Origin of the sequence: Amphibacillus jilinensis Y1 (genome assembly GCF_000306965.1) — a bacterium.
GTDB lineage: Bacteria > Bacillota > Bacilli > Bacillales > Amphibacillaceae > Amphibacillus_C > Amphibacillus_C jilinensis.
Map to the genome: position 1 here is coordinate 254614 of NZ_JH976434.1, position 42114 is coordinate 296727.

Annotated in this window: 59 protein-coding genes, 1 other RNA gene and 1 riboswitch (1 of these 61 only partly in view); of the genes, 15 read left to right on the forward strand and 45 right to left on the reverse strand. The window is 37.3% G+C overall.

Going from position 1 to position 42114, the window contains the following annotated elements; all coding sequences use genetic code 11:
- Positions 1 to 537, reverse strand: partial view of a hypothetical protein gene (locus tag B494_RS0101730; protein ID WP_017470633.1) — the 5' portion only. It extends 48 nt beyond the left edge of the window; only the first 537 of its 585 coding nucleotides appear in the window; it begins with the start codon at positions 535 to 537; its stop codon lies beyond the left edge, outside the window.
- 100 nt (positions 538 to 637) lie between these two features.
- Positions 638 to 847, reverse strand: a complete 210-nt coding sequence (locus B494_RS0101735) for a hypothetical protein (protein WP_017470634.1) — start codon at positions 845 to 847, stop codon at positions 638 to 640.
- 444 nt (positions 848 to 1291) lie between these two features.
- Between B494_RS0101735 and B494_RS0101740 the strand changes: the two genes are divergently transcribed.
- Together B494_RS0101740 and B494_RS0101745 are read left to right on the forward strand one after the other, a co-directional pair.
- Positions 1292 to 1534 carry a hypothetical protein gene (locus B494_RS0101740; RefSeq protein WP_017470635.1) on the forward strand — a complete coding sequence of 81 codons (243 nt, stop codon included), beginning with the start codon at positions 1292 to 1294 and terminating at the stop codon, positions 1532 to 1534.
- Entirely contained in the window at positions 1491 to 1997 is a 507-nt protein-coding gene (locus B494_RS0101745) for a hypothetical protein (protein ID WP_017470636.1), read from the forward strand. Before B494_RS0101740 ends, B494_RS0101745 begins: the two co-directional genes overlap by 44 nt.
- A 41-nt stretch (positions 1998 to 2038) precedes the next feature.
- Here the strand turns inward: B494_RS0101745 and B494_RS0101750 are convergent, their stop codons facing one another.
- The 24 genes from B494_RS0101750 to B494_RS0101880 all read right to left on the reverse strand — a co-directional run bounded on the left by B494_RS0101750 (position 2039) and on the right by B494_RS0101880 (position 12977).
- Positions 2039 to 2479 (reverse strand): hypothetical protein, encoded by a 441-nt coding sequence (locus B494_RS0101750; protein WP_017470637.1) that lies wholly within the window; start codon positions 2477 to 2479, stop codon positions 2039 to 2041.
- Positions 2480 to 2722: 243 nt separating this feature from the next.
- Positions 2723 to 3532 (reverse strand): DNA adenine methylase, encoded by an 810-nt coding sequence (locus B494_RS0101755; protein WP_026065113.1) that lies wholly within the window; start codon positions 3530 to 3532, stop codon positions 2723 to 2725.
- A gap of 14 nt (positions 3533 to 3546) precedes the next feature.
- On the reverse strand, positions 3547 to 3939 hold the full coding sequence (locus B494_RS0101760; protein ID WP_017470639.1) for a hypothetical protein: 393 nt from the start codon (positions 3937 to 3939) through the stop codon (positions 3547 to 3549).
- Positions 3940 to 3952: 13 nt separating this feature from the next.
- A complete protein-coding gene (locus tag B494_RS21680; protein WP_017470640.1) occupies positions 3953 to 4087 on the reverse strand; it encodes a zinc ribbon domain-containing protein in 135 nt (44 codons plus the stop codon).
- Between the two features lie 4 nt (positions 4088 to 4091).
- Positions 4092 to 4397: a MazG-like family protein gene (locus B494_RS0101770; RefSeq protein ID WP_017470641.1), complete on the reverse strand. Its 306-nt coding sequence runs from the start codon at positions 4395 to 4397 to the stop codon at positions 4092 to 4094.
- Between the two features lie 9 nt (positions 4398 to 4406).
- The gene (locus B494_RS20915) at positions 4407 to 4583 is read right to left on the reverse strand and encodes a hypothetical protein (RefSeq protein ID WP_017470642.1); all 177 of its coding nucleotides are present in this window, start codon (positions 4581 to 4583) and stop codon (positions 4407 to 4409) included.
- Between the two features lie 4 nt (positions 4584 to 4587).
- On the reverse strand, positions 4588 to 4902 hold the full coding sequence (locus B494_RS0101780) for a hypothetical protein (RefSeq protein ID WP_017470643.1): 315 nt from the start codon (positions 4900 to 4902) through the stop codon (positions 4588 to 4590).
- Positions 4903 to 4907: 5 nt separating this feature from the next.
- Positions 4908 to 5336, reverse strand: coding sequence for a hypothetical protein (locus B494_RS0101785; protein ID WP_017470644.1), 429 nt, complete (start codon positions 5334 to 5336; stop codon positions 4908 to 4910).
- On the reverse strand, positions 5337 to 6803 hold the full coding sequence (locus tag B494_RS0101790) for a DNA cytosine methyltransferase (protein WP_017470645.1): 1467 nt from the start codon (positions 6801 to 6803) through the stop codon (positions 5337 to 5339).
- A complete protein-coding gene (locus B494_RS20065; RefSeq protein ID WP_017470646.1) occupies positions 6787 to 7170 on the reverse strand; it encodes a BC1872 family protein in 384 nt (127 codons plus the stop codon). Before B494_RS20065 ends, B494_RS0101790 begins: the two co-directional genes overlap by 17 nt.
- 2 nt (positions 7171 to 7172) lie before the next feature.
- The gene (locus tag B494_RS0101800) at positions 7173 to 7385 is read right to left on the reverse strand and encodes a hypothetical protein (RefSeq protein ID WP_017470647.1); all 213 of its coding nucleotides are present in this window, start codon (positions 7383 to 7385) and stop codon (positions 7173 to 7175) included.
- Entirely contained in the window at positions 7366 to 7560 is a 195-nt protein-coding gene (locus B494_RS0101805) for a hypothetical protein (protein ID WP_017470648.1), read from the reverse strand. The genes B494_RS0101800 and B494_RS0101805 overlap by 20 nt, the downstream gene beginning before the upstream one ends.
- A gap of 21 nt (positions 7561 to 7581) precedes the next feature.
- Positions 7582 to 7785 (reverse strand): hypothetical protein, encoded by a 204-nt coding sequence (locus B494_RS0101810; protein ID WP_017470649.1) that lies wholly within the window; start codon positions 7783 to 7785, stop codon positions 7582 to 7584.
- Between the two features lie 8 nt (positions 7786 to 7793).
- Entirely contained in the window at positions 7794 to 8228 is a 435-nt protein-coding gene (ssb, locus tag B494_RS0101815) for a single-stranded DNA-binding protein (RefSeq protein ID WP_017470650.1), read from the reverse strand.
- 122 nt (positions 8229 to 8350) lie between these two features.
- Positions 8351 to 8701 carry an HNH endonuclease gene (locus B494_RS0101825; protein ID WP_017470652.1) on the reverse strand — a complete coding sequence of 117 codons (351 nt, stop codon included), beginning with the start codon at positions 8699 to 8701 and terminating at the stop codon, positions 8351 to 8353.
- A gap of 5 nt (positions 8702 to 8706) precedes the next feature.
- On the reverse strand, positions 8707 to 9786 hold the full coding sequence (locus tag B494_RS20070; protein WP_017470653.1) for a DnaD domain protein: 1080 nt from the start codon (positions 9784 to 9786) through the stop codon (positions 8707 to 8709).
- A 69-nt stretch (positions 9787 to 9855) separates the two neighbouring features.
- Positions 9856 to 10515: a Rha family transcriptional regulator gene (locus B494_RS0101835; RefSeq protein WP_017470654.1), complete on the reverse strand. Its 660-nt coding sequence runs from the start codon at positions 10513 to 10515 to the stop codon at positions 9856 to 9858.
- Between the two features lie 62 nt (positions 10516 to 10577).
- Positions 10578 to 11285, reverse strand: a complete 708-nt coding sequence (locus B494_RS0101840) for a hypothetical protein (RefSeq protein ID WP_017470655.1) — start codon at positions 11283 to 11285, stop codon at positions 10578 to 10580.
- Positions 11285 to 11671, reverse strand: a complete 387-nt coding sequence (locus tag B494_RS0101845; protein WP_017470656.1) for a hypothetical protein — start codon at positions 11669 to 11671, stop codon at positions 11285 to 11287. The genes B494_RS0101840 and B494_RS0101845 overlap by 1 nt, the downstream gene beginning before the upstream one ends.
- A 69-nt stretch (positions 11672 to 11740) precedes the next feature.
- On the reverse strand, positions 11741 to 11881 hold the full coding sequence (locus B494_RS20920; RefSeq protein WP_017470657.1) for a hypothetical protein: 141 nt from the start codon (positions 11879 to 11881) through the stop codon (positions 11741 to 11743).
- A gap of 75 nt (positions 11882 to 11956) precedes the next feature.
- Positions 11957 to 12226 (reverse strand): hypothetical protein, encoded by a 270-nt coding sequence (locus tag B494_RS0101860; RefSeq protein ID WP_017470658.1) that lies wholly within the window; start codon positions 12224 to 12226, stop codon positions 11957 to 11959.
- A 119-nt stretch (positions 12227 to 12345) separates the two neighbouring features.
- Positions 12346 to 12579 carry a hypothetical protein gene (locus tag B494_RS0101870; RefSeq protein ID WP_017470660.1) on the reverse strand — a complete coding sequence of 78 codons (234 nt, stop codon included), beginning with the start codon at positions 12577 to 12579 and terminating at the stop codon, positions 12346 to 12348.
- On the reverse strand, positions 12557 to 12781 hold the full coding sequence (locus B494_RS0101875; protein WP_017470661.1) for a helix-turn-helix transcriptional regulator: 225 nt from the start codon (positions 12779 to 12781) through the stop codon (positions 12557 to 12559). Before B494_RS0101875 ends, B494_RS0101870 begins: the two co-directional genes overlap by 23 nt.
- Positions 12782 to 12785: 4 nt before the next feature.
- Positions 12786 to 12977, reverse strand: coding sequence for a helix-turn-helix domain-containing protein (locus B494_RS0101880; RefSeq protein ID WP_017470662.1), 192 nt, complete (start codon positions 12975 to 12977; stop codon positions 12786 to 12788).
- A 65-nt stretch (positions 12978 to 13042) separates the two neighbouring features.
- Here B494_RS0101880 and B494_RS0101885 point away from each other — a divergent pair, with 65 nt between their 5' ends.
- Positions 13043 to 13339: a hypothetical protein gene (locus tag B494_RS0101885; RefSeq protein WP_017470663.1), complete on the forward strand. Its 297-nt coding sequence runs from the start codon at positions 13043 to 13045 to the stop codon at positions 13337 to 13339.
- Here the strand turns inward: B494_RS0101885 and B494_RS0101890 are convergent.
- Positions 13332 to 13547 carry a Thoeris anti-defense Tad2 family protein gene (locus B494_RS0101890; protein ID WP_017470664.1) on the reverse strand — a complete coding sequence of 72 codons (216 nt, stop codon included), beginning with the start codon at positions 13545 to 13547 and terminating at the stop codon, positions 13332 to 13334. The genes B494_RS0101885 and B494_RS0101890 overlap by 8 nt on opposite strands.
- Before the next feature lie 304 nt (positions 13548 to 13851).
- Here B494_RS0101890 and B494_RS0101895 point away from each other — a divergent pair, with 304 nt between their 5' ends.
- Genes B494_RS0101895 through B494_RS0101910 form a run of 4 tightly spaced genes read left to right on the forward strand, consistent with a single transcriptional unit; the run spans position 13852 to position 16051 of the window.
- Complete coding sequence (locus B494_RS0101895; protein ID WP_017470665.1) at positions 13852 to 14160, forward strand: helix-turn-helix domain-containing protein; 309 nt, start codon at positions 13852 to 13854, stop codon at positions 14158 to 14160.
- Positions 14161 to 14169: 9 nt separating this feature from the next.
- Positions 14170 to 14625: an ImmA/IrrE family metallo-endopeptidase gene (locus B494_RS0101900; protein WP_017470666.1), complete on the forward strand. Its 456-nt coding sequence runs from the start codon at positions 14170 to 14172 to the stop codon at positions 14623 to 14625.
- A 15-nt stretch (positions 14626 to 14640) separates the two neighbouring features.
- Complete coding sequence (locus B494_RS0101905; RefSeq protein ID WP_017470667.1) at positions 14641 to 14904, forward strand: hypothetical protein; 264 nt, start codon at positions 14641 to 14643, stop codon at positions 14902 to 14904.
- Between the two features lie 58 nt (positions 14905 to 14962).
- Positions 14963 to 16051 (forward strand): site-specific integrase, encoded by a 1089-nt coding sequence (locus B494_RS0101910; RefSeq protein WP_017470668.1) that lies wholly within the window; start codon positions 14963 to 14965, stop codon positions 16049 to 16051.
- Between the two features lie 97 nt (positions 16052 to 16148).
- Here B494_RS0101910 and ssrA read toward each other — a convergent pair.
- Together ssrA and smpB are read right to left on the reverse strand one after the other, a co-directional pair.
- Positions 16149 to 16511: a transfer-messenger RNA gene (ssrA, locus tag B494_RS20365) on the reverse strand.
- Between the two features lie 113 nt (positions 16512 to 16624).
- On the reverse strand, positions 16625 to 17089 hold the full coding sequence (gene smpB / locus B494_RS0101915) for an SsrA-binding protein SmpB (protein ID WP_017470669.1): 465 nt from the start codon (positions 17087 to 17089) through the stop codon (positions 16625 to 16627).
- 189 nt (positions 17090 to 17278) lie between these two features.
- On the opposite strand from smpB, the gene B494_RS0101920 reads away from it, so the two are divergent.
- Positions 17279 to 18124 carry a GNAT family N-acetyltransferase gene (locus B494_RS0101920; protein WP_017470670.1) on the forward strand — a complete coding sequence of 282 codons (846 nt, stop codon included), beginning with the start codon at positions 17279 to 17281 and terminating at the stop codon, positions 18122 to 18124.
- Positions 18125 to 18349: 225 nt separating this feature from the next.
- Here the strand turns inward: B494_RS0101920 and rnr are convergent, their stop codons facing one another.
- The 3 genes from rnr to secG form a co-directional block, all read right to left on the reverse strand.
- Positions 18350 to 20626, reverse strand: coding sequence for a ribonuclease R (gene rnr, locus B494_RS0101925; protein ID WP_017470671.1), 2277 nt, complete (start codon positions 20624 to 20626; stop codon positions 18350 to 18352).
- Between the two features lie 45 nt (positions 20627 to 20671).
- Complete coding sequence (locus tag B494_RS0101930) at positions 20672 to 21415, reverse strand: alpha/beta hydrolase (RefSeq protein WP_017470672.1); 744 nt, start codon at positions 21413 to 21415, stop codon at positions 20672 to 20674.
- Between the two features lie 307 nt (positions 21416 to 21722).
- Positions 21723 to 21953: a preprotein translocase subunit SecG gene (gene secG / locus B494_RS0101935; RefSeq protein WP_017470673.1), complete on the reverse strand. Its 231-nt coding sequence runs from the start codon at positions 21951 to 21953 to the stop codon at positions 21723 to 21725.
- Between the two features lie 432 nt (positions 21954 to 22385).
- Here secG and B494_RS0101940 point away from each other — a divergent pair, with 432 nt between their 5' ends.
- From B494_RS0101940 to B494_RS0101960, 5 genes are all read left to right on the forward strand, one after another.
- Complete coding sequence (locus tag B494_RS0101940; RefSeq protein ID WP_017470674.1) at positions 22386 to 23138, forward strand: DeoR/GlpR family DNA-binding transcription regulator; 753 nt, start codon at positions 22386 to 22388, stop codon at positions 23136 to 23138.
- Positions 23135 to 24046 carry a 1-phosphofructokinase gene (gene pfkB, locus B494_RS0101945; protein WP_017470675.1) on the forward strand — a complete coding sequence of 304 codons (912 nt, stop codon included), beginning with the start codon at positions 23135 to 23137 and terminating at the stop codon, positions 24044 to 24046. The genes B494_RS0101940 and pfkB overlap by 4 nt, the downstream gene beginning before the upstream one ends.
- A gap of 388 nt (positions 24047 to 24434) precedes the next feature.
- Complete coding sequence (locus B494_RS0101950) at positions 24435 to 24704, forward strand: phosphocarrier protein HPr (protein WP_017470676.1); 270 nt, start codon at positions 24435 to 24437, stop codon at positions 24702 to 24704.
- Between the two features lie 6 nt (positions 24705 to 24710).
- A complete protein-coding gene (gene ptsP / locus B494_RS0101955) occupies positions 24711 to 26426 on the forward strand; it encodes a phosphoenolpyruvate--protein phosphotransferase (protein ID WP_017470677.1) in 1716 nt (571 codons plus the stop codon).
- Positions 26427 to 26609: 183 nt separating this feature from the next.
- Positions 26610 to 27110 carry a GNAT family N-acetyltransferase gene (locus tag B494_RS0101960; protein WP_017470678.1) on the forward strand — a complete coding sequence of 167 codons (501 nt, stop codon included), beginning with the start codon at positions 26610 to 26612 and terminating at the stop codon, positions 27108 to 27110.
- Positions 27111 to 27624: 514 nt separating this feature from the next.
- On the opposite strand, the gene eno is transcribed toward B494_RS0101960, so the two are convergent.
- From eno to mgtE, 9 genes are all read right to left on the reverse strand, one after another.
- Positions 27625 to 28911: a phosphopyruvate hydratase gene (gene eno, locus B494_RS0101965; RefSeq protein WP_017470679.1), complete on the reverse strand. Its 1287-nt coding sequence runs from the start codon at positions 28909 to 28911 to the stop codon at positions 27625 to 27627.
- 44 nt (positions 28912 to 28955) lie between these two features.
- Positions 28956 to 30491 carry a 2,3-bisphosphoglycerate-independent phosphoglycerate mutase gene (gene gpmI, locus B494_RS0101970; RefSeq protein WP_017470680.1) on the reverse strand — a complete coding sequence of 512 codons (1536 nt, stop codon included), beginning with the start codon at positions 30489 to 30491 and terminating at the stop codon, positions 28956 to 28958.
- Positions 30488 to 31246, reverse strand: coding sequence for a triose-phosphate isomerase (gene tpiA, locus B494_RS0101975; protein WP_017470681.1), 759 nt, complete (start codon positions 31244 to 31246; stop codon positions 30488 to 30490). The genes gpmI and tpiA overlap by 4 nt, the downstream gene beginning before the upstream one ends.
- Before the next feature lie 105 nt (positions 31247 to 31351).
- Positions 31352 to 32542: a phosphoglycerate kinase gene (locus B494_RS0101980; protein ID WP_017470682.1), complete on the reverse strand. Its 1191-nt coding sequence runs from the start codon at positions 32540 to 32542 to the stop codon at positions 31352 to 31354.
- 104 nt (positions 32543 to 32646) lie between these two features.
- Entirely contained in the window at positions 32647 to 33648 is a 1002-nt protein-coding gene (gene gap, locus B494_RS0101985) for a type I glyceraldehyde-3-phosphate dehydrogenase (RefSeq protein WP_017470683.1), read from the reverse strand.
- A 33-nt stretch (positions 33649 to 33681) separates the two neighbouring features.
- The gene (locus B494_RS0101990; RefSeq protein WP_017470684.1) at positions 33682 to 34710 is read right to left on the reverse strand and encodes a sugar-binding transcriptional regulator; all 1029 of its coding nucleotides are present in this window, start codon (positions 34708 to 34710) and stop codon (positions 33682 to 33684) included.
- A gap of 176 nt (positions 34711 to 34886) precedes the next feature.
- Complete coding sequence (locus tag B494_RS0101995) at positions 34887 to 35840, reverse strand: L-lactate dehydrogenase (RefSeq protein WP_026065115.1); 954 nt, start codon at positions 35838 to 35840, stop codon at positions 34887 to 34889.
- A 710-nt stretch (positions 35841 to 36550) separates the two neighbouring features.
- Positions 36551 to 36754 carry a hypothetical protein gene (locus B494_RS0102000; RefSeq protein ID WP_017470686.1) on the reverse strand — a complete coding sequence of 68 codons (204 nt, stop codon included), beginning with the start codon at positions 36752 to 36754 and terminating at the stop codon, positions 36551 to 36553.
- 386 nt (positions 36755 to 37140) lie between these two features.
- Complete coding sequence (gene mgtE / locus B494_RS0102005) at positions 37141 to 38502, reverse strand: magnesium transporter (RefSeq protein WP_017470687.1); 1362 nt, start codon at positions 38500 to 38502, stop codon at positions 37141 to 37143.
- A gap of 228 nt (positions 38503 to 38730) precedes the next feature.
- Positions 38731 to 38897: riboswitch (M-box (ykoK) riboswitch) on the reverse strand.
- A gap of 122 nt (positions 38898 to 39019) precedes the next feature.
- Here mgtE and B494_RS0102020 point away from each other — a divergent pair.
- Entirely contained in the window at positions 39020 to 39673 is a 654-nt protein-coding gene (locus B494_RS0102020; protein ID WP_017470690.1) for a phosphatase PAP2 family protein, read from the forward strand.
- 170 nt (positions 39674 to 39843) lie between these two features.
- Here the strand turns inward: B494_RS0102020 and B494_RS0102025 are convergent, their stop codons facing one another.
- The 3 genes from B494_RS0102025 to B494_RS20925 form a co-directional block, all read right to left on the reverse strand.
- Positions 39844 to 40188 carry a four-helix bundle copper-binding protein gene (locus B494_RS0102025; RefSeq protein ID WP_017470691.1) on the reverse strand — a complete coding sequence of 115 codons (345 nt, stop codon included), beginning with the start codon at positions 40186 to 40188 and terminating at the stop codon, positions 39844 to 39846.
- A gap of 438 nt (positions 40189 to 40626) precedes the next feature.
- Positions 40627 to 40779, reverse strand: coding sequence for a hypothetical protein (locus B494_RS20760; protein ID WP_017470692.1), 153 nt, complete (start codon positions 40777 to 40779; stop codon positions 40627 to 40629).
- A 264-nt stretch (positions 40780 to 41043) separates the two neighbouring features.
- Positions 41044 to 41211 (reverse strand): hypothetical protein, encoded by a 168-nt coding sequence (locus tag B494_RS20925; RefSeq protein WP_161603082.1) that lies wholly within the window; start codon positions 41209 to 41211, stop codon positions 41044 to 41046.
- Between the two features lie 233 nt (positions 41212 to 41444).
- On the opposite strand from B494_RS20925, the gene B494_RS0102040 reads away from it, so the two are divergent.
- Entirely contained in the window at positions 41445 to 41792 is a 348-nt protein-coding gene (locus tag B494_RS0102040) for a YlbF/YmcA family competence regulator (protein WP_017470694.1), read from the forward strand.
- Positions 41793 to 41848: 56 nt separating this feature from the next.
- On the opposite strand, the gene B494_RS21320 is transcribed toward B494_RS0102040, so the two are convergent.
- The coding region (locus B494_RS21320) for a hypothetical protein (protein ID WP_033193459.1) at positions 41849 to 42114 on the reverse strand (266 nt) is incomplete at its 5' end.

Here is a 42114-nt window from a genome sequence, read left to right on the forward strand (position 1 = left end):
GTCATCGGTTCGCTCTGTAGTAATCTTAATAATATTACCACTCCCTTGTAGATAGGGAACTTCCCAAAAACTAACCATTTCATTAACATCGTCTGTTTCTTCGGCAATATGTGCAGCCAGATCGCTTGCATACATATCTACCATTTCCTTGGATGTACCAGCTGAGTTTTGTCTATCAAAAGATAAATCAACTAAAACAATATACCCTTCATCAGACCCCAAATCTTCGTTAACACGAATGTCTAGAATAGATGTATCTTCATATTGTTCGCTGACCCTTGATCTAATTATTGATCTTATCTCAGCTTCATCTACAGTCAAATTAACATCGTCAATTTCCCCATTAATCTCATCTAAATCATCTGTCTCTTCTACGTTCGATTCCTCGACTAATTCTTCATTGTTTCTCTCGTTTTCCTCTCGTTCTATTCTTGTTTTTTCGTTATACTCCATTATTGTTTTATCTCGTTCATCAAGCTCATTATTGCACCCAGCCATCAATAATAAAATAAATGATAAAAGTAATATTTTTTTCACAAGACTAACCTCCTATGTAATAATACATAGAATTCTATCATTTTTTGGTTAGGATTACCATAAGCAAAAGCACCACTATGGGTGCTTTACGTTTATATCTTTATAGAACTTTACCAGTCACGTCTAAATCTTTTCCTTTGTACCAACAACTATAAATTTTTATTTTCCCTATACCTTCTAACTCTTTCGCTTTATTAATGTAATCTTTAGCATGATATTCCGAAACTAATTTCTTACCTATTTTAAATTCACCACTTTCTCCCGCTACATCCTCGAAAAAATCCAACATAAGATTCAATTCATTTCTCATTAAGGTACCTCCTCTTTGTCTACTCAGTTCGACATAAAGAGCTAACCGCACCACAAGAGACAATTTACTTAGTCTTCCTGAATTTTAAATCAGAAGGTAATACCTAATGCTTAATTTTTTCATTAGCACCTCGCTTGCACATAAAGCACCTATAACTAATCCGCTTCATAGGCGTGATCATATTATAGGTGCTTTATAACAAAATTAGTTTTTCCTTATGCTACCATAATAACACGAAAAGTGACGTCAAAAGTCGCATGATAGTCGTATAATTTAAAGTTAGTTTCATCTAAAGGGATTTATAGTAATTTGCAGTGATCAGAAAATATATGAGTTGATTTAATGTGATTTAATGTGATTTAATGTGTTATAATATGTTTAGATATTAAAATAATATCTAAACATATTTATTTAATAATAAAAGTGCAATTTAGGAGGCTTAAAATGATGAAAGAATACACTTCATTATTTGCGAACATTGATCGTTCTTTTGCAAACTTGTTTCATCAAATTGGTGATAGTGTTAGTCTCAATAATTTATTGCCTATAACAAAAAAAGATATTGAGTATGATTTTTCAAGATCAAGTAAGACTGCAATCGAAAATGATTGGAAGGTTATGGGCGAGGAGGTGCACAAAGCCTTTGACGAATTGTCAAGAGAATACCGAGTCATCGAATCAAACTGAAAGTAATTTAGAAGAAGCAGCTACAGCTGAGGATATTATTACTCCTGAAGTGGATGATATTCTGGATAAACTTGACCCAGAGGATAAGAAGCAAGTCCTTACAAGAATTGAAGAATTTTCTGGACCGATTCCTCCTCCGCATCTCTTAAAAGGATATGCAGAAGTGTATCCAGAGGCACCAGAAAGATTTTTCGAATTGCTTTTTAGTCAATCGCAACATAGAAAATCACTTGAAATTACTCATCAAAAAAGAGTATTAAACCATAGGCTAATTAGTCTCCTTTTTGGTTTCTTTCTAGTTTTTTCGTTTTTTATTTCAGCAGTTATATTGCTTGTCAAAGGACAAGAAATAACTGGATTAGCATTTTTAATACCTCCACTGGGTACTATAATTAGAGGTCTAATAATATCTACTAAATCAAAAAAAGAGAAAGCAGATACAGAAGACAAAGAAACAGCATAAAAAAAGTATCCAATGATATTTATGGATACTTTTTTTATTATTTAACTCCATCCCAGCACATCAATAGTAGCTTGGATAATTTCATTGCGCCATCTAATCGCTGTTGCTCTATTTACAAAAAGTCTGTTTGCAGTAGCTTCCCAAGTTAATTTGTTTCCATTGTTCCAATACCGGATTTGAACAAGCTTTTTATAATTATCTGGAAGAGCATTATATACTGTTTCAATTGCTTCAGTGACCTCATTCAAATGTTCAAGCCTCTTGCTAGCTGTTAATCTTATAGCCATACGCTCAGTCGGGTTACCTGGGTGTCTAACACTATTAGCCCCCTTTAAAATCGTTGGATCGTCCGGATCCTCGTCAAATGGACAAATAATCGATTCCCTTAATTTAGCAATCCCTTTCAGTGTAGTATGGTAATTATACCACTCTGCCTCTACATGTTTAAATGTTACTTTTTTATGTCTTAAAGTCTTGGTCATAGTTTCTCCCCTAACCTATAGTTTATTGTACGACTACAGATTCTAGCGACAATTTAGCCCTATTTTTATTTATCCTTAGCAGACCCTTATTACAAAATTCTTGATCTAATTCAAATCCAATCCATGTTATAAATGGTGTTCGGTAAAATTGTCACTTTTATTCCCCTCTCTACATGTTATAATTTTCAAGGGGAACATTTGTTCTTTTTTTGCTTAGAGGTCTATTATAGACCTCTTTTATTGCTAAAACAAACTTTCTTGAAAATAACCATGTTTAGCAGCTACAGGATTTACCCATAATATCTCTTCTCTTTTTGCTCCCGCTTCAGCTCTCACATTTAAAGTTTCTTTATGCCAATGACTTAAATATTCGTTATACGCTTCGTGTTCATATCCAGACAGTATGACTGGACCAGGATGTTCATTCAGTTGTTTAATTAGCTCAATGTGATCATATAAAGTCATTTCATGTTTATAGTGTCGTTTCGTTCTAGTTTCAATGACATATGGTGGGTCAGCATATATTAGGACATCATCACGCTTATATCGATCTATTAATTGATCAGCTGGTTGGTTTTCAATTTGAGCTTCTTTTAATCGATCAGCAACCATCAATATTTTATCTGGTAGCCTACTCCACTCCTTTGCCGTCTGAGGACCATTGTATTGAATGATGCTTCTCCAACCTGTTCGATCACTGGTTTTCGCACCAATAGCTTGCCAACAACGCACTAAAAATTTTCGTGCATGTTCCAATTGATCCGATTCATTATCAAGATCATAGGACGCATAATATTCTTCTCTTGAAAGTGGAGTAAATGCTATTTGTCTTGATAACTCCTGTGGTTGGTCTCTTATAACCTTAAAAAGATTTACAACACTGGAATCTAAATCATTTATAGTTTCAACGGTTGACTGTGTCTTGTTAAAAAATACCCCACCCGATCCAAAGAACGGTTCAAGGTATGTATTATGTTCGGGCATGTGACTGATTATCCAGCTGGCCATGCTCCACTTACTACCTGGATAATGCAATATTCTTGGTATAGCCATATGATCACCTTCTTTCAAATATTATTCCTGCTTGAACCATCTTCAATATCAATACGCACTTTATATTTCAATGCGTTGATCTCTTCAATAACTGTTTTAAATGCAGTGTTCCAACGCTTATAGTTAATATCCGCTTCGATTTCCTGCTTTCTGAGGTCTGCCACAGCTATATCAGCAGTGGCAGTTTTATTTGATTTAGCCTGTATATATTGTTCGCTATGTTTTAATTTACGATCAATATACAGGCGTTTATTTTGCTCGTAAAAGATAGTGGATAACCTACCGATAAAAATAAGTTGTTTTGATAACAAGTAAATCCGCTCAACTTTATCTTCTTCGGATAAGTTCATCAGTTGCTGGTGGTACCGCTTGACCTCTTTTAGGTTTTCATCAACTCTTTTATTCATATCGTTCACTAAATCACCTGCTTCGTTCCTCGTTAATATCCCCTAGTACGTCTAATGGAATCATAGCTCCACATTCTTTACATTCGTAAATATCCATGTTCCAGAATTTCATTTCATCTTCTCCACACTGTGGGCAAATATATTCCAAGCGATCACCTCTTAATATCGGATGCTTTTACAAACACACCATTGATCATTTGACCTGTTCTGCCAGCAATCTCAGTGTAAGCTTGATTTAAGCACTCATACAGATCCATATCGTTCTGCTGAGAAAGAATAATTAACGTAACAAGCACATCACCAATCCCATCACGAAGTGCATCTTTGTCATTTCGTGCAAGCGAAGCGGCTACTTCTCCTACTTCTTCCGTAACTTTTAAAAATTGCTTACTACTCTCCGCTCTGTCTAACCCTTTATTAATGGACCATTGTTCAATCTTAGAAACTAACTCGTTCATTTTATCCTCCTAGAAAAATTTATTAGCAGCACACTCATTATCTATTTGCATAGCTTGTAAACTAACCAGTGTACGCTTAAGTGTTTCGTAATCTTTGCCTTTTACCTCGTGATAATCAAATTCGTTAGCCAGTTTTTCAATTACTTTGATCCGCTTCTTAGCATTTAAAATCTCTGAGTATGGCATTGATCTACTCACCTTCTAAATTTATAAATTGTTTTAAAATGCTTTCGGCAAACTCTGTTGCTATTTCTTCCTCACTTGGTAGTAGATCGCGAATATACCGGTTACCAGTAAATAAAATTGATAGTCTTCTTGTATGCTCCCATATATCTGCCCAGGTTTTTACACCATATTTTTCATAAAGCGGTCCCCTATATTTGTCGTATAGATCTGACAATGGTTTATTACGTTGGTTTTGAGGACGTAAATCTTGACCAGTTAGTTCTTTAATTATCTGCGACTTTATATCGGCTACTAGTAAATTTCGTTCTTCCTGAAGCACAACATTTAATCCTCCTTTAGTTTCCGCTTAAGATAGTAAACAGCAGTAGTCGGTAATTCTAACTTTTTCGCAATCTCTGAGACTTTCATTTCAGTAGATTTTAAGAGATTGATAGCTGCTTTTTTTTTAGTTTCACGACTTTTCCCGTTACCTTTTATCAGCTCTCTCATGACTGGTAACGGGGTTTCTGTTATCTTCGCAAGCTGTTTTATTGTCACGCCATTATCACGTGAATAGTTAATATCACTAGACGTTAAATCAGGTCCTTTACATATTAGAGACTCGATCTTTTGCTTTCTTCGTGGTGTAGTTAACTCCTTTCTTAATTTAGCAAGTTGGCGTTCTAGTTTAATCTTTTCTGTTCCTTTTGTCTGGTCGATTTCTTTAATTAACTTGTCTATATTTTCGAGAAGAGTTACACGATCTAAATTCACTTAAATCACCCGCTTCTTGTATTCATATTGCTTAACGCATAAATCTGGCATGTTCGCTCTAACTAAAGCCTCTGCAAACACTGGGGGAACAGAATTCCCGCATCGAGCAACTTGCTGTGTCTTTGGATACCTACGCCCCTCATAATCGCGATCAATAACATAATCATCTGGAAACCCTTGTGCCTTGAATAATTCATGCGGTTGTAACATTCGCATACCAATGTCAACGATCTTATAGTCTTGCCCCGCTATTGTTACTAATCCAAATCGATCTCTTGTGGTAATAGTATGAAGCGGATTATTTATTGATTGACCGATATCTGAATCGTAGTATTTTATTAAGAAAGCTTTTACCAATGCGTGATGATCTACAGTAGTTATGGTGTGTAAAGGCTCTGTCATACTTAATCCGGATCCGGTATAATTACCTCCATAATGTTTTGCGATAAATGCCGAAACAAGTCCGAAGCGGTTAGCGGTTGGAATTGTCGCAATCGGTTCTCTCAATGTTTGCCCTCTTACTCCCTTTTCAGTAGTTTCAGTATAATAATGTGCTAGAAACGGGGTTATCAAACAATGCTCTCCTTTAGTTGTAATAGTTGTTAGTGGTTTATCAATTTCATATTGCAACCTATCTCCACCAAATCCAGTTTGTCCAATACGAACTATATAAGGTTTTGGGTCATTAATTACAAATCGCTGTATACCTCTTGCTATTCTCCGTTGTGTATTTTCTGCTAAAGGCTTCTTACGATTAAAAATGCTAGGGCATGGAATTGACCAGTCTATTATTTCAGAAGCTTTACTGTACGGTTTCTTTAAACCAAGCTGGACATTAACATCATCATTTGGTGCGTGCGTTGGTTGAGGCCATATGATCGGTTGACCATCACAACGTGCAATTAAAAACAATCTTTTTCGAGTGGTTGGCGCTCCAAAGTCGCAAGCTTTTAACTCTCTTGTATCAACTTGGTACCCCAATGCTTCAAGCGATTTTTCAAAACTATTAAATGTCATGCCTTTTTTATCTGGATCGGGAACAAAATCACCTTTACCGTTCTGCTTTAATGGTCCCCATGTTTTAAACTCTTCCACGTTTTCTAACATGATCACCCTCGGCTTAACTTTAATCGCCCAGTTAACAGCTACCCAAGCAAGCCCTCTGACACGCTTATCAACTGGCTTGCCACCTTTAGCTTTACTAAAGTGCTTGCAATCAGGCGACAACCAACATAATCCAACCTTGCGTCCTTGCACAACCTCAGTAGGGTCAATATCCCACACTGATTCACAATAATGTTCTGTGTCGGGGTGGTTAGCCTTGTGCATTGCTATAGCAGCTGGGTCATGATTGATAGCTATATCAACATTTAAACCAGTAGCAAGTTCTATACCAGTGCTTGCACCACCCCCACCAGCAAAGTTATCAACTATGATTTCCCGAAACAGATCAAGTTGCTTTTTCATTTTCTGTCTCCACATCTATACCAACTGCTTTAAGTGCTGCTAGGCATATTGCTGTTGGTGCTGATTTGTGACTTACTTCGTAATTAATGGCGTGGAACCCGTCAAAATATTTAAAATTAACACAATAAACCATTTGATCATCCTGTTCAACATCGTTAATGTTGAAAATCCTAGTATCTCTTAACTTCTCAACAATCCTCCAAGCATGATCTATCCGTTTAAACGGGTCAAAATCAACCCCTAGTGTGATAGTTTCCGCAAACTCATCATCAAAGGCCTCAAGAATATCAATATTTTCATGGTGCGTTGTTTTCCAGCCCATTATTTTAGCAATTCCTTCTAATCTATCAATCTCCCGTTTGTCCATGGTTAATCCCTCACTTTAAATAATCTTTTGTCACACTCTTTACAGTAGGCGTACTTGCCACTTTTATGACTTAGGTGGGAATAAAGCTCAGTGTTGTCTGGATCTTCACCATCAAATCTAAACATACTTGCTACCGATCCTCTAACTTGCTCCTTAATATAATACTGACCGTCATTGCCACAATGATGGCATTTATCAATCGGCGCTTTGTCCATGGTTGACCTCCTTATGTTTTTTTTCTAAAAGCTTCACAACATCTACACCGCTTGAATATAGTAGTCCACTTATTCTTGCAATTTCACCTATTTGATAACTACCTAGCGAGAAACAAGTTACTGCATTCACGACCTTATTCTGATCATTCTCAAATAAAATTTCGTTTATTTTCACGTTACTGACCTCCTTAGCGATTCAATCTTTTACTTTAAACAAAGATAGTTGCTTCTGCTTTTCGGCTACCCAACCAGCGTCAACCCAACTTTTAAAAATTGATTTTCTAAACTGCCCATAAACTGCTTTTCCTTCTTTTCTGTCATTACCTCGGCTCCTGGCCCACACCCACTCACTTTCTGCCTCAATCATTTCAACGTCAGAGTCTATATATACAACTGGCATTTTTCACCTTAGAACGGCAAGTCATCATCACTAATATCAATAGGCTCTGCACCATCTGGAGGTGTATTGGTATTAGGTTGATTACTGCCTTGATTTTGATTTCCGCTATTGGAAGCGGTTTTGTTCTTTGACTCAAGGAATTGCACTGATCCAGCCAATACCTCAGTCACATAAACCTTTTTCCCATCTTGGCCATCATAGTTGCGTGTTTGAAGGTTGCCATCTATTCCGATTAAACTCCCTTTACTCATGTAATTGGCAAGATTTTCAGCTGCTTTATTCCATATCACACAATTTATAAAATCTGCCTCACGATCTCCTTGTTGATTGGAAAATGGTCTGTTTACAGCTATCGTAAAGTTAGCTACAGCTTTACCACTTGCTGTATAACGTAAATCCGGATCCTTTGTTAATCGCCCAACCAAGACTACTCTATTTAACATGTCATGCACTCCTTAAATAAAAATAATGTAACTAAAGCGATGCGGTTTTGCTTTAAAGGTCTTAACAATCTGCACATAATCACCATCTGCATTTAGATATCTATGCTCGAGTACGAATAGTTTCATTTTCGATCACCCGCTTCAGTGAGTGATCGCTCCCGCCAATCTTCAAACCATTTTCGCCCCTGGTCAGATGGTTCGCCAAATGGTCCATTACACTTGTGATGCGCCCAATCGTGGCACCTGCGACATACAGTAACGCCATTGCGCTTATGACCTGTACCACCTTGTGATCTATACGTGATATGATGTGGCACGCTGTCTATTAAATGATTACCGCATTTAACGCAACGGTAGTTATCACGTTTAAAGATTGCTAGAATTGTAGGTGCATTAAAGTTTTTACTCTTAGCACGTTTACGCTTCTTTTTAATTTGCTGATCTTTACTGTACGGATGAAATTCACTTAACATTTTTATCACCCGCTTTTAGATTTTTTTAAGTAGTCACTTAATAACTTTTCAGCATCTTTTTGATCAACGTTATTCTGCTTGATTTGATTTTCCCGCTTTTGACGCTCTTCTTTTTGTTGTTTATACCAATCAGGGGTTTGCTCAACTTTGGTATTTGAGTAACTTTTTCTCTGCTTAAGTACCTGATCATTATAGCGACGAGCATCCTCTAACGTTTTAACGCCATATATTCGCCAATTATTAAACACAGCTTCAATAAATGAGATACCTTTTGCCTCTTTCTTGGCAGCTAATTTTAAGGCTGCCAACATAAGGTCCTTGCCCCACTCATCATAGAATTGACCAAGTAATTCATAATTGAATGGCGTTTCAGTAATAGCCTTTTGGAGGTTATCACGATAGAAATCAAGAATTTCTTTAAAATCAGGATCATTGAAATCACGACCACCACTATCTTTATTATTTATTAGTTCTTGTTGTTGTTCTTTATCTTCTTCTTTATCTTCATCTTTATCTTTATCTTGCCCACTTACCGTTGACGAATCGGTGCACGTATCGTCCAAAAGCCTGTCATCACTGACTTTTACATTTTCTTCATGTTGCGATACGTCAGTCGTATCGTTAATCGATTCGCTAGACGTATCGACAGACGCATCGTTATACGATACGTTGAACGAATCGTATATTGCTTTCAGTTTGGGATTCTCAATGTGTTTACTTACATAAGGAATCAAACTTAAATCTTGAACTTCTTCCAATTCGGACCTTACACAATCCTCTACTGGCTTACCGCCTTTTCTAAAGTTGTGTTTGCCCCAATTTATAATTGCTATCTCTCTTGATTCGTTACTATAAGCAATAATTTTATGGTGATTGATGAAGCGATCCATTATTGCATTGACACTCTCTATTGAATAACCAGTATCAAAAGCAATTTGCTTTTTAAGAATTCTGTAGATGCCGATCTGAGTTGTTTTTGGATTGGTTAACAAATACAGAAAAAAGTATTTGTCCTCTGGTGTAAATTCCTCTACTATCTTAGGATCGTTCCAGAAATCCAGTTGTACCATTCTAAATTTAGCCATATAGACCACCTTTTCTAATTTGTTGTATAATAGGTGCAGGATGATGTTGCAGCACCATCCTACGATTTGTTATAAAGGTCTCCATGCTCCTACCCACTTCTTTGCCTCGTTAAAGTCTACACGTTTAACGTCGCGATAACCTGGAGCATGGAACGCTCTTCTCATCTGACTATATATAGCCGAGTACAGCTGGCCTTTTGTTTCAAGCGCACCTGTGACTCCATCTTTCCACAATGTTTCAATCCGCTTCTTCACTGCGTGATTCAAAGAGACTGCTTGTCCATGGTTAAGTGTTAGTTCATCATCAAACTTCTTAGCCAGCTTATTAACTTGCCCCTCAACTTTATCTATCCGTTTATCAGATTCAATCGATAATTGCATAGCAGCTACTAACTGTTCACGTTCTGTTAATAGTTTAGGTTGTTTAAGTTCTTCTTCCATTTGATTAAAAGCTTTAATATACATTTCTTTGTATTCGGCTGATTTTTTTCCCGTATAGCCAAAAATCAAAAATGATAATCCGTCACGCTTGATCAAAAATTTCTTATACTTTCGATTTCCATCATCTAGATAATCGATCTCCACAAAATTGTGGAGATGAAATTCATCAGTACACTCCAAATTTCGTATGTCCCTCAAAACAGAATCGTGTCTTTTTTCAAATACTCTAGCAACCGTTACACTATCTGTAACGACTTGATCATTCTTTATAAAAACAAGTTCATTCAATTTCTTCACCTCTTTGTTGAATTTTTAAAAGGAGCTGATTAGTCTATCAACTCCTTATTTTGTTATGCAATAATATGAACAGTTCCCGCTTCAATTAGTTCAGCTAATTCTTTAGTTAAGTGATCTTTTATGTTATCCATCGCCTCCAGTTGCCAAGCTCCACCATCGGCTGCAAATAAAGCACATTCGCCACCATCTCGCATCCGCAAAACAAAATTGGATTCGGGTTGTTCGACTTCTGTGAAAGTACGGTACGGAGCAAGTAAAACAGGGTTAGGCACCTTAACGTCTGCGACAGTTGCTACACCAACCTTCGCTGATACAGATTGACTGACGCCATCATCACCAATTTGACGGACATTCTCTTCTCTAATATTGCCGACCACTTTCAATACAAGATCTCGATCATCTGTTTGTACAAAAGTTGATTGTAACTTAATGTTGAATGGTTCAGCTTCATAGTAACTATCAAAACGAAAAGTAGGTACAAATGCCTCAGCAACAAGCCATTTATTTCGTTCCGAATTGAAATTTGTTCTGGATAGAACCTCAACCGTTTCCGGATCTTTCACGTGGATAAGCACATCATCAAGCATGTCATAATTCTGTTTTAAGTAATCAATCAAACCCGATAAACTTTGCACACGAAGCGGATTTACAAGCGGTTCCTTGATTAGATGCATTGACCCTGTTGCGTATTCTTGTCCATTAACCTGTACAACTCTTTTATTGCCTAACTCTACTAAGTATTTAAGTGCATCTTTTATCATTATTTAGTTCCTCCTTGTTTTTGAAGATCAACAACGTTTTCCCCGCGATCATCCTTCAATTCTCCAGTCTCATAATCCAAATAAGTCTGCCCTTTCGCTCCACTTTTAAGTTCTGCTGCTGTTGCTTTGCCGTTTTCATCTTTATCCAAAATGAGCGATGACGACACGGCATTACGTGGTGCTACTGTTGACTTAACTTCGACCAAAACATTGGTAAGTTGCAACCTGTCATCCGCTTGTAGCGTTAGATTAATAGCAATCTTCCGCTTCTTAGTTGGATCAGTATTTGGATCTGCTATGTTGTCCAACACTTTCAATAGTTCATGATTAAACTGTTCAGCTAAAGCCCCATCAGCAAAATCATTTAAATCAACTATATTTCGCATTTCTCTTTTCCACCTTTCCTGATATAATGTTGCTAACATCTTTTCTCAGTGATTCGCAATTCAAGCGGATCACTTTTTTTGCGTTTCTCTTAAAAAACAGTTGATTGTACAGTAATGATCGGGACCATGTTGCCAAGCTATTTGACCTTTATAGATAAATGATTCACATTTAGGATCTGCACATATATCAACTAATTCTTTAACTTTCATCTCTCTCACCCCTCTGAATACCTTTTAAGTAGCTGAATTTTTTGATAGATTCTTAGATTCATCCAAAACTTTGGTTTAATGTTCAAAACGGTCCCTCCTTACTCCAGTGTTTATTTGAAAAGATGCCTCAAGATCACGTTTGATTTTTTTAGTTCGTAAAGCTTTTACAACCTCCACATGGTGTAATATGTTATAAGCAGCTAATTCAGCTTCTCTCATATCTTCAGCACTTCCAGACAATAGTTTGTCTATTGTCATGATTGATAAACTATGCATTGTATTAATTGATCGATTTAACATTTCAAAATCTTCACTGAGATAATTCTCATAGATTTCATTTGCCATTTATTGTTCACCTCTCTTTTCAGCTAGTACGTGAGCTTTATAGCCTAACCACATGGTTGTGGTAATCGTTAGGCATGATAATACGATTAGCGTTAGTAGGCCATGTCTAAGCAATTCCATTAATTCCACCTCGCATTACTAACTTGCTTGTACAATTCCATGACATCCGGATAAGCCTGTTTAAAAGCTTCGATACGTAAAACACCTATAAGTGGTATTTGATAAGCTCTTTCCATATCCGTCATTAATGCGACCAGACGGTAGCCTTTAATAGTACTGTTCTCACATTGAATAATTTCTTCATATCGCTCCTGGTGCTTGGTTAACATTTTATCTGTTGTTAATGTTGTCATTGTTTAGTGCCTCCTTCCAAAACAAGTCGTTTAAAGTACATCCAAATATTTTCGCAAGTCTAACCATTTCCGTTTGAGTGAAATCAGAAAGACCATTCTCTTTTCGGTAGTATGATTGCTTAGAAATCCCCAACTTTTCAGCTAGATCAACTTGCTTTAATTTTCTTTCTCGCCTTGCAACAAAAAGTGTTAAATTAGACATGTTGTCACCTCGTTTCTATATCCAAGATCACGCACAAATGCTTTAGATGATTCTGCGCTCTTGGACCATCTTTTTTTCCTCTTAGAACCTCGCCAAGATAGGCACTCGAAATACCGAGTTGCTCGGCTAAATCTTTTTGTTTTAAATTGCGTTTGAACATTTCTGATTTAATTAATGCCCGTGTGTCTAACGGCATGTTAATTACCTCCTTTGTTCCTCCATGATTTTCTAGTAAACTATTAATAGATAGGAGGTGATTTTTTGAAACTAGAATCTTTATCGATTAAATTACTAAAGTACATGGTCAAACAGTACATTGAAAAAGAACGTGATAGTTTTGCTCTTGAAGAATTTCAGAATCAAGCACCTGATTGCTCTGAATCTTTTATTAGTAAAGCTCTTGAATTACTTAAAACAGAAAATTATGTTTCTATTCTCAGAGCAGAAGGTGTTGCTCTGTTTACAGCACTTACTGCAGAAGGTATTAAATTTAGTCAGAGTAACACATTCTTAAAAAAGACTCACGAAACGATCAAGGAACTAAGATCGCTTATTTAACTACAATCCAATCGTCCGCCATCAGGTCCTCAGCATTAGGATTCCAACACTTTGCAGAGGACTTCTTATCGTCTTTAACAAACACCTCACACCCCGAACTACTGTTAGTGGGCTTAATCTTCAATTCTGTAAAGTAAGAAGGTCCGCTCGACCTAGTTATGAACTTATTTTCTTCTAAAGCTGTAGTTGTAGCTTGCTGAATATCCATCTCCTTCACCTCACTTCCATACATATTTTTCATAAAAAGCTATAAAGTTAGCTAAATGTTATTGACTACAACTAAAAAATACATTAGTATATACCCATAGCTAAATAAGACTACTTAAAGCCTGTAATTATGCATTTATCAGCTCCCCGGCGTCAAAAATTGCATTTAGATAGGTCGTATTTTTTATTGTCTTTTTCAGCTAACTAAATAGCTTATGTACACTTTACTAAAAAATATTTTAGTTGTCAATAGTTTTTGCTAATATATTATTTAGCTTGTGTGCAAATCGAAAGGAATCGTTGATATGTCAACACTTGAGCGTGTAAAAGGTTTATGTAAATCAAGAGGGATTTCTGTAGCAAGATTAGAGGACGAGCTAAACATCCCCAAGAATACTATTTATCAATGGAATCGTATCTCTCCTAGTCTCGACAAAATAAAAGCTATCGCAGACTATTTTCAAGTGAGTGTAGACTACCTACTAGGTCGTACCGATCAAAAGAACCTCGACGAACCTGAAACAATAGCAGCGCACATGGATGATGATCTTTCCGAAGAAGAATTGGAAGATATTAAAAAATACATCCAATTCATTAAATCTAGACGAAATTGAGGGAATTGAATGTTGTATGAAGATTTAATCTCGAAGTATTCGCATTTAACTATTGAAGAGGTTCCAGATCTACCACAAGGGTTAGGTGGCCTATATTTCGACAACGTTATTTTATTGGACAAGTATAGAAATACAAGAGAAAAATACTGCCTTCTCACGGAAGAGCTTGGACACTATCACACGTCCGCTGGTGATATTACAGATCAATCGAAATTGGTTAACAGAAAACAAGAAGTGCGTGCGCGCTCATGGGGATTTGAGAAGGCTATTCCACTTGAAAAAATCGTCCAAGCTTACAAAGCTCATGTAAAGAATAGGTTTGAACTAGCTGAATTTTTGGATGTAACTGAATCTTATCTTGAAGAAGCTTTAGAAAGATATATTCAGGTATATGGTATTTGTGTCAAATTTAAAAATTATGTAATCCGTTTTGATCCGTTAGGTGTAACTGAAATGTTTATATGATAGGAGGTGCTCACTGTGAAAATAGGTTATCGAAAGCCGAGTATAAAGAAGTCAGTCAAGGCAAGAACGACTGGAAGAGCCAAAAGAACGGTTAAGAAAGCTGTTGTACCTGGTTACGGTAAGAAAGGTATGGGCTGGGTTAAAGATCCCAAACGCGCAGCTTATAACAAAGTCTATAATAAAACAACCAGGTCTGTTTATAACAATAAAGGGTGTGGCTGTTTAATTTTCTTGATCGCTTCAGTAACTATGTTCACTGCATTTATGATACTGCTTTAAAATTTTTTAACCTCATGACAGAACAAATGTTCTAATATTTGAAAGGAGATATGTAGTTATGACAGTGTATAAAGATAAAAAGCGTGGTACCTATTATTACAGCGCGATTGTAGACTTACCCAATGGAGAACGAAAACGGTACATGAAAAGAGGTTTTAAAACTAAGAAAGAGGCTAAGAATGCCGAAATTGAATTTCTCTATAACTTTGAGGTCGAAGATGAAGAGAACCTGTCATTCGGTCAAATTGCTGATATGTACTTAAGTTGGTATAAGAAACGGAGAAAAGCATCCTCATACACGAAAATTGAGAGCATTGTCAGGGTTCACCTAATGCCACGCTTTGAGCATAAAAAAATAAAAGACATTATCAAAAGAGACATTGTAAGGTTCCACGATCACTTGCTAGATCATTTATCTGTTGTAAGTGCTAAGAAAGTTCATACTGTTTTATCGGCGGTGTTGAATTATGCCATTAGCTTGGAGTATTTAAGAGTAAATGTCGCTAGGGAAGTTGGAAACATTGATATTAAAGTCAGCAAGAACATTGATTTTTGGACGATAGATGAGTTTAAGGAGTTTATAGCTGTTGTTGATGACCTCATGTTTCAGACGTTTTTCATGGTGTTGTTTTATGGTGGTTTACGAAAAGGCGAGGCTTTAGCTTTAACTTGGAATGACATTGATTTTGACAATAATATAATCGACATAAATAAAACCGTATATCACGGTCGTATAACATCACCTAAAAACGAGTCATCTGTGCGCAAAATAAAAATGCCCCAACACACCATGAACTTACTTGGTGAATTGAAGCTACAATCTAAAATTAAAATGGATTATGTAGTTTTTGGTACGTTTAAAGATCACATTGCCCACACAACCATAGATAGGTATTTTCATCAATACATCGAACAAGTAGAAGTTAAACGTATTCGTATACACGATTTCAGACACTCTCACGCGTCTTATTTAATTAGTTTAGGCAATGACATCCAGATTGTCAGTAAGCGCCTAGGACATGCTAATACGTCCACCACATACGACATCTATAGTCATCTCTATCCAAATGCAGAAGATGATGCAATTGCACAAATGGAAGAAGATTTCAAACCTGCAAGCGTGGTGAAAATTAGTGATTATAAATAAAAAAATCCACACTCAAATAAGTGTTTTTCGTGAAAAGTGTATCACAAAGTGTATCACGAAAATATGAACCTTACTCCCCCAAGGGTTTTAGGCTTATTGGTGGAGACGGTGGGAGTCGAACCCACGTCCAGAGATATTGCCACTCAAGCTTCTACGTGTGTAGTTGATTTATTTATATTTCGCTATCTATTCAGCCAACCAACAGGCTTCCTAGTAGCTAGTCTGATTGTTCTCTTCTTGATTTCCTCAGACGGAGGAAATCAAGCGTATCCCGCTTAAGTTGAGACCCTAACCCTAGCACACGGGTGATGCTAAGAAGGATCCTTTAGAACTGCTTAGGCAGCTGCTAAAGAGAAATTATTTTCTTTGCCAGTTATTATTGGCGGTTAACGTTTTACGAGCCGTAACCTCGACACGCGACTTGAGCTCAATCTACCCCTGTCGAATCCGTAACGTCCCCATTAAATAGGAACAAAACGTTACAGGCTCAAGTAAAATGAGCGATAATAATTATTTAATTGTTTCGTTTTGCTACTCTATTATAACAAATCCCCACATTTATTCAAGTGGGGGTTATTGCATGTTTTCTTTCACGGCACGATCAATATCTCGTTTAGCTTGTTTTCTCTTCAGGTCCTCGCGTTTATCAAATTTCTTCTTCCCTTTACCAAGTCCGATTAATACTTTTGCCATACCGTTTTTTAAGTAAATCCTAAGGGGGACTAATGAATATCCGGCCTGTTGTGTCTCGCCAATTAATTTATTGATTTGCTTTTTATGCATAAGTAATTTACGCGTACGTGTCGGTTCATGATTATAACGATTACCTTGCTCATAAGGTGAAATATGCATGTTGTGTAAAAAGACTTCTCCACGTTCCACACGAGCAAAACTGTCTTTCATATTAACCCGACCCGCTCGGATCGATTTTATTTCCGTTCCTTGAAGTACGAGGCCAGCTTCAATGGTTTCTTCAATGAAAAAATCATGATTAGCTTTTTTGTTCTGTGCAATGACTTTTCCTGTTCCTTTTGGCATTGATTTTCCCCCTTCTTCGATCATGCATTCTTCATTTTAACAGGTTCGTTTATCAAACACAATGCTGAACGGGCGCTTTTATTGGACAAGTTTCTATCTGTTATGCGATGATAAGTGAAGATTTGTTATTATACCCTTAGCCATCCAAAAAATAGGCTTTTACTTTTTCACTAAAAGGAGTAGCATCACATGCAAATAAGAACGTTAACAGTAAATGATTTACCACAGTATAAAGCTATGCAAACCCATATTAAAGATGATTATATAATTGATATTTTTGAACGCCTCGTCACTCCGCCCAATCATGCACTATTCGGCTTGTTTAAAGACGATAGACTCATTTCCGTTGCCGGCTATAGCTTATTCCCCGGCGGATATGCTATGTTAGGTAGACTGAGGAGTGATCGACGCGAACACGGCAACGGTTATGCCACGACATTGTTAGTTGAGATCATTAATAGGCTTAAAGGTAATCAACACGTCGGTTGGCTCGGCGGTTACACTAATATAGATAATCAAGCAGCAAGACGAGTTTTAGCTAAATTACAATTTGAACCATTAAAAACATTTCATAGCTATCCACTAATAAATCGTCAACTGGTAAGCAGTAAACCTGGACGCATATGGAATGAAGTTTATCCTTTAAAAAGTAAACGAGCGATACTCGATCAACTTGCCGCTGATGGTGTGCTTGATGTTTACCCTTATGAATGTTACTATCCCTTACCCTTCCAACAAGCGTTATTACCAGATCAAAAACTTGATGCAACAAGGGTATTTCAAAATGAACAGCGCGATCGTTGGCTCTTTATTTCGAATGATTTTAAGAAAGAGCCGTATGCTCACGTTCGTTATTTTTGGGATGACTATTTTGACCAAGCTGGACTATTTGAAACCATAGACTATTACTTAAGTCAACAAGATGAACCGCGTAAGCCATGGTTTGATTTTTCTACCTATGCCAGTTCTCTGATCCCTAACCTTGATGCTTTTGAGGTCCAAGATGGATGGGTCTTATATGGAAAATCTATTTGATCTCTCACATCGATTCCATTAGAAAGTGCTTTTTATAGCTAGTTAGTATCCGAAGCCTTCAATCAGTGGATTTTTCGTTCTTCTCCCAGTGAATTTTAAAATTCGACAATTTTTTAGTGTGAAATGAGAACAAGCTATCTATATGTATATTACTAGCCTTCGTTTTTGCCATGTGAAAAACCACTTATTCTTAAATCATCATCGAATAAGTGGTTACACTGGGTTTTATTTTTTTCTTTTGGCTTTTGGCGGTTTAGCTTTTCCTTTTTTCTTCTCTTTCTTTTTCTTATCTTTCTTCGTTTTTTTGTCTTTTTTCGAACTGGCTTTATCTAGCTTTGGTTGATCTGCTGGACGACGACGAGCTTGTCTTTTCATCCCAACGATTTCAAAATCAATCGCTTGTTCTTCAAGGTTAACTGCAGCAACACGTATAGTGATCGCATCACCAATACGAAAGACATTGCCAGTTCGCTCACCAATCATTGCATAAGAGCGTTCATCAAAAGCATAATAGTCATCGGTTAAATCACTAACATGCACCAAACCCTCAACGGTATTCTCAAGCTCTACAAATAAGCCAAAGCCAGTAACTGAACTTATCACACCATCAAATTCTTCACCTATTTTATCTTGCATAAATTCAGCTTTTTTCAGGTCATCAGTTTCACGCTCTGCGTCAACGGCAACGCGTTCGCGCTCTGATGTGTGTTTAGCAATTGTACCAAGCTTATCTTTCCAATCATTTTGTGTCTTCTGATCTACTTTTCCCTCAATTAAATACGTCCGAATTAATCGGTGAACAATTAAATCTGGGTAGCGTCTAATCGGTGACGTGAAATGGGTATAAAATGATGTAGCAAGACCAAAATGACCCACACTATTCGGATCATATTTTGCTTGTTTCATTGAACGTAACATTAATTTTGAAATGATCATTTCTTCTTGTTCACCTTTAACTTGTTCGAGCACCTTTTGTAAGGCTTGTGGATGAATATCATTAGCCGTACCTTTAACATGATAGCCTAATTGCCCTACAAATTCGAAAAACTTCTGAAGCTTATCTTCATCTGGTTCTTCGTGAATACGGTGAATAAAAGGGAGTTCCATCCAATGAAAATGTTCTGCAATCGTTTCATTAGCCGCTAACATAAATTCTTCAATTAATCGTTCAGCGACTGAACGCGCTCTTAATACAACATCCTGAGCATGCCCTTTCTCATCAACAATGACCTTGGCTTCTTTAAAATCAAAATCAATTGCACCGCGCCCAAATCGTTTCGTTCGCAAAATTTCAGCTAACTTTTCCATATCTTCAAACATAGGTACAAGTTGCTGATACTGTTCCCGTAACGATTGATCTTGATCAACTAAAATTTGATTAACTTCTGTATAGGTCATACGAGCAGACGTGTTAATCACGCTTTGAAAGATATCATGATTAACGACCTCACCAGCTTGATTAATTTCCATTTCACAACCGATGGTTAAGCGATCCACCTGTGGATTGAGAGAGCAAATACCGTTTGATAAGCGATGTGGAATCATCGGGATGACGCGATCGACCAAATAAACACTTGTCCCACGTTCATAGGCTTCTTGATCAATTGCTGTACCTTGTTCAACATAATAAGAAACATCGGCAATATAAACACCTAATTTATAATGGCCGTTATCCAACTTCTCCACTATTACAGCATCATCTAAATCTTTTGCATCAGCACCATCAATGGTAACAATCTGTTTCGACCTTAAATCGCGTCGATTCTTTAATTCTTCAGGTTTAATCGTTTCAGGCACACGCTCAGCTTGTTCAAGCACTTGATCAGGAAAATCGACCGTTATCTCATGCTTATGGATAATTGAAATGATATCCATCCCTGGGTCACTTTTGTGTCCTAAAATCTCAACAACTTCACCTTCAGCAGACATTGTTCCTTCTGGGAACTTCGTTAACTTTGCAATCACTTTATGCCCTGTTACTGCACCTTTACTGTCAGCTTTTTTAATAAAAATATCATTAGGTATTCGTTTATCATCTGCAATAATAAACCCAAAGCTTCCTTTGTCTTCAAACGTTCCGATAATGCGTGTTGAATGGCGTTCAATAATGCGTTCAACCACACCTTCCACACGTTTATCACCGATTTGTTCTGTCTCAATTCTGACAAAGACCTGATCATTATTCATGGCACCGTTTAAATCATTTGGGTTAATATAAACATCTTTTTGGTCCTCATCATCTGGTAAGAGAAAAGCAAAACCTTTTTTGTGCATCTGAATTTTCCCTTTAACTAATCCAATCCGTTCAGGCAATGCATAACGATTTTTTCTTGTTAACAGCAGCTTGCCTTCATCCTCTAAAGCATTAAGCGATTTAATCAATGCTTTAAATTGATCTGCATCGGCAGTATCTAATTCCAAACCTTCTTGTATTTCTTCAACCTTCAAAGGCTTTTGAGCTTCTTCTATATAAGTAATAATGCGTTCTTTTATTAATTCCAATCTTACTTTCACCTTCTTTCATTTTCGTGTCTACTTTATTATGAGTTAGTCCCAGTTCAATGATTCTAAAAATTGATAAATATCTTCATGAACATCATCTCGCTTCGGTCCTAATGTAATCGCATGACCTGCATCTTCGTACCATTTTATAACTTTTTCGTCACATTCTACAGTTTCATAAATATGCGTTGCACTTTCAGTATTAATCATTTGGTCATCCTTTGCTTGAATCACCATAGTTGGGGTATAAATTTGATCGAGATGGCGATTAACCTCTTTAAAAAGCCCTGCCAATTCTTGAAATAGCGGCTTTGCATCTTGAACGAGTTGATCGACTTCTTTGACCACTTGATCTTCTCCCTTGCCTTCTACTTTCTTATATTGACTAGCATAATAACGAAAACCTTTAGTTAGTTGTTGTTCGTTATCAAAGAACATAGGCGAGCACATAGGTACAACACCAACTATCGGTTGAGAATAAGCAAGTTTTAAAGCTAATACCCCGCCCAAAGATAGGCCGACGACCGCAATTTTTTGATAACCTTGTGCTTTCAATTCATCATATGACGCCTTAACGTCTTCCCACCAAGTTTGTGCCCCACCTTTTAATAAATCTTCTGGCGTTTGACCATGTCCCCGATAAATAGGCCCAAGTGAAGTGTAGCCTTTTTTCTGCAAGTAGCGTCCCAGCATTCGAACATCTGCGCTATGACCAGTAAAGCCATGTAATAATAATACCGCTCTTTCCCCCTCTTTAAACATAAAAGGCTGTGGTGTTTGTATTTTCATTTTTGATATCGTCCTTTCTCTATTAACAAAAACATAAATAACTTAATGTTTAATCTTACCAAAATGATTGTCATTGTGCACTTGTTCTGTTTTCTTTATATAAACTGAAGCCCCAATCAATGGCCATTGATTAGTGTTTGATAGATCCGCTTAAATAAATGCATTCCATTCTCTATTTTGAGCCAATTGCTTTACGGACAGTTATTTTTGATAAATACAGAGTGGCTATCTAAGCTAATAGACATATCACTCCAATAAAAACCCCTCTCATTTTCTAATACAAATGAGAGGGTTACACTGAGTAACACTATAGTATATAAGCTACAACAAAAGTTAACACAAAAAACAAAACAGCAGCCACAATGGTAGCTCTTTGTAAAACAGCATCAATTCCTCTTGCTTTTTTCTTTCCAAATAATTGTTCTGCACCGCCTGAAATCGCCCCAGACAATCCTTCACTTTTCCCTGATTGCATTAAAACAAGTATAATTAAAGCTATTGACGTTATAACTAATAACGTAAGCGCAACACCATGCATAGTTGCGTACACCTCCTAAAGAACTTCGAACATTTTCGTTTATCTTCTGGACACTTAGCTTATACTATGTAAAAACAAAGTGGTAAACTTTGATAGCATAAAACCCAATCATATTTCCCCCGAAATTAGGAGATCGATCATTTAAAGTGCCGTTTCTTACAATGGGAGCTAATCCCCTTCAATGCTAGATTAAATTAATAATAGACACTAGTATTAATTTAGCATAAAATAGCAACAGCCTGCAAGTTAATTTTGTAATAAAGTAAAACGAATCTCATTATTGATTCATAAAGGGCATGAAGCAGCTATAAGGGTTTTAGTTAAAAGATTAATTTTGACTGTTTTTGACTGAATTTGATTGATTTTTATCAATGAGTGGCGTATGATTAAAGTAAGCGATTTATTTGGGATTAGAATAAAGGAGGTTGCGCATTGTTAACGGCCAAACGTCATGCCCTAATCATTGATTTACTTAAACAAAAACATCTCGTAACCATCCAAGAACTGGTAGATTTAACATCCGCTTCTGAATCAACCATTCGAAGAGACTTACGTGAATTAGAATCCCATCAACAATTAATTCGTGTTCATGGAGGCGCCACATCAAAACATTCTGCATTCCAAGAACTTACATATCCAGAAAAATCGATTTATCATGTAGATGCAAAAAAACAAATCGCCAAATTTGCGGCTTCTTTAATAGAAGATCACGATTGCATCTATCTTGATGCTGGAACAACCAACTATGAAATGATTTCACACTTAGCCAATCGTCAAATTACCGTTGTTACAAATGGCTTAACACACCTTGATGCCCTTAACCAATTTAATCTTAAATCCTATCTATTAGGTGGGGCTGTAAAACATACAACTCGAGCTCTTATCGGCGTCGGCGCACTAAAAGCACTCGAACATTATCATTTTGATAAAGTATTTATCGGTGCAAACGCCATTGATATAAACTTTGGTTATTCTACACCCGATCCCGAAGAAGCAGCCGTCAAACGTGCAGCAATAGCACAAGGTGAACTTAGCTTTGTGATAGCAGATCATTCAAAATTGAATGAGAGACGTTTTGCAAAGATTGTTGATCTTAATCAAGCGACATTAATTACTGATGCACTCACACAAAATCAACGCAAAAAATTTCAAGAAAAAACAACCATAAAGGTGGTGACAACATGATTTATACATGTACCATTAACCCATCAATCGACTACATCATTCATATCGATTCATTTCAGTATGGCAACTTAAATCGTGGAGAGCGAGCCGCCTATTATCCGGGGGGCAAAGGCATAAATGTTTCGCGTATCTTAAAAAGATTAGCAATTGATAATACAGCCCTTGGGTATATTGGAGGCTTTACCGGAGACTATATTAAAGAGGCTTTACATCAAGAAGGGATTAAAACGGATTTTATTACAATAGACGGTGTGACTCGGATTAATATGAAAATGAAGTCATCGAAAGAAACAGAGATCAACGGCCCTGGCCCGGACATTAGCCAACAGGAACTTGATCAGCTCTTTCATCAAGTTGAACAATTAACAGCTGGTGACACATTAGTCGTTGCTGGTAGTTTACCACATTCATTACCTGATGACCTTTATGTGAATTTGGCCTCAGTTTGCGCAAAAAAACAAGTTGATATGGTGGCAGATACGTCAAGTGGCTCATTAAAAGCTCTATTAGGTACACCTCTTTTTCTCGTGAAGCCTAACCATCATGAATTGGGGGAATTATTTAATACAACCATCACATCCACCCAAGATGCCATCTATTATGGGAAAAAAATATTAAATAACGGTGTTGAACATGTGCTCATTTCTATGGGGGGCGAAGGCGCAATTTACTTAAATAACAAGCAATGCTTAATTGCAAAGGCACCCAAAGGGGATGTCATCAACACTGTTGGTGCAGGTGATTCAACCGTAGCGGGCTTTCTAGCTGGTCTACAGCATTACGCTAATGACGAGCAAGCTTTTCGTTATGCTGTCGCTAGTGGAAGTGCAACGGCCTTTAGTGCTGACCTTGCTTTAAAAGCAGATGTTGACGCTCTTGTCGATCATGTTCAAATTACTGCACGATAAAACGAATATTAAATTAGCAACGTGCCCGTCCTTCACCCGCCACTTGGTCGGTGATGAAATCAATACATTAGCGCTTGTTACCTCCCGCCTAAAAAGGTGAGCTCTAGTCTCTGTTTTAAGGCGGGCGTTTTACAAAAGGTCGTCTGTGCTAAAAAATCACAGGCTACGAAATTTGACAGTAGACTTCATTTTAAATAGATGGTATTGTATGAAAAGCGTATACTAATGTAAGTGTAGTTATCTTTATATAGTAAAGGAAAAAAACTATACACAGTTTTACACTGTTTTTTGTATGTAATACTTGAAATATCACTACAAAACAAAGTAAAATTGAAGTTGTGGTATACTGAATAAAAGGATATTAATTATTTTATAGGAGGTTTTTTTCATGGCAGCTGAAAAAACAGTAACAATTACAGATTCAACAGGAGTACACGCACGTCCAGCAACAGTACTTGTTAACAAAGCAGGTAGCTTTGCCTCTGAGGTAACCGTAGAATACAACGGTAAATCAGTTAATTTAAAATCAATTATGGGTGTTATGTCTCTAGGTATCCCTAAAGATGCTGAAATTAAGCTTGTAGCTGAAGGTTCTGACGAGCAAGAAGCAATCGATGGTATCTACGGAGTCATTAAGCAAGAAGGATTAGGAGAGTAATTATCTATGTCAAAGCTAAAAGGGATTGCGGCGTCTAATGGTGTAGCTATTGCAAAAGCATACACTTTAGAAGCACCTGAACTTTCTTTTGAGACAAAGAAGGTCGGTGACGTTGCCAAAGAAACAGAACGTCTACAAGATGCTCTAGACGTTTCAAAGCAAGAGCTTGAAAAGATTAAAGAAAATGCTCGAGTATCACTTGGTGATGAACATGCTGAAATTTTTTCAGCACACCTGTTGGTTCTTAGTGATCCAGAGATGATCACACCAATCAAAGATAAAATTAAAAATGAAAATATTAATGCAGAGGCAGCGCTTGATGAAGTCGCTAACATGTTCATTAATATGTTTGAAAGCATGGATAACGCATATATGCGTGAACGTGCTGCAGATATTAAAGATGTTACCAAACGCGTGATGGCCCACTTACTTAAGGTGTCATTCCCTGATCCCGCTTTAATTGATGAAGAGGTTATCATTATTGCTGAAGATTTAACACCTTCAGATACCGCTCAATTAAACAAGCAATTTGTTAAAGGGTTTACAACAAATATCGGTGGACGAACTTCCCATTCTGCTATTATGGCTCGCTCTTTAGAAATCCCCGCTGTAGTTGGTACGAAAACCGTTACAGACGATGTTAAAGATGGCGATATCATTATTGTAGATGGTATTGATGGTGAAGTTGTCATTAATCCAACAGATGATGTGATTGAAACATATCGCAAAAAACAAGACGACTTTGCTAAGCAAAAAGAAGTTTGGGCACAATTAAAAGATGAGCCAACTGTATCGAAAGATGGAACACATGTTGAGCTTGTTGCAAATATTGGAACACCAAACGATGTGGAAGGTATTATCAATAATGGTGGTGAAGGTGTCGGCCTTTATCGTACTGAGTTCTTATACATGGGAAATAGTGATTTCCCTTCAGAAGATGATCAATTTGATGCTTATAAATCTGTGCTCGAGCAAATGGGGGACAAACCTGTTGTTGTTCGTACATTAGATATCGGTGGCGATAAAGAATTAAGCTATCTTGATCTACCAAAGGAAATGAACCCATTTTTAGGTTTTCGTGCGGTTCGTCTTTGCTTAGAGCGTGATGATATTTTCCGTACACAATTACGGGCGCTTTTACGTGCAAGTACTTATGGAAACTTAAAAATTATGTTTCCAATGATCGCGACATTAGATGAATTTCGTCAAGCAAAAGCATTATTACTTGAAGAAAAGGCTAATTTAAAAGGTGAAGGTATTGAGGTTTCTGATGATATCGAAATCGGTATCATGGTTGAAATTCCATCAACTGCGGTAATTGCTCGTCAATTTGCTAAAGAGGTTGACTTTTTTAGCATCGGTACAAATGACCTGATTCAGTATACAATGGCAGCAGACCGTATGAATGAACGCGTTTCATACTTATATCAACCTTATCACCCTGCTATCCTTAACTTAGTGAATAATGTTATTGAAGCCGCTCACGCTGAAGGCAAATGGGCAGGTATGTGTGGTGAGATGGCAGGCGATTCAATCGCTATTCCAATCTTGCTTGGACTTGGACTAGATGAATTTAGTATGAGTGCAACATCTATCTTGCCAGCACGTACACAAATCAAGGATTTATCTAAAGAAGAACTTGCTTCTTATAAAGATAAATTACTAGCTATGTCAACTGCTGATGAAGTAGAAGCGTTTATTCGTGAAAAAACAAATCAATAATTAAGATTTTTATCAAAGATGGTGTGTGATTTTATTCGCACCATCTCTTTTTTTAGGTTCTATAATATTTTACTGTTGGTTTGCATGGCGAAATATGGTAGCCTTAAGAATGATGAGAATTCAAAGAAATGTGGTCAGCAACAGACTGACTGGCGTTCTATAAGTAATGGAGGGGGATTGAAGATGCAAAAAAATAGAAATGAAGAGGACTTCAGCATCCGTTTCGCAGAAAAAGAAGATGTCTCTCTTATTTTATCCTTAATTAAGGAATTGGCGGAATACGAAGAGATGCTGACCGAAGTAACTGCCACTGAGGAAATATTAAAGGCAAATCTGTTTGAGAAAAAAACAGCTGAAGTGATCATTGGTGAATACCAAGGTGAACCTGTGGCATTTGCACTGTTTTATTCCAGCTTTTCAACGTTCTTGGGCAAACCGGGGCTCTACTTAGAGGATTTATATGTCAGACCCGATTATCGAGGAAGTGGGTTTGGACAGCAACTGATTACATACTTAGCTGATCTCACTTGTGAAAGAGGATATGAACGTCTGGAATGGGTATGCCTGGACTGGAACACATCTGCGATTCAGTTTTACAGAAAAATGGGAGCTACAGCTATGGATGACTGGACGACATACAGACTGCATGGAAGCGCACTTAAAAATCTTTCCAATCGTTTTTAGTTACCGAAAGCAAGTCCGCTGAAGGAGAAAGATTTTAAATAAAACGAACTTGCATTCAGTCGGCGGAGGCCTACAGGATGTAGGTCATTGCAGACGTTGCCACAGGACGTGGGGGTTTTAGTCTGTAAATCCCTCTTAAGGGCGTAGTAAGCTGGCCTGTAATCCTTTTTAAAGGTGTGGAAGATCATATTCACCCGCTGATTGTTAGTTGGCTAAATCAGGACACGAGTAGCGTCCGATATCCCCACCTAGAATAGATTTTCATCTGTGTTCTCTATTTTGAAGGGGTTTTACGGACGGTTATCTGTGATAAATAAAGGATCGGGCCTGCGAAATAAAGCGTGTCTCTTACCAATATCAAATATTATTTAGCCAATTCTTCTAAAGTCTGACAGAGCCAGGAAGGAATAAACATTAAAACCCCTTATCTATTGTGATTAAATCACAGATAAGGGGTTGCTTTTTGTCTACCATTCATTCAGAGCAAATCATAAATGATCAATTAGACTTTAACTTATTTATTTAAGTTATAGAACGCTGTTTTTCCAGCATATTTAGCTGTATCAACAAGCTCATCTTCGATACGTAGTAATTGATTATACTTCGCAACACGATCCGTACGTGAAGGTGCACCTGTTTTGATTTGGCCCGCATTTGTTGCAACTGCAATGTCAGCAATTGTTGCATCTTCTGTTTCACCTGAGCGGTGAGAGATAACTGCAGTGTAATTAGCTTTTTTAGCCATTTCAATTGCTTCGAAAGTTTCAGTCAATGTACCAATTTGGTTAACTTTGATTAGGATTGAGTTTCCAATACCTTTTTCGATACCTTCTGAAAGTTTTTCAGTGTTTGTAACGAATAAGTCGTCACCTACTAATTGAACTTTGTCACCTAGTTTGTCAGTTAAAAGTTTGAAACCATCCCAGTCATTTTCATCTAAACCATCTTCGATTGAGATGATTGGATATTTTTCAACCATTTCAGCATACCAGTCAACCATTTCAGCAGACGTACGAACAACGCCTTCACCTTTAAGGTTGTATTTACCGTCTTCGTAAATTTCTGAAGCTGCAACGTCCATAGCAAGTTTAACTTCTTCACCTGGCTTGTAACCAGCTGCTTCAATTGCTTCAATAATGGTAGATAGAGCTTCTTCATTTGAAGATAAGTTAGGTGCGAAACCACCTTCATCACCTACAGCAGTGTTGTAACCTTTTGAAGCCAAAACTTTTTTAAGGTTATGGAAGATTTCAGCTCCCATACGTAATGCTTCTTTGAATGTAGGCGCACCAGCTGGCATAACCATGAATTCTTGGATATCAACGTTATTATCAGCATGCTCTCCACCATTTAAGATGTTCATCATTGGTGTTGGAAGTGTCGTTGCATTGAATCCACCTAAATAAGTATATAATGGAGCACCTAAGTGATCTGCAGCGGCATGCGCAACAGCCATTGAAACACCTAAGATCGCGTTAGCACCTAATTTGGCCTTGTTTGGTGTACCATCTAACTCGATAAGTAATTTATCAATAACAACTTGGCGCGTTACATCAAAACCAAGTAGTTCTGGAGCAATGATTTCGTTAACGTTTTCTATTGCTTTTTCAACGCCTTTACCTAAATAACGGTCTTTGTCACCATCACGTAATTCAACAGCTTCATATTCCCCTGTTGATGCGCCACTTGGTACGAGTGCGCGACCAAAAGCACCTGATTCCGTATAAATTTCCACCTCAACTGTTGGGTTACCACGAGAGTCCATGACTTCGCGTGCGTATACATCTGTAATATATGGCATATTTTTCGTCTCCTTTTTATTAAACATTTTATTTAAACTAACTATTACTTAATTAAAGATTTACCAGTCATATCTGTCGGCTTCTCTACATCTAATAGATCAAGAAGGGTTGGGGCCAAATCACCTAGAATACCACCATCTCGAACGGATACCCCTTGTTCTGTAACAATAACAGGTACAGGATTCGTTGTATGTGCAGTCATTGGCTTTCCATCGAGCGAAACAACTTCATCTGAATTACCATGATCAGCGGTAATAATGGCTTTCCCGCCTTTTTCAATGATCTTATCCACGATCTTACCTAAACATTCATCAACGGCTTCAATCGCTTTAATTGTCGGCTCAAGCATACCTGAGTGCCCGACCATATCCGGGTTGGCAAAGTTTAAGATGATTGCATTTTGATTGCCTTCATCTAATTCTTTCAGAAGTGCATCTGTTACCTCATAAGCACTCATTTCAGGTTTTAAATCATAAGTTGCTACCTTAGGTGAATCAATTAAAATGCGTTTCTCACCATCAAATTCTTGCTCGCGCCCACCACTCATAAAGAAAGTGACATGTGGATATTTTTCCGTTTCAGCAATACGTAGTTGGTTTAACCCGTTGTTTGCTAGTACTTCACCAACTGTATTCGTTAACTTAGCTGGAGGATAAGCAATTTTACCAGACACCGTATCGCTATACTTCATTAAACAAACAAAATAAATATCTTTCGGTGCCATTTCACCACGATTGAATTCAGAGAAATCAGCATTAGCAAAAGCTTGAGATATTTGAATCGCACGATCTGGACGGAAGTTAAAGAAAATAATGGCATCTTCAGATGCAACTTTTCCTATTGGCTCCCCTCTACTATCAACCATAACGGTTGGTAACACGAATTCATCATAAATATCTTCGGCATAAGCCGCATCAACAACCGCTAATGGATCTGTTGCTTGTGGTCCTTTACCATAAACCATTGCATCATATGTTTTTTGAACACGATCCCAACGCTTATCACGATCCATCGCATAATAACGTCCAGAAATAGTAGCAAATTGACCGATACCTATCTGATCCATTTGTGCTTGTGCTTCTGTAATATATTGTTTTGCCGATTTTTGACCGACATCACGTCCATCTAAAAAGCCATGAACAAACACATTGGTAAGTCCTTTATCTTTAGCTAACTTTAGGACGGCATACATGTGTTCAATATGGCTGTGTACCCCACCATCAGATAATAATCCGAAAATGTGTAATGCTTTATTATTGTTTATCGCATGATCCACCGCATGAACTAATTGTTCGTTGGTAAAAAAGTCTCCCTCACGAATCGATAAGTTTACACGAGTTAAACTTTGATAAACAACTCGACCAGCACCAATATTTAAATGGCCAACTTCAGAATTACCCATTTGACCTTCTGGAAGACCAACAGCCTCACCAGAAGCGATCAATTGATTATGTGGATACTGTTTCCAATAACGATCAAAGTTTGGGGTATTTGCTAATTTAACTGCATTCCCTTTTTCTTCATCTCGTATTGCATAACCATCTAGGATAATAAGTGCAGCTAACTTATCATGACTCATTGTGCACCAGCCTCCACGAGTTTCAAGAATGAATCAGCTTCTAAACTAGCACCACCAACAAGTGCACCGTCAATATCTGACTGCGCAAGTAGCTCGTCGATATTTTCAGGTTTGACACTGCCACCATATTGAATACGGACAGCATCTGCTACCTCTGTAGAAACCACTTGTGCAACAGTTTGACGTACGTGTGTACATACTTCATTAGCTTGTTCAGAAGTTGCTGTTTTCCCTGTACCTATCGCCCAAATTGGCTCGTATGCAATAACAGCTTGTTTAACTTGCTCTTCTGTTAAACCAGACAATGCTTTTTTCACTTGATCTGCTACAAGTGTCATCGTTTGATTTGCTTCACGTTGCTCCAGTGTTTCACCAACACAAATAATTGGTGTCATTCCATGTTCAAATGCAGCATGCGCTTTTTTGTTTACTGTCTCATCTGTTTCAGCAAAGTATTCACGACGCTCCGAGTGACCCAAAACAACGTACTTAACACCAAGGTCCTTTAACATTACAGGACTTACTTCACCAGTAAATGCTCCACTTTCTTCAAAGTGCATATTTTGTGCCGCAATGGCAAGATCAGTACCTTTTGCTTTGCTAACGAGTGCTTGTAAATACGGAAAAGGTGCACAAACGATCGAATCAACCTTGTCTTGTGCCGGCACTTTGTCTTTCGCATCAGCTACAAAGGCCTCAGCATCTGCTAATACTTTATTCATTTTCCAGTTTCCTGCAATAATTGGTTTACGCATAATCTGCTCCCTTTCATGTCTCGTTTATTAAAAATATTAGACGTCTTAGTTAAGAACGCATAAATATTTTAATTAAAACATACAAATTCATTCATGTTTTGGGGATTATTTGTTACTAATCGCTGCTAGTCCAGGTAACTCTTTACCTTCTAAATATTCTAATGATGCCCCACCACCAGTAGAAATATGTGAGAATTTTTCCGCAAAACCTAGTTGCATTGCAGCAGCAGCTGAGTCTCCACCACCAATAATCGTTGTTGCATCATCTAAATTAGCAATGGATTCACAAACACCGATTGTTCCTTTGGCGAAATTAGACATTTCAAACACACCCATAGGCCCGTTCCAAACGACTGTTTTTGCACCTGTTAATTCCTGTTCAAATTGCTTTATCGATTCTGGACCAATGTCTAATCCCATTTGGTCTGCTGGAATTTCATCTACTGAAACAGCTTTAATGTCACCGTCATTAGAGAATTCTTTATTAATCATTGCATCTACAGGTAAAACAATCTTCCCGCCTGCTCGCTCTAATAACGTTTTGGCTAAATCTACTTTGTCAGCTTCAAGTAGTGATGTTCCAATTTCTTTTCCTTGTGCTTTGAAGAAAGTATAAGACATACCTCCACCAATAATTACCTTATCAGCTTTTTCAAGGAGATTTTCAATAACACCGATTTTATCACTTACTTTAGCCCCACCCAATATAGCTACAAATGGGCGTGTAGGATTATCAACTGATTCTCCAATGAATCTAATTTCTTTCTCCATGAGAAAACCTGCAGCTGATTCTAAATTAGACGCTATTCCAACATTAGAAGCATGTGAGCGGTGAGCTGTACCGAAAGCATCGTTAACAAACAAGTCACCTAAGCTTGCCCAGTACTTCCCTAATTCAGGATCATTTTTGCTTTCTTTTTTACCGTCGATGTCTTCAAAACGCGTGTTTTCAAACATTAAAACATCGCCATTGGCTAAAGTGTCAATCGCGCTTTCAAGTTTTGCTCCTCTTGTTTCACTAACAAATGTCACATCTTGAGCTAATAATTCACCTAAACGATCGGCAACAGGTTTTAATGATTTGCCTTCTTTATCAGCTTCTTCAGCCACACGGCCTAAGTGTGAGAAAAGAATAACTTTAGCCCCTTCAGAAATTAAATGCTTAATGGTTGGAAGGGCTTGAACAATACGATCGTCATTGGTAATATTTCCATCTTTCATCGGCACATTAAAGTCTGCACGCACAAGTACTTTTTTGCCTGTTACATCTAAATCAGTTACAACTTTTTTCGCCATTTCATAATCCTCCATTAGATAAATTTAAAAACAACAAGCGGGAAGCGCGATCGCTTCCCGCTTGACTGTTATTGCTATCAGATTTAACTAATTATAATGTTGAATTATAATTTAGCAAAGTATTCTAGTGTACGCACAAGTTGTGCAGTGTAAGACATTTCGTTATCATACCAAGAAACAGTTTTCACTAATTGTTTACCATCTACACTTATTACTTTTGTTTGCGTTGCATCATATAATGAACCATATGTCATACCAATGATATCAGAAGATACAATTTGATCTTCAGTATAACCGTAAGATTCATTTGCTGCTTTCTTCATTGCTGCATTAACTTCATCAGTTGTTACTTCTTTATCTAAGACAGTTACTAATTCAGTTAATGAACCTGTAGCAACAGGAACACGTTGTGCAGCACCATCTAATTTACCATTTAATTCAGGGATAACAAGACCAATTGCTTTAGCGGCACCCGTAGTATTAGGAATGATATTTTGAGATGCAGCACGCGCACGACGGTAGTCACCTTTAGGGTGTGGTGCATCTAATGTATTTTGATCCCCTGTAAAAGCGTGAATAGTTGTCATAAGACCTTCAACAATACCAAAGTCTTTATGAAGAACATCAGCCATAGGAGCTAAACAGTTCGTTGTACAAGAAGCACCTGAAATGACAGTCTCTTCACCAGTTAAGATGTCGTGGTTTACATTGTAAACGATTGTTGGTACATCATTACCACCTGGAGCAGAGATTACGACACGTTTCGCACCACCTTTAAGATGAAGCTCAGCTTTCTCTTTAGAAGCAAAGAAACCTGTACATTCTAATACGATATCTACACCTAAGTCTCCCCAAGGTAATTCTTCAGGGTTACGGTTTGAAAGGATTTTTACATCTTTACCGTTAACAGTAAAGTAACCATCTTTTACATCAACATCACCTTTAAAAGGTCCTTGTGTAGTATCATATTTAAGTAAATGAGCGAGCATGTCAGCATCAGTCAAGTCGTTAACCGCTACTACTTCAATCCCCTCTACTTCTTGAATACGACGGAACGCTAAGCGACCAATACGACCAAAACCATTAATACCTACTTTTACAGTCATTCTTGTTTCCTCCTTATGATTACATAAATTTATTTAAAGGGAAAATCCCTTTATTAACGCTTTTGCTGCAGCCTCATCAGTAATGAGGACGTTACTTTTTCCTTGTCTAAAATATGAATCAATTGCTTTAGCCTTGGATTCCCCACCAGCTATCGCAATTACTGTTCTTATCTTTGACAAATCTTCCAATTGCATACCTACAGTTCGAACTTTATAGACAACTTGACCATATCGATCAAAATAATAGCCAAAAGCCTCACTTACTGCTTTACCCGATTGTAACTTCGCTAAAACATCATTGGTTGCTTTGCGACGCTTTGCCATTGTTATCGCATCACCAATGCCGTGCATGACAATATCCGCTTGTCTAATGATATGTAAAATTTCCTTAACACCAGGCTCTTGAATAATTGAATGATAGGTTTCTTCACTCAAAGGGTCTGGTACATAAAGCAGTCGGTAATCGCCATGTACTTTCTTAGCCATCTCAGCACAAATCGTGTTCGCCTGATTCTCAACGCGCTCTCCTAAACCACCTCTAGCAGGAACAAACATGCAATTCATCGTCTTGACCATAGGTTTCATCATCATAGCTGCAGCTGCCATTGATGTTCCGCCTGTTACAGCAACGGTTGCACGGGGTGTAAGGCGCGACTGTAAGAAATCTATCGCTCTACGCCCTAAATCATGTTTAACCCATTCTTGCTTATCGCTGTCCCCGGGAGTAATTATAACATGATCAAGGTTTAATGTCTGCTTGATTTGATTTTCTAATACACGGAAATCGTTAATTTCTTCAACGTATGATGTTAATTCCATCATAATTTCTCTACCCGTTGCGGTTAAAGAAACACCTTTTGTACTAACAACCAGCATACCGTGTTGTGTTAAATAGTCTAATTCACTACGGACAACACGTTCTTTCAAATCAATTTGTTCTGATAAGCTACGTCTTCCAATCGGCTCTAGCAGTTGTATTGTGTGTAGGATTTGGTAACGTCTTAGCATGACTTCAAGTAGATCGGGGCATAGTAATTTTTGCAAATCAATTAGCGTCGGCATGCTTTGCCTCCCTCTCTCTATTATCAACGGGATGTTTTTCGTCCCGGAAGAACGTTTTTTGTCCCACATACAATAAAAAAATTCCAACACAATAATTGTAGCAGATCAATAAGCATTGCTCAAGTATTTCTTTTTTGCACGACAGGCTGCATCTAGTGTGCAGCCTGTCCCAAGAGCTAATATTCAATGTCTTCTACCATTTTCTTTAATATGCTAGAAGATTCTTCGAGTTGCTTTTGTTCGCGATCTGATAAATTAAGTCGTAATATTTCTCTAACACCAAATTCGTTAACAACAGCTGGGATTCCTAAATATACCCCGTCTAGTCCATATTCTCCTTCAAAGAGGGTTGAAACTGTTAAAATTGAGTTTTCATTGTACAACAATGCTTTGGTTAGCCTTGCTAAGCCCATTCCTATCCCATAATAGGTCGCACCTTTACGTTCTATAATATGATAAGCAGCATCTCTTACATTTTCAAAAATCTCCTGCATATCCCGGTCTTCATAATAATTTTCAATCCGGCCATATACATTTAGTGGTAAACCTCCTACTTGGACATGACTCCAAACCGGCAATTCTGAATCTCCATGTTCTCCGATGATATAGGCATGAACATTTCTAGAATCCACTTGAAAATACTCACTTAACAAATAACGAAAACGTGCTGTATCTAATATTGTACCAGAACCAATCACGCGCTCTTTTGCAAGTCCTGACACATCATAAGCCACTTGTGTTAACACATCAACAGGATTAGAGGCTACAACTAGAATACCTTTGAAGCCCGCCTCCATAATTTGTTCGACAATCCCCTTCATAATCTTTGCGTTTTTCGAAGCTAGATCTAGTCGTGTTTCCCCAGGTTTTTGGTTTGCACCAGCCGTTATTACAACAAGGTCTGCATCAGAACACTCTTCATATTCACCCGCTCTAATACGCATAGGCGAACCAAATGGCATACCATGGTTAAGGTCACGCGCCTCGCCATCTGCTCGCTTATAATCAAGATCAATTAACACGATTTCATTTACTATTCCTTGGTTTAATAAAGCATATGCATAGCTAGATCCAACAAACCCTGTCCCTACAATTACAACTTTTCTTGTCTTTGTGTAACCAATTGTCATACTAAACACCCCTTCTGTAAAAATGAAAGGCTTCCTATCAAAAGCTAAGCTTTTGATAACACACCTTATATAGATCGTAACATAATTTAGTATAGCTATCATTTTATCACAGATAACCATCCGTAAAACACCCCCTCGAAATAGGGAACAGATGTAAATCTATTCTAGGCGGGGATATCGGACGCTCATCTCCTGATTCAGCCAACTAACAATCAGCGGGTGGGTAAGATCGTAGACAAAACCGCCACATCTTTAAGAAGGATTACAGACTAAAACCGCCACGTCCTGTGGTAACGTCTGCATGACCTACATCCTGTAGGCCTCCGCCAACTGATTGAAGGTTCGTTTTATAGCATTAAATTTCATCTCACTTTACCATACCCTTTATTGCCAAAGATTATGTCTAAATCTGTTTTTATCACAGCTTACCTCCGTTAAACACCCTACTCAAAATGGAGCGTTGAGTAAATTTATTTAAGAGCGTGCAATGTCCAGATTCCCTCAACGATCAATCGGAAAAGTTTGAAAATACCTACTGATCAAAGGTTAATATTATAAGTACACATTATCCACCCTTTCTTTGCGTGAGGCGAATGTATTCTCTTTACTTAACTTTTTAAAAACTTTAATCAATATTGATTTTTTTGTGAAAGTTTTATATTCTCTTCATGTAAAAAAGGATTCTACATGGACACCATGCAGAACCCTTTTTAATTTATTGACCTTTTTTGCTGACTATATCTCATTAATATTTTATTCCATTTTATATCTATATTTAATAAATAAGCAAAATAGACAATGAAAATGACATTAGCCGAATATTGCCAAAAAGCAGAAAATCCATAAATATCTTGTAATGCATTTGTTTCCCAAAGGACTAGTATGGAAAGAAAAAACCAGTAAACATATTTCACAACATCACCTCCACTAAAACATTCGTGAAATAGTGTTGCACATATTATAGCTTATTTTCTTTAATAATGAAATATTAAAATTGTGTAAATATTGATATTACACTAGCATCTCACCCAGGTTAGACAAAAAGACGCAGGGCGCTTGTCTATGATAAAATGAACCCTTTTTCCTAAAAGAAAAGCAGAATGGGTAGTTAGTTGAAAATCCGAACATCAGTATAGCACTTTATACTTTAGTAAAATGCGTCCTTTATTCCGGAGAAGTCCTGATGCACTCAACTAACAATCAGTGGGAGAGCATTGCAGACTAAGACCGCCACGTCCTGCGGCAACGTCTGCATGACCTACATCCTGTAAGCCTCCGCCAACTGAATTGATCGTTCATTTTATAAATAAGCGATAAATGTCGTCGCAATAGTAAAATAGATAATTAAACCTAGAATATCATTAACAGTAGTAATAAATGGACCTGAAGCAATCGCCGGATCTAACTTTAATTTATTAATGACAACTGGAACAACAGCACCTATCACTGTTGAGAAACTCAATGTTAAAAACAGGGAGGCAGCTACAATAAAGGATAATGCAAAATTACCATAAACAATTGGGACTAAAATCAATAGTACGATGCCAGTAATAACACCGAGCATAATACCAGTTCCAAATTCTCGCTTAACTGCATGTAATAAACCTTTCTTTTCAAAAGAATCTGTTGCAATTGCGCGTACAACAACTGCTAGTGATTGTGTTCCCGCATTACCTGCTGAGTCCATGATTAAAGGAATAAAAGCGGCAAGGATGACAACCTGCTCTAAGGACTCTTCAAATGAATTGATTACACCACCAGTAATAAAACCAAAAAATATTAACATAACAATCCATGGTGCACGTTTTTTCGCTGCTTGGAAAGAACTTATATTAATATCAATAGCCCCTTTAGCTGCGATAAATTCATCAAAGTCTTCTGTAACTTCCTCGTCCATTACTTGCATAACATCGTCAACAGTAATAATACCGGTTAAGACATCTTCTTTCGTAACAACAGGGACCGCTAAAAAATCATATCGCTTCATTAATTTTGCAACATCTTCTTGATCCATATCTATTGTGACAGTAACAATGTCTGTTCCCATAATATTTTCAACTGTTTCAAACGCTGGTGCTATAATTAAATCACGCAAGGATAATACACCTACAAGTCTTGATTTTTGGTCAAGCACATATAAATAGTATATCGTTTCTGCATCAGGTGCTGAAAATCTTAAATTATCAATAACCTCACTGACTTTGTCTGTAGACTTTATCGTGACGAATTCTTTCGCCATGATTCCACCAGCTGTTTCAATAGGATAACTTAATAATTCGCGAATAATAATTGCTCGTTCTTTATCCATTGAATTTAATATTTTACTCGCTTCAAAAGTTTCCAATTCAGCCAGCAAATCAGCTACTTCATCGGTCGGGATAGCATTAAACAGTTCAGCAATATATGCTTCATCTAATTCTAAAATGATTTGCTTTTGTCTTTCTAAATCTAGCCCTTCAAACAATTCAGCAAATTCTTCACCTGAAATTAATCCATACAAACGATCTCGCAATTGACGATTTAACTGAACAAAAATGTCAAGTTGATTCGTTGGATGGAGTTCTAAAAAAAGCTCTCTAAATTTATCTTTATTTTCTTGTTTCAAATAATGTAGCACATCAGTTGCATAATCTTCTCGGTTTAATTCTTCAAATTTGACCATATTGGATCCTCCTCATTTAGAGACCCGACACCGACAAATACGGTAGAGGTCTTTTTATACTGCTCTGCCTATAACTCGAATCAGGATCTGTACAACTTCCCATACCGCATTCCCCCTTTTTAATATGGTTAAATCATCAAGTTTTAGCCTTACGCTACCCTCAGACATAGAAAAAGCCCACCCTTGAATGAAGGTGAGCTTTATTATTTAAGTGCATCCCAAATAACCTGATCGCCTCCATTCGTAGAGCTTTAGCACTGTGCGGCATAGGATCAAATCCAGCTACATTAAAAACCACCTTAATTCGATAGTCTCTGTTGACCCATTGGCGTCTTTGGACGTTTTTGGGCAGTAGCATATCTCCAGCACAGGAGCCTCACCTAACGAGGAATTATAATATTACATTCACCATCATAAAGTATCGATCTTGTAATGTCAATTGCTAAATTCCAACTGGCGAACCCTAATAAAAAATGTTATGCTATTCTAAAATTTTTCTGAAAAAGTGAGGTTTACTATGTTACAGTCTACCAAGATAATCGTGATTTCACTTATTATCTTTCTATATACTGCAATTGCAACAACTGTTCTTTCGTCGAGTCTATTGGATACTATTGGTGTTAGAATCACGGAGCTACTCAATAACTTCTCGCTTACACCTGTCGTTAGCTACTTATCATTTATTGGTACGATTGAATTTGTTCTTACCATTTCAATGATTGTAGTTATTAGTCTCATTTATAAAAAGCGATGGGACGTTGCTATCTTGTTTATTGTTATGTCTATCGGCGGGGTGTTTTTGAACTATCTACTCAAAGTAATATTCCAACGTACACGCCCAGGCTCAGAACGGATGATTCATTTTTTTAACATTGAATTTGAGCTGGTCTCCTTTAGCTTTCCAAGTGGACATACGATGAGAACGACTATACTATTTATGTTCATTATCTTCCTTGTTTATCAATTTCAAGCAAATAAACGATTAAAAATAGTTGTTCTGTCACTTGGAATAGCAGCTATTATAGGTGTAGCATTAAGTCGGATTATTTTAGAGGCACATTACTTAACAGATATTCTAGCCGCTATAAGCATATCGGTTGCGTGGTTGTCGACATGTATAAAGCTTTGGATCAACAAAAGATCCAAACTCCAATATAGAAGCATACCTTAGAGAGGCAACCTCAAATCTTTGATGCTACCTACTGTGAGACATGAATGACAAGAGGTTGCCATAACATAAGGTAACAATTTAAAGGCTGATTATCATTAGAACATCAACACTTCGACTTCCACATAGGATTACTTTTAACTAAATTCCTTCTTGTTTGAATCTTAACTGCCCTAATTACTTGAGACTTTACTGGAGAGTAAAGCTTTACATGCATCAGCACACGCATAGCAGGCTTTAGCACATTCTTGACAGTGATCGTGTTCATGTTTAGCACATTCATAGCCACACACCTGGCATGCTTCAATACACAATTTTGCGTAGCTTTCAATAAACTGAGTATCGAAGAATAAAGCTTGCTCAAATTGAGCACAAATCGTTGCACATTCTTGGTTCGTCTGAATACATCTAGCCATATGATTTGCATCTTCTTCGAAACAAGAACGATAACAATATAGGCACGCTTCTCGACATTTTTGCAATGCAGCCACTACAGATTGATATTGCTCATTGCTCATTAAGTATCACTCCTTTTCATTGATTTTCTTTTACCACTAATGTAAATTTTTAAACGATATTTGTGTAAAAAGTCTGTGATAAACACAAATAAAACAAAAAGTGGAGAGCTCAAAAACCATATATTCGCTGACGGATGAGAAAATGGACCGAATTTACATAAGCGTAAAATAGGTGTGGTGCAAGTCTTTGGATTGTGAAGGTTAATTTAGCGTTCACTCGAATGATCAGTGATAGGCAAACAGAAAGTGAGAAACGAATCATGCGTTGTATGTATGGTCATGCATTTGAGACTTGAATGACTTAAAAAAAAAGTGCTTAATAGTTGTACAAAAACTCCAAGTAATAAGTGAACTGCCCGCTGTCTACTTGACAGGGAGCAGTTCAAAGCATTTGCTTAGAGCTTTTTTATTTTCTATTTTGAGGCTTAGTCCGTTCTATTAGCATTTTTTCGGTATTTTATTTCGATCGAGTTCGACTGGTGTCATCGGTTCATTCGCAAATTCATGTTCAAAGCGTCGTGGCGATGTTTCTTTAATTGTTTCATGATCATTGCGCCCTTTACGTTTTTTAGCTTTTTTTTCATGACTCATCACTATCACCTCCACGATCATTAGTTTGTCCCGTTGTAAGCCGACTATCCCCATAGCTATATGGATAGATTTCCATAATGAGGACAATGCTCTATAACATCCAGAGTTTTAAGTTTAGTTCTTTTGATTTCAATTGGTAAGGTCTCACCTCAGAAAGCAAAGCATGAATAGAGTGAACCAACACTAGCAGTGGTTCACTCTATTTTAAAAAGAAGCTTATTTACAATGGAAGCTACCTACCTTATCCCACCCTTGACGTCATGCTTATTTTTTATATTGAGCATGATTCTTATTTCTTCTAGGGTTGGATATCAATTCATCAGCAAATTCATGTCCGTAATCTCTTGACAATGTTTTATCCACTTCTCGATGATCACTTTCACGCTTTGCACATTTACATGAATCTTTTTCTTTATGGTTATTTTCCATCATAAATCACCTCCAGTTATATTGTGAGTGAAAATAAAGAATATATGTACGGATATTGATTGGTAACTTAATCAATTTAATACATAATTCAGTACATAAAACGATGCTTGAATCAATGGATGGTTTCCGTGATAAATAGGTTTGATTTGGCTAAATGTGTTAAGTTTGTTATAGTGGAACAGTAAAAAAATGACCGACCAAACATTGGTCACTATATTTTAGGAGGATTTTATTATATGTCGAACATCCAAGAGAGTGCGAGTGCACTTGAGCAAGCTATCCGTGATAGCGAAGAATTTAACAGCTTGAAAGCTGCTTATGATGCAGTGATGAGTGATGAAATCGCAAAGAAAATGTTTGATGATTTTCGTAATACCCAAATAGAACTTCAACAAAAGCAAATGCAAGGTCAAGAAATTACTGAAGAAGAAGTTGATCAAGCACGTAAAGTTGTTGAAACTGTGCAACAACATGATCAAATTTCTAAACTCATGGACGAAGAACAACGTGTAAATGAGTTAATCAATAATATTAGTCGTACGATTACAAAGCCATTAGAAGAACTTTATGGCGCACAAGACTAATATTAAAAAACATAAAACCATTAGGTCTATCTATGGCCTAATGGTTTTTATCTATTCTAAATAAAAAAGGAAGGTTCTCTGTCAAATGTGGTGGTGTAATGTTCACTCCACCATTCATCTTTGTTAAAAGCTCTTTTTCCATAAAGTAGTGCTATTGCTAAGCCGCAGAGGGAAATATACTCGCTTTCCGCGGACGAACGCCCAAGCCTCCTCGCAAAGACCGCTGTGGGGTCTCGGTCGCCCGTTTTTCCGCAGGAGTCTCGCATATTTCCTCTGCTATGTGCTATTTCAAACGAGAGCCTTTTTAACCTCTTGTTGCCAT

What these genes read in the sequence shown, in the direction of transcription:
- B494_RS0101910 (WP_017470668.1), top strand. Translation starts at nt 14,963, where the DNA reads ATGACAGTGTATAAAGATAAAAAGCGTGGTACCTATTATTACAGCGCG.
- B494_RS20760 (WP_017470692.1), bottom strand. Translation starts at nt 40,779, where the DNA reads ATGAGTCATGAAAAAAAAGCTAAAAAACGTAAAGGGCGCAATGATCAT.
- ssb (WP_017470650.1), bottom strand. Translation starts at nt 8,228, where the DNA reads ATGTTAAATAGAGTAGTCTTGGTTGGGCGATTAACAAAGGATCCGGAT.
- B494_RS0101760 (WP_017470639.1), bottom strand. Translation starts at nt 3,939, where the DNA reads ATGAATAAAAGAGTTGATGAAAACCTAAAAGAGGTCAAGCGGTACCAC.
- ptsP (WP_017470677.1), top strand. Translation starts at nt 24,711, where the DNA reads ATGTCAAAGCTAAAAGGGATTGCGGCGTCTAATGGTGTAGCTATTGCA.
- B494_RS0101895 (WP_017470665.1), top strand. Translation starts at nt 13,852, where the DNA reads ATGTCAACACTTGAGCGTGTAAAAGGTTTATGTAAATCAAGAGGGATT.
- B494_RS0101770 (WP_017470641.1), bottom strand. Translation starts at nt 4,397, where the DNA reads ATGAACGAGTTAGTTTCTAAGATTGAACAATGGTCCATTAATAAAGGG.
- B494_RS0102040 (WP_017470694.1), top strand. Translation starts at nt 41,445, where the DNA reads ATGTCGAACATCCAAGAGAGTGCGAGTGCACTTGAGCAAGCTATCCGT.
- mgtE (WP_017470687.1), bottom strand. Translation starts at nt 38,502, where the DNA reads ATGGTCAAATTTGAAGAATTAAACCGAGAAGATTATGCAACTGATGTG.
- B494_RS0101890 (WP_017470664.1), bottom strand. Translation starts at nt 13,547, where the DNA reads ATGGATATTCAGCAAGCTACAACTACAGCTTTAGAAGAAAATAAGTTC.
- gap (WP_017470683.1), bottom strand. Translation starts at nt 33,648, where the DNA reads ATGACTGTAAAAGTAGGTATTAATGGTTTTGGTCGTATTGGTCGCTTA.
- pfkB (WP_017470675.1), top strand. Translation starts at nt 23,135, where the DNA reads ATGATTTATACATGTACCATTAACCCATCAATCGACTACATCATTCAT.
- B494_RS0101950 (WP_017470676.1), top strand. Translation starts at nt 24,435, where the DNA reads ATGGCAGCTGAAAAAACAGTAACAATTACAGATTCAACAGGAGTACAC.
- B494_RS20070 (WP_017470653.1), bottom strand. Translation starts at nt 9,786, where the DNA reads ATGGCTAAATTTAGAATGGTACAACTGGATTTCTGGAACGATCCTAAG.
- B494_RS0101840 (WP_017470655.1), bottom strand. Translation starts at nt 11,285, where the DNA reads ATGATAAAAGATGCACTTAAATACTTAGTAGAGTTAGGCAATAAAAGA.
- B494_RS0102020 (WP_017470690.1), top strand. Translation starts at nt 39,020, where the DNA reads ATGTTACAGTCTACCAAGATAATCGTGATTTCACTTATTATCTTTCTA.
- B494_RS0101825 (WP_017470652.1), bottom strand. Translation starts at nt 8,701, where the DNA reads ATGTTAAGTGAATTTCATCCGTACAGTAAAGATCAGCAAATTAAAAAG.
- B494_RS0101800 (WP_017470647.1), bottom strand. Translation starts at nt 7,385, where the DNA reads ATGGACAAAGCGCCGATTGATAAATGCCATCATTGTGGCAATGACGGT.
- B494_RS0101920 (WP_017470670.1), top strand. Translation starts at nt 17,279, where the DNA reads ATGCAAATAAGAACGTTAACAGTAAATGATTTACCACAGTATAAAGCT.
- B494_RS0101750 (WP_017470637.1), bottom strand. Translation starts at nt 2,479, where the DNA reads ATGACCAAGACTTTAAGACATAAAAAAGTAACATTTAAACATGTAGAG.
- B494_RS0101755 (WP_026065113.1), bottom strand. Translation starts at nt 3,532, where the DNA reads ATGGCTATACCAAGAATATTGCATTATCCAGGTAGTAAGTGGAGCATG.
- B494_RS0101740 (WP_017470635.1), top strand. Translation starts at nt 1,292, where the DNA reads ATGATGAAAGAATACACTTCATTATTTGCGAACATTGATCGTTCTTTT.
- B494_RS0101995 (WP_026065115.1), bottom strand. Translation starts at nt 35,840, where the DNA reads ATGACAATTGGTTACACAAAGACAAGAAAAGTTGTAATTGTAGGGACA.
- B494_RS20065 (WP_017470646.1), bottom strand. Translation starts at nt 7,170, where the DNA reads ATGGACAAACGGGAGATTGATAGATTAGAAGGAATTGCTAAAATAATG.
- B494_RS0101930 (WP_017470672.1), bottom strand. Translation starts at nt 21,415, where the DNA reads ATGAAAATACAAACACCACAGCCTTTTATGTTTAAAGAGGGGGAAAGA.
- secG (WP_017470673.1), bottom strand. Translation starts at nt 21,953, where the DNA reads ATGCATGGTGTTGCGCTTACGTTATTAGTTATAACGTCAATAGCTTTA.
- B494_RS0101990 (WP_017470684.1), bottom strand. Translation starts at nt 34,710, where the DNA reads ATGCCGACGCTAATTGATTTGCAAAAATTACTATGCCCCGATCTACTT.
- B494_RS0101870 (WP_017470660.1), bottom strand. Translation starts at nt 12,579, where the DNA reads ATGACAACATTAACAACAGATAAAATGTTAACCAAGCACCAGGAGCGA.
- B494_RS20925 (WP_161603082.1), bottom strand. Translation starts at nt 41,211, where the DNA reads ATGATGGAAAATAACCATAAAGAAAAAGATTCATGTAAATGTGCAAAG.
- B494_RS20920 (WP_017470657.1), bottom strand. Translation starts at nt 11,881, where the DNA reads ATGAAAGTTAAAGAATTAGTTGATATATGTGCAGATCCTAAATGTGAA.
- B494_RS0101735 (WP_017470634.1), bottom strand. Translation starts at nt 847, where the DNA reads ATGAGAAATGAATTGAATCTTATGTTGGATTTTTTCGAGGATGTAGCG.
- B494_RS0101980 (WP_017470682.1), bottom strand. Translation starts at nt 32,542, where the DNA reads ATGGCGAAAAAAGTTGTAACTGATTTAGATGTAACAGGCAAAAAAGTA.
- B494_RS0101845 (WP_017470656.1), bottom strand. Translation starts at nt 11,671, where the DNA reads ATGCGAAATATAGTTGATTTAAATGATTTTGCTGATGGGGCTTTAGCT.
- B494_RS0101790 (WP_017470645.1), bottom strand. Translation starts at nt 6,803, where the DNA reads ATGAAAAAGCAACTTGATCTGTTTCGGGAAATCATAGTTGATAACTTT.
- B494_RS0101875 (WP_017470661.1), bottom strand. Translation starts at nt 12,781, where the DNA reads ATGTCTAATTTAACACTTTTTGTTGCAAGGCGAGAAAGAAAATTAAAG.
- tpiA (WP_017470681.1), bottom strand. Translation starts at nt 31,246, where the DNA reads ATGCGTAAACCAATTATTGCAGGAAACTGGAAAATGAATAAAGTATTA.
- B494_RS0101880 (WP_017470662.1), bottom strand. Translation starts at nt 12,977, where the DNA reads ATGCCGTTAGACACACGGGCATTAATTAAATCAGAAATGTTCAAACGC.
- B494_RS0101810 (WP_017470649.1), bottom strand. Translation starts at nt 7,785, where the DNA reads ATGCCAGTTGTATATATAGACTCTGACGTTGAAATGATTGAGGCAGAA.
- smpB (WP_017470669.1), bottom strand. Translation starts at nt 17,089, where the DNA reads ATGCCAAAAGGAACAGGAAAAGTCATTGCACAGAACAAAAAAGCTAAT.
- B494_RS0102025 (WP_017470691.1), bottom strand. Translation starts at nt 40,188, where the DNA reads ATGAGCAATGAGCAATATCAATCTGTAGTGGCTGCATTGCAAAAATGT.
- B494_RS20915 (WP_017470642.1), bottom strand. Translation starts at nt 4,583, where the DNA reads ATGCCATACTCAGAGATTTTAAATGCTAAGAAGCGGATCAAAGTAATT.
- B494_RS0101860 (WP_017470658.1), bottom strand. Translation starts at nt 12,226, where the DNA reads ATGGCAAATGAAATCTATGAGAATTATCTCAGTGAAGATTTTGAAATG.
- eno (WP_017470679.1), bottom strand. Translation starts at nt 28,911, where the DNA reads ATGCCATATATTACAGATGTATACGCACGCGAAGTCATGGACTCTCGT.
- B494_RS0101900 (WP_017470666.1), top strand. Translation starts at nt 14,170, where the DNA reads ATGTTGTATGAAGATTTAATCTCGAAGTATTCGCATTTAACTATTGAA.
- B494_RS0101960 (WP_017470678.1), top strand. Translation starts at nt 26,610, where the DNA reads ATGCAAAAAAATAGAAATGAAGAGGACTTCAGCATCCGTTTCGCAGAA.
- gpmI (WP_017470680.1), bottom strand. Translation starts at nt 30,491, where the DNA reads ATGAGTCATGATAAGTTAGCTGCACTTATTATCCTAGATGGTTATGCA.